Origin of the sequence: Clostridium sp. Marseille-P7770 (assembly GCF_902143525.1) — a bacterium.
In the GTDB taxonomy this organism is placed as follows: domain Bacteria; phylum Bacillota; class Clostridia; order Lachnospirales; family Lachnospiraceae; genus Pilosibacter.
Genome location: NZ_CABFVC010000004.1, coordinates 114,932 through 172,602 on the forward strand (window position 1 = coordinate 114,932; position 57,671 = coordinate 172,602).

46 protein-coding genes and 2 pseudogenes (2 of these 48 running past the window's edge) are annotated in these 57,671 nt (G+C 49.9%); 5 read left to right on the plus strand and 43 right to left on the minus strand.

Annotated elements, in window-relative coordinates:
• The 4 genes and pseudogenes from FN001_RS10760 to FN001_RS10775 form a co-directional block, all read right to left on the minus strand.
• Positions 1–185, minus strand: the beginning of a protein-coding gene (locus tag FN001_RS10760) for an energy-coupling factor transporter ATPase (RefSeq protein ID WP_142411818.1). It extends 808 nt beyond the left edge of the window; 185 of the gene's 993 nt are visible here — the first part of the coding sequence; the start codon lies at positions 183–185; the stop codon falls past the left edge of the window.
• Between the two features lie 18 nt (positions 186–203).
• On the minus strand, positions 204–1,058 hold the full coding sequence (locus tag FN001_RS10765) for an energy-coupling factor transporter ATPase (RefSeq protein ID WP_117514829.1): 855 nt from the start codon (positions 1,056–1,058) through the stop codon (positions 204–206).
• Positions 1,059–1,257: 199 nt separating this feature from the next.
• Positions 1,258–2,379: pseudogene (locus FN001_RS10770) on the minus strand (aldo/keto reductase).
• 203 nt (positions 2,380–2,582) lie between these two features.
• Complete coding sequence (locus FN001_RS10775; protein ID WP_142411819.1) at positions 2,583–7,601, minus strand: hypothetical protein; 5,019 nt, start codon at positions 7,599–7,601, stop codon at positions 2,583–2,585.
• A gap of 224 nt (positions 7,602–7,825) precedes the next feature.
• On the opposite strand from FN001_RS10775, the gene FN001_RS10780 reads away from it, so the two are divergent.
• Positions 7,826–8,572: a LytR/AlgR family response regulator transcription factor gene (locus tag FN001_RS10780; RefSeq protein WP_185911900.1), complete on the plus strand. Its 747-nt coding sequence runs from the start codon at positions 7,826–7,828 to the stop codon at positions 8,570–8,572.
• A 143-nt stretch (positions 8,573–8,715) separates the two neighbouring features.
• On the opposite strand, the gene FN001_RS10785 is transcribed toward FN001_RS10780, so the two are convergent.
• The 22 genes and pseudogenes from FN001_RS10785 to FN001_RS10885 form a co-directional block, all read right to left on the minus strand.
• The gene (locus FN001_RS10785; protein WP_142411821.1) at positions 8,716–9,768 is read right to left on the minus strand and encodes an N-acetylmuramoyl-L-alanine amidase family protein; all 1,053 of its coding nucleotides are present in this window, start codon (positions 9,766–9,768) and stop codon (positions 8,716–8,718) included.
• A 78-nt stretch (positions 9,769–9,846) separates the two neighbouring features.
• A complete protein-coding gene (locus tag FN001_RS10790) occupies positions 9,847–11,118 on the minus strand; it encodes a PspC-like choline-binding domain-containing protein (RefSeq protein WP_142411822.1) in 1,272 nt (423 codons plus the stop codon).
• 291 nt (positions 11,119–11,409) lie between these two features.
• Positions 11,410–12,546, minus strand: a complete 1,137-nt coding sequence (locus FN001_RS10795) for an ABC transporter permease (protein WP_486463513.1) — start codon at positions 12,544–12,546, stop codon at positions 11,410–11,412.
• A 31-nt stretch (positions 12,547–12,577) separates the two neighbouring features.
• Positions 12,578–13,330 (minus strand): ABC transporter ATP-binding protein, encoded by a 753-nt coding sequence (locus FN001_RS10800; protein ID WP_142412085.1) that lies wholly within the window; start codon positions 13,328–13,330, stop codon positions 12,578–12,580.
• An 85-nt stretch (positions 13,331–13,415) separates the two neighbouring features.
• Positions 13,416–15,179, minus strand: coding sequence for an efflux RND transporter periplasmic adaptor subunit (locus tag FN001_RS10805; RefSeq protein WP_142411824.1), 1,764 nt, complete (start codon positions 15,177–15,179; stop codon positions 13,416–13,418).
• Between the two features lie 277 nt (positions 15,180–15,456).
• Positions 15,457–16,551, minus strand: coding sequence for an S-layer homology domain-containing protein (locus tag FN001_RS10810; protein ID WP_142411825.1), 1,095 nt, complete (start codon positions 16,549–16,551; stop codon positions 15,457–15,459).
• Between the two features lie 351 nt (positions 16,552–16,902).
• A complete protein-coding gene (locus tag FN001_RS18750; RefSeq protein WP_243122012.1) occupies positions 16,903–17,097 on the minus strand; it encodes a hypothetical protein in 195 nt (64 codons plus the stop codon).
• 36 nt (positions 17,098–17,133) lie between these two features.
• A pseudogene (locus FN001_RS18755) lies at positions 17,134–17,244 on the minus strand (DUF2752 domain-containing protein); the annotation flags it as partial.
• Entirely contained in the window at positions 17,241–18,452 is a 1,212-nt protein-coding gene (locus FN001_RS10820) for a homoserine dehydrogenase (protein WP_142411827.1), read from the minus strand. The gene FN001_RS10820 and the pseudogene FN001_RS18755, both read right to left, overlap by 4 nt.
• Before the next feature lie 4 nt (positions 18,453–18,456).
• The gene (locus tag FN001_RS10825) at positions 18,457–18,903 is read right to left on the minus strand and encodes an ACT domain-containing protein (RefSeq protein ID WP_142411828.1); all 447 of its coding nucleotides are present in this window, start codon (positions 18,901–18,903) and stop codon (positions 18,457–18,459) included.
• Between the two features lie 356 nt (positions 18,904–19,259).
• Complete coding sequence (gene phoU / locus FN001_RS10830) at positions 19,260–19,922, minus strand: phosphate signaling complex protein PhoU (RefSeq protein WP_142411829.1); 663 nt, start codon at positions 19,920–19,922, stop codon at positions 19,260–19,262.
• Positions 19,923–19,924: 2 nt separating this feature from the next.
• Complete coding sequence (pstB, locus tag FN001_RS10835) at positions 19,925–20,686, minus strand: phosphate ABC transporter ATP-binding protein PstB (protein ID WP_142411830.1); 762 nt, start codon at positions 20,684–20,686, stop codon at positions 19,925–19,927.
• A 95-nt stretch (positions 20,687–20,781) separates the two neighbouring features.
• The gene (gene pstA, locus FN001_RS10840) at positions 20,782–21,660 is read right to left on the minus strand and encodes a phosphate ABC transporter permease PstA (protein ID WP_142411831.1); all 879 of its coding nucleotides are present in this window, start codon (positions 21,658–21,660) and stop codon (positions 20,782–20,784) included.
• Positions 21,661–21,663: 3 nt separating this feature from the next.
• Entirely contained in the window at positions 21,664–22,647 is a 984-nt protein-coding gene (gene pstC / locus FN001_RS10845) for a phosphate ABC transporter permease subunit PstC (RefSeq protein WP_142411832.1), read from the minus strand.
• Positions 22,648–22,832: 185 nt separating this feature from the next.
• Positions 22,833–23,783 (minus strand): phosphate ABC transporter substrate-binding protein, encoded by a 951-nt coding sequence (locus FN001_RS10850; protein WP_185911901.1) that lies wholly within the window; start codon positions 23,781–23,783, stop codon positions 22,833–22,835.
• 454 nt (positions 23,784–24,237) lie between these two features.
• A complete protein-coding gene (locus FN001_RS10855) occupies positions 24,238–26,004 on the minus strand; it encodes an LCP family protein (protein WP_243121995.1) in 1,767 nt (588 codons plus the stop codon).
• Between the two features lie 16 nt (positions 26,005–26,020).
• A complete protein-coding gene (locus tag FN001_RS10860; protein ID WP_142411834.1) occupies positions 26,021–27,439 on the minus strand; it encodes an undecaprenyl-phosphate glucose phosphotransferase in 1,419 nt (472 codons plus the stop codon).
• 241 nt (positions 27,440–27,680) lie between these two features.
• Entirely contained in the window at positions 27,681–28,667 is a 987-nt protein-coding gene (locus tag FN001_RS10865; RefSeq protein ID WP_118530011.1) for a glycosyltransferase family 2 protein, read from the minus strand.
• Positions 28,664–30,862: a glycosyltransferase family 2 protein gene (locus FN001_RS10870; RefSeq protein WP_142411835.1), complete on the minus strand. Its 2,199-nt coding sequence runs from the start codon at positions 30,860–30,862 to the stop codon at positions 28,664–28,666. The genes FN001_RS10865 and FN001_RS10870 overlap by 4 nt, the downstream gene beginning before the upstream one ends.
• Positions 30,859–31,818, minus strand: coding sequence for a glycosyltransferase family 2 protein (locus tag FN001_RS10875; RefSeq protein ID WP_118513719.1), 960 nt, complete (start codon positions 31,816–31,818; stop codon positions 30,859–30,861). The genes FN001_RS10870 and FN001_RS10875 overlap by 4 nt, the downstream gene beginning before the upstream one ends.
• A 171-nt stretch (positions 31,819–31,989) precedes the next feature.
• Entirely contained in the window at positions 31,990–32,943 is a 954-nt protein-coding gene (locus FN001_RS10880; protein WP_142411836.1) for an NAD-dependent epimerase/dehydratase family protein, read from the minus strand.
• Between the two features lie 163 nt (positions 32,944–33,106).
• Positions 33,107–35,083, minus strand: a complete 1,977-nt coding sequence (locus FN001_RS10885) for a thiamine pyrophosphate-binding protein (RefSeq protein WP_142411837.1) — start codon at positions 35,081–35,083, stop codon at positions 33,107–33,109.
• Positions 35,084–35,492: 409 nt separating this feature from the next.
• On the opposite strand from FN001_RS10885, the gene FN001_RS10895 reads away from it, so the two are divergent.
• Positions 35,493–36,821 carry an N-acetylmuramoyl-L-alanine amidase family protein gene (locus FN001_RS10895; RefSeq protein ID WP_142411839.1) on the plus strand — a complete coding sequence of 443 codons (1,329 nt, stop codon included), beginning with the start codon at positions 35,493–35,495 and terminating at the stop codon, positions 36,819–36,821.
• 109 nt (positions 36,822–36,930) lie between these two features.
• On the opposite strand, the gene FN001_RS18125 is transcribed toward FN001_RS10895, so the two are convergent.
• The 7 genes from FN001_RS18125 to FN001_RS10925 all read right to left on the minus strand — a co-directional run bounded on the left by FN001_RS18125 (position 36,931) and on the right by FN001_RS10925 (position 43,365).
• On the minus strand, positions 36,931–37,077 hold the full coding sequence (locus tag FN001_RS18125; protein WP_182426457.1) for a hypothetical protein: 147 nt from the start codon (positions 37,075–37,077) through the stop codon (positions 36,931–36,933).
• A gap of 182 nt (positions 37,078–37,259) precedes the next feature.
• Entirely contained in the window at positions 37,260–38,051 is a 792-nt protein-coding gene (locus FN001_RS10900; protein ID WP_118513729.1) for an HAD-IIB family hydrolase, read from the minus strand.
• Positions 38,052–38,130: 79 nt separating this feature from the next.
• Positions 38,131–39,318 (minus strand): trigger factor, encoded by a 1,188-nt coding sequence (gene tig / locus FN001_RS10905; RefSeq protein WP_185911902.1) that lies wholly within the window; start codon positions 39,316–39,318, stop codon positions 38,131–38,133.
• 390 nt (positions 39,319–39,708) lie between these two features.
• Positions 39,709–41,100, minus strand: a complete 1,392-nt coding sequence (locus tag FN001_RS10910) for an aminopeptidase (RefSeq protein WP_142411841.1) — start codon at positions 41,098–41,100, stop codon at positions 39,709–39,711.
• Between the two features lie 29 nt (positions 41,101–41,129).
• Complete coding sequence (gene dtd, locus FN001_RS10915; protein ID WP_118321724.1) at positions 41,130–41,585, minus strand: D-aminoacyl-tRNA deacylase; 456 nt, start codon at positions 41,583–41,585, stop codon at positions 41,130–41,132.
• Between the two features lie 96 nt (positions 41,586–41,681).
• Positions 41,682–42,401 (minus strand): GTP pyrophosphokinase, encoded by a 720-nt coding sequence (locus FN001_RS10920; protein ID WP_142411842.1) that lies wholly within the window; start codon positions 42,399–42,401, stop codon positions 41,682–41,684.
• A 67-nt stretch (positions 42,402–42,468) separates the two neighbouring features.
• Entirely contained in the window at positions 42,469–43,365 is an 897-nt protein-coding gene (locus FN001_RS10925) for a S1 RNA-binding domain-containing protein (RefSeq protein ID WP_118321723.1), read from the minus strand.
• Positions 43,366–43,569: 204 nt separating this feature from the next.
• Here FN001_RS10925 and FN001_RS10930 point away from each other — a divergent pair, with 204 nt between their 5' ends.
• Positions 43,570–44,298 carry a phosphatase gene (locus FN001_RS10930; protein ID WP_118297442.1) on the plus strand — a complete coding sequence of 243 codons (729 nt, stop codon included), beginning with the start codon at positions 43,570–43,572 and terminating at the stop codon, positions 44,296–44,298.
• Positions 44,299–44,535: 237 nt separating this feature from the next.
• Here FN001_RS10930 and FN001_RS10935 read toward each other — a convergent pair whose 3' ends face one another.
• From FN001_RS10935 to FN001_RS10945, 3 genes are all read right to left on the minus strand, one after another.
• Positions 44,536–44,982 (minus strand): hypothetical protein, encoded by a 447-nt coding sequence (locus FN001_RS10935; RefSeq protein WP_142411843.1) that lies wholly within the window; start codon positions 44,980–44,982, stop codon positions 44,536–44,538.
• Positions 44,983–45,087: 105 nt separating this feature from the next.
• Positions 45,088–46,533, minus strand: a complete 1,446-nt coding sequence (locus tag FN001_RS10940) for a sensor histidine kinase (RefSeq protein ID WP_185911903.1) — start codon at positions 46,531–46,533, stop codon at positions 45,088–45,090.
• A complete protein-coding gene (locus FN001_RS10945; protein WP_142411845.1) occupies positions 46,530–47,234 on the minus strand; it encodes a response regulator transcription factor in 705 nt (234 codons plus the stop codon). The genes FN001_RS10940 and FN001_RS10945 overlap by 4 nt, the downstream gene beginning before the upstream one ends.
• 493 nt (positions 47,235–47,727) lie before the next feature.
• Between FN001_RS10945 and FN001_RS10950 the strand changes: the two genes are divergently transcribed.
• Positions 47,728–49,173: an amidohydrolase gene (locus tag FN001_RS10950; RefSeq protein WP_142411846.1), complete on the plus strand. Its 1,446-nt coding sequence runs from the start codon at positions 47,728–47,730 to the stop codon at positions 49,171–49,173.
• A gap of 59 nt (positions 49,174–49,232) precedes the next feature.
• A complete protein-coding gene (locus FN001_RS10955) occupies positions 49,233–50,381 on the plus strand; it encodes a glycerate kinase family protein (protein ID WP_142411847.1) in 1,149 nt (382 codons plus the stop codon).
• A 307-nt stretch (positions 50,382–50,688) separates the two neighbouring features.
• Here the strand turns inward: FN001_RS10955 and FN001_RS10960 are convergent, their stop codons facing one another.
• From FN001_RS10960 to rpsL, 7 genes are all read right to left on the minus strand, one after another.
• Positions 50,689–51,906 (minus strand): pyruvate kinase, encoded by a 1,218-nt coding sequence (locus FN001_RS10960; protein ID WP_243121996.1) that lies wholly within the window; start codon positions 51,904–51,906, stop codon positions 50,689–50,691.
• A 350-nt stretch (positions 51,907–52,256) separates the two neighbouring features.
• On the minus strand, positions 52,257–52,469 hold the full coding sequence (locus FN001_RS10970; protein ID WP_142411848.1) for a FeoA family protein: 213 nt from the start codon (positions 52,467–52,469) through the stop codon (positions 52,257–52,259).
• A gap of 231 nt (positions 52,470–52,700) precedes the next feature.
• Positions 52,701–52,958: a hypothetical protein gene (locus tag FN001_RS10975; protein ID WP_142411849.1), complete on the minus strand. Its 258-nt coding sequence runs from the start codon at positions 52,956–52,958 to the stop codon at positions 52,701–52,703.
• A gap of 175 nt (positions 52,959–53,133) precedes the next feature.
• Positions 53,134–54,327, minus strand: coding sequence for an elongation factor Tu (gene tuf / locus FN001_RS10980; protein WP_118530051.1), 1,194 nt, complete (start codon positions 54,325–54,327; stop codon positions 53,134–53,136).
• Positions 54,328–54,466: 139 nt separating this feature from the next.
• Positions 54,467–56,593: an elongation factor G gene (gene fusA, locus FN001_RS10985; protein WP_021905591.1), complete on the minus strand. Its 2,127-nt coding sequence runs from the start codon at positions 56,591–56,593 to the stop codon at positions 54,467–54,469.
• A 15-nt stretch (positions 56,594–56,608) separates the two neighbouring features.
• Complete coding sequence (gene rpsG, locus FN001_RS10990; RefSeq protein ID WP_021905592.1) at positions 56,609–57,079, minus strand: 30S ribosomal protein S7; 471 nt, start codon at positions 57,077–57,079, stop codon at positions 56,609–56,611.
• Between the two features lie 261 nt (positions 57,080–57,340).
• On the minus strand, positions 57,341–57,671 hold the 3' portion of the coding sequence (gene rpsL / locus FN001_RS10995) for a 30S ribosomal protein S12 (protein ID WP_118297453.1). It continues 89 nt past the right edge of the window; 331 of the gene's 420 nt are visible here — the last part of the coding sequence; its start codon lies beyond the right edge, outside the window; the stop codon is at positions 57,341–57,343.

Below are 57,671 nucleotides of genomic sequence, written 5' to 3' on the forward strand. Positions count from 1 at the left end.
CCGCTCGTTGCCTTTAAAAGTCCGTTTAAATGCTGGGTCAGGGTTGATTTTCCGGATCCGGTATGTCCGATGAGACCGATAAACTCGCCGTCATGGATCGTGAGATTTACATCCTTTAAGGCATACTGCTCAAAGATCGTTCCCTGCCCGTATATATGATTCAAGTGTTTAATTTCGATTGCCATATTTCCACCATTTCTCCACTATTTTAAGAGCGGAACAAGTTCGTCCACAAGCTCGTCGATGGAAAGAATTCCATAAGGAAGATCCATTCCGGCTTCCTTTAATTCATCTGCCAATTCCGTTACCTGCGGCACATCAAGGCTGTATTTTTTCAGTTCCTTGACTCTGGAAAAGACCTCTTTCGGGGTTCCGTCCATCACGACATGTCCACCGTCGATAACGACCACGCGGTCCGCGTCGATGACCTCTTCCATATAGTGGGTGATCAGAACTACCGTGATCCCTTCCTGACGGTTCAGTTCATGGACCGTTTTAATGACCTCGCGGCGTCCGTTCGGGTCTAACATTGCTGTCGGCTCGTCCAGAACGATACACCGGGGCTTCATCGCCATAACGCCAGCGATGGCCACGCGCTGTTTCTGTCCGCCGGAAAGCTTATTCGGAGACTGGAGTCTGTAGGCCGTCATGCCAACCGCCTCGAGACTCTTGTCGACCCGTGCCCAGATCTCATCCGTCGGAACTCCCATGTTCTCCGGTCCGAATCCAACATCCTCTTCCACCACATTTCCGATGATCTGGTTGTCCGGGTTCTGGAACACCATTCCCGCCGTCTTTCTGACATCCCAGAGATGTTCCTCGTCGTCCGTCCTCATTTTGGAAATATAGACTGTTCCATCCGTTGGAAGCAGGATTCCGTTCATCAGCTTCGCGAATGTGGATTTTCCGGATCCGTTGTGTCCCAGAATCGCTACGAAATCGCCTTCCTTGATATCCAGAGAGACACCCTTTAACGCGTGGCTGACCTCATCCTTGTCTTCCTCTTCATCGTGCCTGATATAGTCGAAAATCAGATTCACTGCTTTAATGATTCCCATAGAAATCCTTTCTCGTTTTTCATAAACTTCAAGTGACTGCGGCGCCGCATACACCTTCAGGCTGCCGCGACAAATGTTTACACGTTCCTAAATTTTAGTTGATATCTTATGGTAAGTCAAGCTTTTTTGCGTACAAGACAAAGGCGCTGTCTGGAATCCCTTTTTTGAGGTTCCGGCCAGCGCCCAATATACAATATTTTTACTTCAACAGCTTCTCACAAACCGTCTCAAGATTCTCACGGATCTTAATATGCTGCGGACATACTGCCTCGCACTTGCCGCACTTGATGCACTCGTCGGCGCGTTTTCTGCCGTGGCCGCCTACGAGCCAGTTCTCCTGGTGCTGGGCCATTCCTTTGTCTTTGTAGAGAGTCAGGTAGTTCAGCGCGGTGAAGGAACCGGAGATACCGATCTGCTTCGGACAGACTTTCGCGCAGTAGTTGCATGTGGTACACGGAATCAGCGGGATGCGCTTTAACTCTTCCTGTGCCTTGTCTAAGGTCTCTTTCTCCTTCTCGCTGAGTCCTGTGAAGTCTTTCATGTAGGAAAGGTTATCCTGCATCTGCTCCACATTGCTCATACCAGAAAGAACTGTGATAACGCCCTCGAGGTTCGCCGCGAAGCGGACTGCCCAGGATGCAACGGAAGAATCCGGCTCTGCCTCTTTTAAGATCTTCGCTACGGATTCCGGCGGCTTTGCTAACATGCCGCCCTTAACCGGCTCCATGATAACGACTGGTTTGCCGTGCTTTCTTGCGACTTCATAACATGCCTTTGACTGGATCGCCGGGTTCTCCCAGTCAGCGTAGTTGATCTGGAGCTGTACAAATTCCATCTCCGGATGTGCAGTTAAGATTGCTTCCAGTTCCTCCGGTGTGGAGTGAAAAGAAAAGCCTACATGCTTGATAAGACCTGCTTTTTTCTTCTCCTGTACCCAGTTTCACATATCGAAGCGGTCGAAGAACTCCGTTCTGGACTCGCCGAGGTTGTGGAGCAGGTAGAAATCGAAATATCCGGCACCTGTCTGCTTTAAGGATGTATCGAACTGCGCGTAAGCTTCCTCTTTCGTCTTGCAGTTGATCCATGCGGCGTTCTTTGTCGCAAGAGTAAAGCTCTCTCTCGGGTAGCGCTCTACAAGAGCCTGACGGATTGCAGCCTCGGATCCGGCGTACGCCCATGCCGTATCAAAATATGTAAAACCGGCACCTAAGAACATGTCGACCATCTGCTTCGTCTGCTCGATGTCGATAGCTCCGTCCTTCTGCGGAAGACGCATCAGGCCAAAACCAAGTTTTTTCACGTCCTGTCCTAAATAACTCATCTGATTTTCCTCCTTGTTCTCTTTTCTCCAAAGGTCTCTCCGCCAGCCTGTTTTCCCCCCAGCTGGCATACTGACCCAGGATGTTATATTTAGTATAGCACTTCGAGTGAACTCGAAGTCAATAGTTTTATGTAAACTAACCGAACTTAAAATGGCATGCCGGATCTCTTTTCTGACCCTGGCATGCCATTCTTCATTTCATATTATTTTCCATCCCACTTTCCGGTCTTATCCACATAATAGCCGTCCACATGGGTATCTTTCAACATTGCTCCGGTCTTCGGGTCCAGATAGTACCATGGAGTGTCCTCACGTTCCCTGAACCACCCGGTCTTCATGCCTCCGTTCTCGTCGATATAGTACCATGCCGCACCGTTTACATCCCACACCCAGCCGGTCACAAGATAACCGTCGGCATCGAAGCACCACCATTTTCCGTTAATAAACTTCCAGCTGATCTGCTGATAAGTCTCTCCGGCTGCGTTGGTGCCCCTCCAGCCCTTTGCGTAGGAAGAATCCGGGTACTGGTACCACCAGCCTCTGGCATCTTTCTTCCATGTTCCGGTTTCTGTGCTGTCAGCATTGGACTTTGGCTTCTTCGGAATACCATTTTTGCCGGATGAGCTGGTGGAATGATCATCGCTGCTGTCAGAAGAACCGCTGACAACTTTTTTCGGGATAACAGTTCCAGACATAATCTTTTCTCCACAGCCCAGGCAATAAGTATCACCTGTATACCCATCTGCTGCTGTCGTCGCCTCTCTCTGATCCCGCACCTCTGTACCGCCGACATGATTGCTGCTGTCCTTACCGCCATAAAATCCACCGCAGTCTGCACAGATCGCCTCTGCAGTACACGTTGCCGTACCGCCGGAACACATTTCTGTTTCCGTATGACTGCTGTCATTCATACAGATCCGCGTATGCATTCCGTTGCCATCAGACATCCATGCGCCATAATTATGGCCCATCTCAGGAAGTATCTCACTATCCCTGATCGCTTCACAATTTTTGCAATGAATGGACCGGCTTCCCGTTTCCGTACATGCAGGCTGTTTGTCGATCGTATAATCATCCTCCCAGTCATGTCCGGAAGGAGCCGCATCCCGTGTCTCCACGAGCTGACAATTCAGGCAGTTCCGCTGTTCCTGGCCCTTTTCAGTACATGTCGGGGAAATAGTGGTCTTCCATTCTCCAAAGCTATGTCCTTTCACCGGATCAAGGACAGCTCCACATTCCAGGCATACCTGAGGAGTCGTGCATGTGGCCTGATCTCCTGGGACATGGGGAGCACTTTCTGTGTGATTCTCATCTCTCCGGCATACCCGTGTATGCTGCAAAAGATCCCCTGTGTCGGTCCACTCACCCCAATCGTGGCCTAAAATATTGCCGTAGACATCATGGCAGATCGAGCAGACTGCCTGCGTCTCACACGTCGGTGCTGTTTCTTCCACATGTTCTTCGATTTCCTTATGATCGGAATCATTCTTACAAATACGCTGATGATGGGTCTCATCAAGTTTTGTCCACTCACCCCAGTCATGGTTCAGTGGAGTTGTCACTACATTAGAAATCAGTGTACGACCATTTTCATCCCTGAAATTTCTGCCGCAGATCTCACAATGCCAATACTCCACATTTCCTGCTGCTGTACAGGTAGCTGCCGATGCATCTACTTTCGTCATCCTATGATCTCCATACAGACCATATTCTGTGCTGCAGACACTGCACACAGCTTTGGCAATACAAGTGGCATTTCCGCCGCTGTGCGGAGCATGATTGATCTGTTCCTCGCAGTCTTCACAGAACTCCCAATGTTCATTCTCATTACGCATCAACATTTTTGAACCTGTATGAGGGCAGGCAATCACTTGAATCGTCGATACCTGAGTGCCATTTTCATAATTATCACCTGAATCCGTTTTTGCAGTCACCGTAATAACTGTTCCCGCCACAGTACCTTCCGGAACCACAAAATAACCTGACTCTGTAAATTCTGTCTCCGCATTGCTGCCGATCTGATAAAAGAGCTTGATCTCAGGAACATCCATTACTGCCTCATTGTTTGGATTGTGAGCCTCAGCAGTTACTGCTACCGTTCTTTCCTTCTTCCCAACGATCATCTCCTTCGATGGAACCTGTATCGTAACTGTGGGAACCGCTTTATTTACCGTTACAGGAATCACTCGCGTAATTGTATGATCCTCTGCATTATATCCCTCAACTCCAGTATAATCCATATCTGCCGCAACAGAAATGTATGCCGGATAACCATTGTTCTTTACAGTCGGAATCACAGTATCATCAGCCCAGTGCCAGTTTTCATCACTCAACACAGCACTGGAAAGCGGATTGCCGTAAGAAATCTCAGCTGCTGTCGGCTCCGTGACCGCATCCTCACTACTGATCTGGAACGTTCTGACAAAATCCTGATTATTGCCTTTACCGCCCGGAATCACTGCCTTTAAAGTAAAGGTACCTTTGTTTTTTACTTTTAAAGTACTTCCATTTAGTTCCGCAACAGATCTGCCATTATCCTCAATTGACCAGTTAACCGACTTCACTGTGGCATTTGCCGGCTTGATTGTTGTCAAACTGGTTAAATCAAATTCTCCCGGTCTGTTGATTTCTCCCAGTTCAATATCCTCTACAGGATAAAACATATCCCCCTGTAAGGAGAATGTCGCCGCTGCCGTTCCCCAGATATTCCCGGTTCTCCTAGATGTCGTATCTGTATTTGTTGTGCAGGAACCAGTGTAGGTTCCGTTTATGGTTTTGACTTCACTCACGATGGAACCGGCAGGCAGCCACAGATAAATTTTTCCATCTTCATCGGTAAACATCTGATTGATGCCGTATGCATATGAGGAAGTACCGTTTTTAATGGTCAGGCCCAGTACCTGGGTATTTTTTGAGCAGTTTTTGCCGTCTCCTACCGTAATAGCAGTGCAGTAAAGCAGAGTATCTGCATTATTCTTTGGCTGTTTAAATTTCTCACCTCCTCCATCCGTATACAATCTGTTCATATTCACATTGCCGCCGGTAATCACGGCCTGGGTATGTGAATTGGAGATTCCACCGCCATTTATATTAGTATTTCCACCTTCTGCATAGATGGTTCCACCTGTTATCGTTACGGTACTAAAAGAAGAAGCGCTGCCGGCTAAAAACCCCTGTCCCATTCCTGTAGTACCATAAGAACCGGATTTTGCCCGGATTTTTCCTCCCCCAATAAATATTCTATCACTTCTCAGTCCAATTCCATATTGCGTTATATCTATTGACAACACAGGGGTTTCTTTTATAGATAAACTATCTGCTGTAATTCCTGAATTATATTCTCCTCTGGTATAACCTCCCCCACTCTTACTATTTTTTATATTCAAACTTCCCGTTCCCTGAATCGTAACATCAGCCCCTGCAGCATCCACCACAGATCCGTACTGCACATTGGCCGTCATCTTATTACTTCCCTCAAGGACAATTTTCAGTTTTGCTCCTGCTCCCACGACAAGTGTGCTTCTGTTCTTGTCCCCGGAGTCCATCGTCACATCCCGAAGGGTCAGTGTCACATCTGCATTTTCCGCAATCTGGATCTGATCATCCGCAGTGTCCGCTCCATCTGACATGGTCACCGTGGCAGATCCCGTTCCGCTGATGACCAGATAACCATTATTATATGTATAACTGCATCCGGAAAGTTCTTCCAGCTGAAGCTGCGGTTTAATTCCCCAGATTACTTCACTCTCTGTGTCAAGATTAACGGTCTTATCTCCGTAAGCATTTCCGTTAAATGTTACCGTTATCGGCTGTTCTCCATAGAGATGTGCCGCAACATCGATCGACGCGGAAGCTCTCCCGTTCTGTACCGTAAAAAGTACCTGATTATCTGTATACTGTCTTTCATTTTCTTCTCCGATTTTTACTGTACCGGTTACAGCATTTCCGGATGCTGCCATCTCTCCATAAATAAGCAGCTTTAATGAATAATGGCGAAGAATGTGATCCTGATCGATATCCACAGAATTTGCGTCGATCTTACCGCTCACATCTACAGATCCGCCGGATATCGTCACGCTGCCGCCGCTTTCCGGGCGGAGTCCCCCATAGGAGTCTCCATATCCAATGTTTCCTTTTGCAATTACCGTTCCGCCCGTGATGGAAATTGTACCGCACGGCGGAATATCTTCCGCATTTGCATAACCGCAGTATCCATTTCCGATTGCGGCGCCATTTACATTTTTGCCCACTGCTTCTCCTGTCATTTTTTTCGCAGTCTTTGCCTCCGCTGTAACTGTGCCTCCGCTGATCGTGATAGATGCCGCGCTGCCTTCAGAGCCGCCGCCAATTCCAGCCGCACCCGCTCCTCCTGTCGCAAATACGGTTCCTCCTGTAATTTCAATTTCGGCGCCACTTTTGCCGAAAGATCCGCCGATTCCGGCTGCTCCGCAAAAATCTGAAGTCGCCCATTTATAGTTGCCGCCATTCGCCGTCACTGTTCCTCCGGTAATCACAATTTTTCCGACTTTCACGGTTTCATTTTTTTCCTGCTGATAATTTGGATTGATATCGCTGGCCTTGGCTCCGATTCCAGCTCCGCCGCCGTACTGGTCGCCTCCTGTAACAGTCAGCGATCCGGTACTCTTCTCAGTAATCACCAGAGTACATCCTTCTGGTACATAAATTCCGGCACCACTGAATGCCGCTGTCAGGGTATTTTTCCCCTTCAGAGTAAGATTGAGTACCGCTCCATCCGCCAGTTCAATTCCGCAGTAAACTCCATTTGTCTTTCCGAGGCGGTTGATTGTGAGATCACTGATCGTAAGATCCAGAGCAACTCCGCTTACATAGAGATACTGTTCATTGCTTTTACAGGTTCCTGTCAATGTTTTATTGTTCCAATCCTGTAAATTGCTGCTGTCCACCTGAATCATATCATTATCGAGTGATGAAATATCAATATTATTTCCCGCGTACAATGCCGCCTGATTTACATCGCCCGCCTGCACACCGATCTCCGGGAGTTCTGCTTTGTCTGCATTTGACTCCGTATAGACCGCATCTGATTCTGTATAAACTGCATATTCGTCCCCATCTTCCGCATAAATGATCCCCGGTATTACATCTCCATAGGCCATCATCGGTATGGATGTTCCCCATAAATTTCCTGCCATCAAAAGTGACATTACCGCGGCCGCGATCCTTTTCATATCTTTTTTCATACACATATCCCTCCGTATCTTCCAGGTCTTCCTTCTCTGTCAATGGATTCTGTCTGTATCATTTTTGTGTTTCACACTTGAGAAATCATATCATCTTGTGATACACTATATCCGCTGTCCTAGATTTATCATAATATTATCAGACCTGTCTGCACAACGGATCCCGGCTATTCGGTCGAAATCTGTCTTAATCGGTCTGGTAGATTACATAGAAGGTGAAGAACTTGCATTTTGCTATTGTTGAAGACTATCCTCCCCACGCCGAACACCTGCGCGGGCTGATTCAGGCAGACTGTGCGGAGCATGGGGATCAGGCGGATTTTTCCCTGTTTGCGGATGGGGAATGTTTCCTTGAGAGCTTCCGCCCCGGACTCTATACGATCGTGTTTCTCGATATCGTCATGGGAAAGCTTTCCGGACTGGACACGGCGTTGAAGCTCCGGGAGATCGATTCAAAGCTCCCCATTGTGTTCATAACATCAGAACAGGACTACGCTCTGGACTGCTACCGGGTTCATCCCATGGACTTTCTCTTAAAACCGGTAAAGAAAGAGGAGCTTTCCTGGTGCCTCAATACGCTTCGGGAATCTTTCGCGCCTCCGGCCTGCCTGGAACTCACCGAACGGCTGGAGAGCGGCTCTTCCCGCCCCTGTCATGTAGCTCTCGACGATATCCTCTACTGTGAGTCCATCCGGCACGGAAGCCTGATCCACACAGCAGCGCGGGATATTCCGCTGCGCCACACACTCTCAGAGATCAGCTCCCTTCTGCCCCAGAGCGGCAGATATTTTCAGTGCAGCCAAGGGATTCTCGTCAACTTTTCCCAGGTCCAGGATTTCTTAAGTTCCGGCGAGATCCGGCTGAAAAACGGAAGTTCTGTTTTCTGCAGCCGTCGGAAACTGAAAGAAACGAGGGCCGCATTCGCAGACTACTTATTTACAAAGATGAGAACTGAAAATCATCCTTATTAAATGACCGCTATCGCAGAACTGGAATTTTCTTTCCATCGGAATTTCCTGTTAAACAAAAAAGGTTCTGTACGGAGTCAGGATCGGCAATCTACCTCTCCTCGTGCTCCATACAGAACCTTTTTCTTATTCACAATTAACGCATCCTAATTTACCCAGAGTCCCGACGCATCCAGCGTATATCCATTGATCACCGTGGATGCCGCCATGGAACCATCCGCGTTCAGGTAATACCACTGACCTGGTCCGGTCTGACGCCAGCCTGTTGCCATCGCTCCATCGGCATCCATGTAGTACCAGACACCGCCGATCTGCTTCCAGCCGATTACCATCTTTCCGTCATTTCCAAGGTAATACCATTTATTATTGACCAGTCTCCATCCCGTCGCCATGTATCCGTTCTCGTCGAAATAATACCAGGTTCCGAGGATCCGGTACCACTGGGAGATCACGATCTGGCCATTCTCGTCCACATACTTCTTTCCGTCCGCGTAATTCTTCCATCTGCCTTCTGTGTCGCCGAGATCATCCAGATACCGGTCAGAGGAGGTAATATAATCACTGCTCCTGCGATACTTCGCGTCGTTCGTTGTCTTTCCCACCGCGCGGATCTCATAGTAATAATTTCCTTCCCTGCTCATATATTCGGAGAGATCCTTACTGGTTCCCGTCACGTCGATGGTTCGCAGATAATAATCATCCCGGTAAAGACGGATCTGATATCCCGTCGCGTAATCAGCTTTCTTCCAGACTGCTTTCATATGATTCGAAGCGCTCCAGCCGGCTTCCTCCGGAGCCTCCAGCCAGACTACCGGATAGTATGTGACTGTAACCTTTAAATTGTCATTCTCTTTTACTGCTTTGCTGAGGGTTGCGCCGTAGATCTGACAGGATTTTGATCCATAGCTGGAAGAAAATTCCTTTCTGTCCGAGGACAGGAGCAGCGTCGCTGTCACTTTCGTTCCCGGATTCCATTTTTCCACATCCCTGCTCCACTCCACAGATGTAATTTCAATCCCGAAGGTACTGCATGTGATATCCGGTTCCGAGATCACACCCGGATCCGTATATTTATCCGTGAATGTGATCCGCACGGAGCTTACTGTCTGCGCAGCCAGTGCAGGAAGAGCCAGCCATATCGTCATTGCCATCAGAATTCCTGCTGCCGCAAGCCATTTTCCAAAATGCTTCTGTCTCATAACGCACTCCTTTCCTGCCTGTCGGGCAACTGCCGGACGTATCCGGAATTTTCTTCTGCCTCTTTTCCTGCTGATCCTTTACTGTGGTTTTCTCCAGATTCCATCCTGATCCACGTAAAAGGTATCGATCACTTCGTTTGCTGCCCGGTGTCCGTCCGGGTGCAGATAATAGACCTGTCCATCGATCGTCTGCCAGCCGGTCAGCATTCCACCGTCACTTCCAAGATAATACGTCTTATCCCCAAGCGTGATCCAGCCGGTCAACATCGCACCGCTGTCGGCAAGGTAATACCATACATTATTATAGAGGAGCCAGCCGGTCTGCATCTTTCCGTCAGCATTCATATAATAATACACGCCATTCTTCATCTGCCAGCCCGTGAGCATCATTCCGTTGGCGTCGAAGAGATACCATACGTTTCCGATATAGCCCCAGTTGTTCTTTAAATAAGTTCCATCGGGGTAACGATAGTACCAGCGGTCCCCGTCCTTGATCCAGCCCACTGTGTTTGGATCCGATGGAGCCGGCTGGGAGCTGCCGGAATTATTTCCGCTGCCTGTATGATTGCCGGACGGATTTCTTCTCGCTGCTCTCGCCGCGTCACTCTCATCGATGTAGACCTCATCCGAAGTCGTCCATTCGCTCTTGGAAGCATATTTTGCCACTTCATCATTTGACGGGAGAGAGCGGACCTTAAAGGTGTATGTTCCCTTTGACGTCATATATGGGAAGAAATCATAATTGCTCACATGGATCTCACCGCTCTTATAAACAACTTTATTTCCGCGATAGAGATACGCCTCATAGGACGCGTCCTCGACAGCTTCCCACTTTGCAAGTCCAAGATCGGAGCTTCCGGATCTCTCAGTGACCCAGTATGCCTCTCCCGGCGCTTCCAGATCACCCTTTGCCGGTCTTGTCTTTACTGTTACGACAAGACGGTCGGCAGACGTTCTCGAAGCACTCACGAAGGTTCCGTTCTTTACCTTTACCTTCGAAGAGGTATAGGCGCTGCTGCTGAACCTGTAATTATTTAAAGCCTTCAATGTGACCTTTAACGTATACATTCCGCCGATCTTGACATCAGATTTTGATGATGTCCATTTTGCGGAAACGATATCATATCTGTCATTGTTCGGGATCGATACCTCACAGTTGTCAGAATTGTATCCCACATCCAGATCCGGCAGGGATTCTCCCACCGTCGGTGTGACGTCTAATGTGATACTGATACTGCCTACATAACTGGCCGCCGCAAACGCTGTCTGCGCCCCGGATACCGTAAACACGACTGCCATGACCCAGGCAATCATCCATGCACTGAATTTCTTCCATTTTCTTTCTGCCATATGATTCCCTCCCCCATATTTTTGACAGCAATTTGCAGGATCAATGTTGCTTCAATATTTCAAAAAATACATGTATTTCGTACAATTTGCATGTATTTTTTCTCTTTCATGCTTCATTGCAAGTTGCTTTCGTTTAACTATATTATAAGGGTGGGCAAACACTTCCGTCAACTTAAGATATTCTGTCTTTTAGCGGCAAATCCGTGGCAGTTTGAGGCTTAGAATCTGCATTTTCCTATTATTCTTCTATTTTCCGTATTTACCGTTGATCCTGTCATTTTCTGCGCAGTTTTAGTCTGTCCTCAGTGCGTCGATCGGGTTCAGCTTCGCCGCCCGGCTCGCCGGCATGTAACCAAAGATCAGTCCGATGGCAACAGAAACGCTAAACGAGATCACAACTGCCGTCATGGTCGGCGGCGCATCGATTCCCATGAGGGCGCCGATTCCTGTACTTGCTAAGGCACCGATCATGATCCCGATGACTCCGCCGATGGAGCTTGTAACCAGCGCCTCTATGACAAACTGCTGAAGGATCACGCTTTTCTTCGCGCCAAGGGCCTTCCGGATACCGATCTCTCTGGTCCGCTCCGTCACAGACACCAGCATGATGTTCATGACACCCACACCGGCAACTAAAAGGGAGATCCCGGCGATACCGCCTAACATCATGCTCATCATGGCAATCTGCTCGTTCAGGGAGTCGAGAAGGGAGCTCATGGCTATCACCGTGTAGAGATTTTCGCTCTTCATCTTTTCATAGAGGAAATTTTCAAGCTCCGCCGTGCATGCTTCCGTATCATTGATATCTCTTGATGTAAAGATATAGTTGTTGATCACCGCATTTCTCGCCATCTTTACAGCTCTGGAATATGGAATCCACACAAAGTCATCCGTACACCCGTCATCAAACTCAGAGCTGCTCTCCGTCTGCCGTTCCACAACGCCGACGATGGTATAATTGTCACCATTTAATTTTATGGTATCACCCACCGCGTTCCGCAAACCGCCGTAAAGCTCCTCCGCCACGTAGGCACCGATGACTGCGACTTTTCTCCTTGCCTCCATGTCAGAGTACTGGAGATTTCTGCCGTACTCGATCTCGTAGTCCTTGATTGCCAGATAATCCTCGCTGTAGCCGCCGACACTTGTGGAATCCATAGTGTCGGAGTCATGTTTGACCGTGACGCTGACAGACACGTTCGGGGACATATTCTCATAGAGCTCCTCATGTTCATCATAAAATTCATAAAATTCGTCCACGTCGATTGTTCTTGAGGCTACCGCCTTGTACTGGACCGTGATCTGGTTTACACCCATGGAGGAAAAGCTCTCCACCATGTAGGACATATAGCCGTTGACGATGCTGACCAGAATGATGACTGATGCGACACCGATGATGATTCCGAGCATCGTGAGAAAGGACCTCATTTTGTTGCCCCAGATACTTTTTAGCGCCATTTTAAATGATTGCAGCATACTCTTTCACATCCCCGTCAAAATTGATCTTTCCGTCATGGATCCGCACCACCCGCTTCGCCTCGAGAGCGATGGAGCTGTCATGGGTGATCATGACGATCGTGTTTCCTTCTTCATTGAGTTTCTTTAAAAAGTCCAGCACCTCCCGGCCTGTCCTGGAGTCCAGGGCACCCGTGGGCTCATCCGCCAGGATTAAGGACGGATCCCCTGCGAGAGCCCGGGCGATGGAGACTCTCTGCTGCTGGCCGCCGGAGAGCTGGTTCGGAAGATTCTTCCATTTTTCTTCAAGTCCAACCCTTTTCAGGGAATTCATAGCCCGCTCCCGACGTTCCTTTTTGTCATAACCTGCGTAGAGAAGCGGAAGCTCCACGTTCTCCAGAAGATTTAACTTTGAGAGCAGGTTGTACTGCTGGAAGATAAAACCGATCATGCGGTTTCTGATCTCCGCCAGCTCGTTGTCGGACATATCTGCCACATCCTCACCGCCAAGAAAATACTCGCCTTCCGTCGGGACGTCCAGGGCGCCGATGATGTTCATCAGAGTGGATTTTCCGCTTCCGGACTTGCCGACAATCGCTACGAACTCGCCTTTCCTGATGGAAAGGCTGATGCCGTCATTGGCGTGGACTTCCTCGTCGCCCATGTAGTAGATCTTGTAGATATTGCGCAGCTCTATCAGGGGTTCCTGCGTTTCCAGCGCTTCATGAACTTCTGAAACTGCCGCTTCCTGCTTCATCGGCTCTTCAGATATGTTTTCCTGCTCTGCGGTATCTGTTTGTGTTAAGAATTCAGTTTTTTCCATGCAATTTATCTCCTATGCGTTACTGGGATCTGCGTCCACCGCCGTTGCCGCCGCCATTTCCGCTGTTTCCGCCAGGACCGCCCGGTGCGCCGCCGCCCATGTCACCGCCAGGACCGCCCATGCCGCCCATCTGCATCTGATTGGTCTGCGTCGAGCTTCCGGAATCGGAAGAAATGTAGACCTCGTCCCCCTCAGAGAGGCCGGAAAGGATCTCCACATAATCGTCGTTGATGATGCCTGTGGTCACCTGGACTGCTTCAAAGCCGTCCGGGACGTTGCTGCCGCCGGATTTACCGGAACCGGAGTTCTTCTTCACATACACTCTGTTTCCACGCATCAGCGCACTGGCCGGGATCACAAGAGCATTCTCGGAACTGTCGAGAATGATTTTCGCGTCCACGTTCATGCCCGGAAGAAGACTTCCCGTATCGTCCAGAGTCACTGTCACCGGATAGTTTGTGACACCGTTGGAGTAGCTGCTCTGCAGACTCACATTTGTGACGGTTCCTGTAAATGTCTCGCCTTCCACAGCATCCGCTGTGATCTCCACGGACTGGCCGACCTTGACGCTTGAGACATCGAGTTCATCCACGGACATCTCCAATGTCATGGTGGACAGGTCGTAGATCACTGCCATAGTGGTCGTTCCACTGGAGCTCTTGGAGATCTTATCCCCAACCTTCACATTTTTCGTGATCACTGTCCCCGAGATCGGCGCTGTGATCGTATAGTCATCCACACTGTCCTGAGTGTTGCTCAGCTTGTTCTCCGCGTTTTCCAGGTTGTCATCCGCGCTCTCCACTGCGTCCTTGAATTCCTTTAAGTACTCTTCCGCCGTCTTTGCGGTCACCTGGAACAGCTCGGAGTTTTTCTCCACATAAGAACCTTCATGGATCAGAAGCTTCTCGATCTCGAGACTCTTGTTTCCGGAGAGTTCCACGCTCAGGGTCGTCTCCGTCTTCGCTGTGAATGTTCCCTCGGCACTGCAGACAAATCCGTCGACTTTTACGGAGGCCGCCGTGTCTGTTGTGAGTCCGCCAGGATTGGGTACCTCAACGGTCACGTTCTTCACGAGGCGTCCGCCGGAAAGTGTCTCCTCCATGCTGCTGACAACCGTGACGGTACCGGAGATCTGCTCGCCGGTGTCCTCCAATGTCACTGCCGCCTCATCACCCACGTTGATCTCCGCCGCCTCTCCGGAGAGGAACGGAACTGTGATCTTCATGACGGAATCATCATAGAGATCCGCGATCTTCGTTCCGTTGTTTACCTTATCGCCCTCTTTGATATAGAGAGTCCTGATATATCCGGACGCTGTGGAGCGGTATGTATTTCCTGCAAGTCTTGCCGTCTCCTCAGTGTAATCGGACTGTGCCGTCTGGGCACTCTCCTTCGCTCTCTGAAGGCTGGTCTGGGCAGAGCTCAGATCAGAGTCCATGGAAGACGCGTCGATCCGGTAGAGGATCTGGCCTTTTTCCACCACGTCGCCCTCCTCGAAGTTCGCCTCAATGACCTCGCCTTCCACCAGTGATGTCACCTCGTAGGTGTCCTTCGGGGACAGGGAGCTTGACGCCGTGAGCTCTGAGGTGATGTCCATCCGCTTCACCGTCGTCGTTGACACGGACTGCTCGCCCTGACTTTTCTGGTCTCCGCTTCTTTTCTCATAGAGGAAAAATCCGCCAAGCAGCGCTGCCAGAACCGCCAGAAGCAGGATCACTACTTTTCCGCTTTTTCCTTTCCGTTTTTTTCGTTTCTTCTCTACAGCCACCTTTTCGTTCTCCATACTCGTTCCTTTCCTGTCTATTGAAATCTTCCGCTTCTCTTAACTATGTTCCAAACCTGAATTGTTACAGTACGCGGGCACTCCATGCCCGCGCACTGTAACAGGATTTTGCCGTTGCTTCGCATTCCGAATCGGCAAAATCCGCGGTCATAACGGTATCATATGGAATTTTCAGTTCAGAAAATTCCTACCCATGAAAAGTAACCCTGAATTTTCTCTATTCACGTTTCCACTGCGGTATCTCTATTTTATGTATTGTATGTATATTCGTAACTAATTAATAATCTCCAACAACATCTACAACCGTATATGTCGCATTCTCATCGCTTCCACTCTTCTCCCACACGATGGCGATCTTGTCATCCACCTCAAACTCTCCATAAACAGAGAACAGATACTGGAGCTCCGACCCGCTGATCTGGAACTCATCGCCCTCGCCGCCGTTGTCCTGGTAATCGGTGTTTAAGACCACCTTCACCGGTGTGAACGGGTCGCTGGAATCGTAGTAGATCGCCTTGATCCGGCCCTCCGTGGCGCCTTTGTTCTCGCCGCCGTTGGAATAGGCGAAGATCATCTTTGTCTCCTCATGGTAGTAGATCACGGTGGCGTAATCATTGATCTCACTCTCGTCAGATGCCTCGCCGTTTAGGAACATGGTGGCATCTTTCAGGGAGAATGGAACAAGACTCTTTAAGTTCCGGCTGTCATTGTCTAAGATCTTCGGTCCCTTTAAACTGTTATCCAAGATCGAGGATGTGTTGATCTCGCCGTCGGAATTGTAGGTCAGATCAAAGACCTTGCTGCCATACTGGTTTCCTTCTTTTGTCTTCGCCTTCATCAGGTTATAGAACAGGTTGATGCAGTCTTCCCTCGTGAGGACCTCGTCGAGATCACGATAGATCCCAGAATCCAGGGACAGGGACTTGAACTTCGCAAGGCGGCTCTCCTGAAGACTTCCGGAGAAATCCTCGTTTGTGTATCCTAAGACTCCCAGGACTGCCTTGATGGCATCCCGCATCGTAACTCCCTCGTCCGGCTTAAAGTTTCCGCCGAGATAACCGGACATCCAGGAGTTCGTCGCCGCCGTGCGGATCGCCGCAGAATACTGGGATTTTGAGGAGACATCCACGAATACAGATACGGTTCCCGCCGCGTTTGCCGTCTCCTTGTAGTCCGATGCCTTTACGAGGAGTTCCGCAAACTCACCTCTCGTCACATTCGCCTGGTAATTACTCGTCGTTATAATTCCAAGCAGGCTCACCGCTTTCTTCCTCATTTCAAATGTGGTGCTGGCCGCGTAAGCGTTCACCGTCATTCCGGCCCCCACCGCACAGACCGTCAGACTGACCGCTATTATCTTTCCTCTTCTCATTTCCGTTCTCCTTTCATCCGCCTTGACCGCCAGATCATCAGCCCCTGCAGGTCATCTCTTTCCAGATCCATTGCCTAATTTCCATTGACTGCTGCGTACACTCGTCATCACGGGGATCTTTGTACTTTTAAAGTACATATACTCCTTGTTCCTTGCATTTTTCTTACTGTTTATTACGTTTCTGCAATAAACTCTATCAGAAACTTGTGATTCCTCTGTGTTCGACCTGTGTTCAAACTGTGAAGGATGTCACACAAAACAGGGCATATCTGCGGCAAAATTGTGGCATGAAACAAAAAGACCCAGAACAGATACCACTTTCGGTACCAGCTCCAGGTCTTCTCCCTATTCTCACACCCCCAGCAGCCGCCCGATCACATCGATCCCGGCGAACACCAGAAGTCCGTTTTTTATGATAAAATTTAAGATCACGATCCCCGCCGCTGCGTAAGCGATCCGGTCATCCAACTCCGGTCGGAATCTCCTGTTTCCCGTGGCAAAATACAGGATCCAGGAAACCGCAGCCCACACAGCTACCGATGCCATATACGGCACCACCGGATGGTACAGAAAGCTTAGTACCGGATGCCCTGAAAGGAGTGCCCGGACGGCTCTCGTTCCCCCGCATCCTGGACAGTAAAGCCCGGTCATCAGCTGAAAGAGGCACGGCATCCGGAACGCCGGAATGATCATACTCTGGCTGCGAGTTTCTGGCGCAGTCCGCCGATCTTTTCAGCTGCCGCATCGAATGCATCTCCGGTCATCTGACCAGTCAGCACCGCGAATTCATCTTTTCCTTCCAGGACCACCCACTTCACTTTTCCGAGATTTTCCTCCACGATCTCCCTCTTCTCCGATCTGGATCCCTCAAATCTCGCAAAATATTTTCTCGGAAGCTCGGAAGCTTTGTGTACCTCAAGTTCTTCGCTTCCCCAGCCGATCTTCTCCGGCTCATCGCCAAAACGGACCGCGGAGATCATGTCGCCGACAACCGCGCTGGCGGTCGGGAGCTTTCCGGCTCCGCTTCCGTAGAACATGGATGTTCCGAGCATGTTTCCGACTACCTTGATCCCGTTAAATACATCGGTCACAGCGTACAGCGGATCTTTGGCATCCACAAGGACCGGTGCAACCTCAAGATACACCTTTCCGTCACGGTTTACACTCGTTCCGAAGAGCTTGATCGCCGCTCCCATGCAGGCCGCATAGCTGGAATCAAGCCCGGTGATCTTTGTAATTCCCTCCGTCTGGATCTTCTCGTAATCGACTTCTTTTCCGGTAGCAACTGCGGTCAGGATCGCGATCTTTCTGCAGGTGTCGTAGCCTTCAACATCCGCCTCCGGATTGCGCTCCGCGTAGCCTAACTCCTGGGCACGCTTTAATGCTTCCTCAAAACTCCATCCCTCTTCATTCATCTTTGTCAGGATATAGTTTGTCGTACCGTTCAGGATTCCGGAGATCTCCTCGATCTCCTCTCCGCCGAGGCACTCGACAAGCGTGCGGATGATCGGGATACCGCCGCCGACACTCGCCTCAAATAAGAAGCTCACGCTCTTTTCCGCAGCGATCCGGATCAGCTCGGTTCCATGAGCAGCGACGAGTGCCTTGTTGGAAGTCACAACGTGCTTTCCGGCAAGCAGGCAGCTCTTCACAAACTCATAGGCCGGTGTGGTTCCTCCCATCGTCTCCACAACGATCCCGATCTCCGGATCATCCACAATCGTTTTCACGTCGTGGATCACAAGTTTTTCGATCGGAGTTCCCGGGAACTCTCTGAGATCCAGGATATATTTTACCTCGATCGGCTCGCCGGCCTTTTTCTCAACAATTTTACAGTTTCGGTCAAGGACCTCATATACACCGGAACCGATGGTTCCGTATCCCATAATCGCTGCTTTCATCTGTCTATTTCTCCACTCCTAAGATTTTCACGTTCTGTACACCCTTTAAGTGCTCGATCTCCTCCACCATACCGGCCACATTTCCCGTATCAGAAAGGACTTCCACACTCAGGGTTACTGTTGCGTTTCCGTTTACCGGGATCGTCTGGTGGATCGTCAGGATATTGGCACGATAGTCCGCGACAATATGAAGCAGATCGGACAGGAGCCCCGGCTCATCAATCATCTGGGTCACCAGAGTCACCGTCTTTCCTCTCGTATTATCGGAAAACGGAAGAATATCATCTTTGTATTTATAGAAGGAACTGCGGCTTAAACCAACCTGTTCCGCCGCCTCCTGTACTGTCAGGTTTTTGTCCGCCTCGAGCAGACGTTTCACCTCAACCACTTTCTGAAGAACTTCCGGCAGTGCTTTATCACGAACTACATAATATTTGTTTTTTTTCTCCATAATCCAAGACCTCGCAAGCTCCATAAGTTTTCCCGCAGTCATCCGGTCATTCCGGTATCCCGCTGCGGATGCATCCTGTCTGTTTTTACTCTGTCACGTTACTATGTGTACGTCCCAGAGAAACATGTGTGCGTAAAAATCTTAGCATATTTTCCGGACAAATGCAAGTATATGTTTGTCTGTTACGGACATTCAGACATGTACATGTGTTACGGTATCATACGGAATTTTCAGTTCTGAAAATTCCTACCTGTGAAAAGTAACGTACATGACATAAATAAGCGGAACCTCCTTCATCCAGGTGTCCCGCTCACATATTTTTACTTTTGATAAATTTTCACGATCTTCGAAAACTTTTACTGGTGTTCTTCCAGCTCACTGTTCCGGTGAACGCCTGTGATCGCGTACTCAGACCACTCTGCGATATTGGTCGCATGATCCCCGATCCTCTCGTAATACTTTGCGATCATCAGGGTATCCAGGATCTGCTCCTGGGTCGCCTCTCCGTTTAAGATACCATCCGCCAGTTCTTTCTTGACCTCATCAAACAGTCCGTCGATCACATCGTCATAGGCGATGACTTCCTTTGTCTTCTTCAGGTCTGCATTTGCAAAGCTCTCGATGCTCTCCCGCACCATGGATGCGACAGCCTTTGCCATCTCTCCGAGTCTTGTCGCCTTTACCGGCTGTAAAAGATCGGTCGTTTTGATGATCTCCGCGATATCGCCGGCCTGATCCCCGATTCTCTCGAGATCCGTGATCATCTTCAGTGTAGAGGAGATCGTTCTCAGATCGCTCGCCACCGGCTGCTGCTCAAGCAGAAGCTTTAAGCACTTGCTCTCGATGTCGCGCTCCTTCAAGTCTACGTTCGCGTCCGCTGCCAGGATCTTCGCAGCCTGATCCCGGTCCATGTTCATGAGTGCCTCGTATGTTCCGTCGATCATGTCCTCGCAGAGACTTCCCATCTCCGCGAGCATTCTGTGCAGTTCCTCCAGCTGTTTTAAAAATGCATCTCTCATAATCAGCCAAACCTCCCTGTGATATAGCTTTCTGTCCGCTCATCCCTCGGGTTCGCAAACAGTTCCCCGGTATTGTTATACTCAATGACCTCACCTAACAGGAAGAACGCTGTCTTGTCCGAGATACGTGCCGCCTGCTGCATGTTGTGGGTGACGATCACGATCGTATATTTATCCTTTAATTCCATCGCGAGATCCTCGATCTTCGATGTGGAGATCGGGTCCAGGGCGGAGGTCGGCTCATCCATCAGGATGACTTCCGGCTCCACGGCCAGGGTTCTCGCAATACAGAGTCGCTGCTGCTGTCCGCCGGAAAGGCCAAGGGCACTCTTATTTAAGCGGTCCTTTAACTCATCCCAGATCGCGGCCTGCTTTAAACTTCTCTCGACGATCTCATCAAGATCTGATTTTTTCGTGATCCCAAAAATCCTCGGACCGTAAGCAACGTTATCGTAGATGCTCTTCGGGAACGGATTCGGCTGCTGGAAAACCATGCCGACCTTGTGGCGCAGCGTGATGGCGTCCATATCCTTAAAGATGTTCTGTCCGTCAAGCTCCACTTTTCCGTCGATCTTTACATTCTCCACAAGATCGTTCATTCTGTTCAATGTCTTTAAAAATGTCGATTTTCCGCAGCCGGACGGTCCGATGAATGCGGTGATCTCATGGGCGCTGATCTGCATGTTGATGTCCTTAAGCGCATGGAACGCGCCGTAATGCAGATTCAGCTTTTCGATATCAAATTTCGGTTTCATATCAGTCATATATGTTTTCCTCTCTAAAACTCTCATATGCCATCCTCAGGGTTTCATTACTTCTCCCTTAAGAATCGTCATCGAGGTCCTCTTCCGAATGTTTCTTACGCTGCCTCGCCGGAGCTCTTTTTCTTCAGATAATGGCTCCACACATTCGCACCGATGCTGAATGCCAGAACCAGGATCATAAGGACCGCGGATGCGGTGTTTGCCAGTGCCTTGTCCTGACCGTTTACCTGGAGGTTCCAGATCTGGATCGACAATGTCTCTGCCGGGCGGAACGGGTTGAAGGGGCAGGTCGGGGCTGCCAGGTTCCAGTTGCCCCAGCGCAGGTCACTTCCGGATCCTGTGGTGTAGAGGAGCGCCGCCGCCTCACCGAATCCACGTCCTGCCGCCAGGATGACGCCTGTCATGATGCGCGGGAGACATGCCGGCAGAAGCACATGGAAGATGGACTGCCATTTTGTTGCGCCAAGCCCTAAACTCGCCTGAAAATATCCTGCCGGAAGTCCCTTGATGGCATCCTCGGTGGTCGTCGTGATAAGCGGAAGTGTCAGGATCGATACGGAGAGGGCACCAGCCATCAGGCTCTTTCCCATTCCGAAGAATACGAGGAATACCAGGTATCCGAACAGACCCACAACGATGGACGGAAGGGAAGAAAGTGTCTCGATACACATTCTCAAAAACCTTGTCATTTTTCCCTGTTTCGCATACATGGCCAGATAGATTCCGGCGCAGACGCCTAACGGTACGGATACCAGTAAGGAAATAAATACAAGATAGATCGTGTTGAACAGCTGGTTTCCGATGCTTCCTTTTCTCGCGAAGCGGAACATTTCCGGCTTTGCCCCCATGAGACCGCCGACGATGACCTTGCCCGCGAAGCCGATCAGAAGAGCGAAGAAGAAGATTGCAACCAGATAGAAGATGACTGTCATAACACGGTCCACGCTGCGTGAACGTCTGATCTTACTTTCCATGGTCTAATTTTCCCCCTTTGCTGCGAACTGCTTTACCGGTACTGCCGCCGTGCTGGTTTTCACGGAAGTGCTGGTTTTTTCTTCTTTCTCCGGTTTCACTGCTGTCACATGGTGGATCAGGAAGATGAAGAACAGGGAGATTGCAAATAACAGCAGTGCCATGGTCCAGAGTGCGGATTTCATCTCGCCGCCTTCCATCGCGTTGCCCATCTGGGCTGCGATCTCTGTCGTCAGCGTTTTTGTTGTCGAGAAGATGCTGGTCGGAAGCGCTGTCGTCTGACCGATGACCATCGCTACTGCAAGCGCCTCGCCGAACGCTCTCGCAAGTCCCAGGATGATTCCGGAGATGATCCCCGGTGCCGCTGCCGGAACAACGATCCGGTAGATCGTCTGCCATCGTGTGGAACCAAGTCCGTATGCCGCCATTCTGCATTCCTTCGGCACGGAGTGAAGAGCGTCAGCCGCCACACTTGTGATCGTCGGGAAGATCATCACTGCAAGGACCAGTCCCGCTGCCAGGATGGAATGACCGACCTGACGGTCAAACACATTTTTGATCGCCGGAACGAGCACCGTGAGTCCTACCCAGCCGTATACAACAGACGGGATTCCTGCAAAGATCTCGACCACCGGGCGGTAGAACTTCTCACCAAACTTTGGAGAGATCTCCGTAATAAAGATCGCGGAACCAAGGGAAAACGGAGTCGCGATGAGAAGTGCCAGTCCGCATGTGCAGAGTGATCCCACGATGAAGATCAGGGCTCCGATGCTGCCTCCGCCTGTCATATTGTCCTCCGGCGCCCAGTCCGCAGATCCTAAAAATTCCAGGAAGGAATGTTTATAGATCAGGAATGTCGCAGATCCCTTGTATACAAGGAATGCGCCGATCACGATCGTCAGAAGGATCACAAACAGTCCGCAGACGGTCATCAGATCCCGCCACAGATATTCCCTGACGAACATGCTTTTTTCTTTACCATTCTTCATAAGTCCTCCTGCTTCTGATATTCGAAGCAATTTCTATCAATTCAGCTGATGTTTCAGCCGGAAAATATCTTCTGAACTATTTCGGGGCGGGCCAGATTTTTCTGCCCCGCCCCTCTTTGCAGCTACCTGTCCATGTCCTCTTTGCATTCTGCCATCGGCTCATGGCTTTTGCCGCTCTGTCTGGATTAGTGTTCTGTGTTTGTCATCTTGGAAGATACGCCGTATCCTAAGGACTCCATCTTTGCACCGTACTCATCGGACATGATGTAGTCAAGGAATGTCTTTACAACCTCATCCGGCTCGCCCTTTGTGTACATATGCTCGAATGTCCATACCGGGTATGTTCCAGCGTATGTGTTTTCAAGTGTCGGCTCTGCTCCGTCGATCGCTACTGTGGAAACACCTGCATCGCCTGTCAGATAGGAAAGAGCTACGTATCCGATCGCACCCTTTGTATCCTTTACGTTCTGAAGAAGGACACCGGAATCATCTGTTTCCATGGAAGTGTTGGAAGCTTCCTCATTTCCGTCAAGCGCATATTTCTGGAAGGTTGCTCTTGTACCGGAAGATGTCGGTCTTGTTACAAGGACAATGCTCTCATCCGGTCCGCCGACTTCTTTCCAGTTTGTTGTCTTTCCTGTGAAGATGTCGATGAGCTGCTGTTTTGTGAGGTCCTCAACGCCGCCCTCTTTGACATCGTTGTTTACGATCGGTGCCATTGTGACAACGCATACCTGGTGGTCAACAAGCTCTTTTGCCTGTGCCTCGTCAAGTTTTGCGGATGCCTCTACGTCGGAGTTACCGATGTTTACGGTTCCCTCAGAAACCTGCTTTAAACCTTCTCCGGATCCGCCGGCGTCGATCGTGATGGAAACGTCCGGATATTTTTCAATGAACATGTCTGCTGCATCATCAACGAGCGGTTTTAATGCGGAAGAACCTGCTGCTGTGATGGAACCTGTGAGAGCCGCTGCCTCGGTTGCTGCCGTTGTCTCTGCTGCCGCTGCGGTCGTGTCTGCTGCCGCTGTTGTCGCTGCTGCTGTTGTGGATGCTGTACTGCTGCTTCCGCATCCTGTCATCATGCTGACTGCTAAAACTCCTGCACCTGCAAGTGCCATTACTTTCCTTGTTTTCATAATTTCTTTCTCCTCCTCAAAAGGTCTTTGTTTTTGTTTTTCTTTCTCTGTACAGTAATATTTTTATCACGAAACAAAAAATGCAAAAACCATGATTCGGTAACTAGTTTGTATAATCTATGTAAATTGTAAATTCAAAATTTCGTTTAAAAATATAGCCGGGTAAAACCAGTTCTCTCAAACAAGTGAAAACACGCTTCGCGAGTTTCCCCCTGTTATCGTGACAGTCGCCAAGGTCTCGCGCAAGCGCGGACTTTGGCTCGTTGTTCGCGTAAATACAGAAAAAACGCACCGCCTGACCGCCCGGAATTTTCACTCCAGACTCATCAGACGATGCGTCTTTTCTCTTTATGATCCTGAACTTTTTACATTCTTCGGTCCGCCATAGCAGCTTCCCGCAGTCATTCGATCACCATGATTCTACAGGAGCGGCTTTCCGGCCCTCCTGCGCCCCTTATACTCCTGCTGCCGGACCTTCCGGTGCGACTGCACCGCCCGGAACCGTCACGGAGCTCTGTGCTTCTGAGTGAGATGCCGGACCGGCGCTCGTTGTCGCCTCCGGTACTGCCGCGGTGGAATGTTCATATCCCGGTCCGACCGGAACTTCCGCTGTTGTCTCCTGCGGATTTGACGGACGGAATGCCTCTGTGGAGGTCTCCGCTTCATCCGTCGGGCTCGCCGCATGACTCTCCGTCGGTTTCACATAGATATTTCCATGCTCATCCGTCTCATAAGCCGCGCTGCTGCTCTCATGACTTCCGGAAGAAGTCTCGATCGGCTTTCCATCCGGTCCCGTCTCAGTCTCCTTTGTGCTCTCCGATTCTTTTCTGGACTCGTTGAGCATGGATTCCATCTGGGACTCTTCCTGACTCTCCTTCTTGCTTTCTTCCTCAGCAGAAAGTGTTGTAGTCTCTGTCGCTCCCTTCGGGATATAGCCCTGGTCAGTCGCTACATGGTCGATCTCCTTGCCTGCCTTGCTGAGTCCTGTAGCCGAGGCGATCTTGCTGCTGATCGTCTGAACAGTGCTCGACGGCGTGTAATTCTCCTCCGCATAGAGGAAGTTATGGAGACTTGTCACGTTGCTGACAAGCGTCTGCGGGATAACGCAGGCCGCGTTGTTTTTTCCGATCTTGATCTTCTTCTCTCCGCGTGCTGCCGGGAATCCCATGCTGTCGCCGAGATGATACTTTGTGATATTCTTCACCATCGGAAGAAGATCATTGACATTGATGTTTGTTGCACACATTGCGGACATATTTCCCACAAGGCTGTTTAAGGTCGCGAAATCTGCTTTCTTTGCCTTCTCAAATGCCTTCTGGATGACAAGTCTCTGACGCTCGGTACGCGCGTAGTCACTGTCCATCAGACGGAGACGTCCGTAAGCAACGGCCTGGACACCGTCTAAGTGGTTCACACCGGCGCTCTTCAACTGAACAGATCCGATTCCGGTACCTTTTACAGTCTCTGTGATAAATGCGTTGATATAATAAAACTCAGATTTACTGATATCGATATCAACACCGCCAAGGATATTGATCGCAGTCGCGACTGCTTTCCAGTTGAATGCAACATAGTGCGTGATATTGAGATCCAGATTCTTATTTAATGCCTTGACAGCCTGTTCCGGACCGCCCTGGGCGTATGCCGCATTGATCTTATTGTATGTGTTCTTATCGTTCACATTCAGGTAAGTATCACGGAATACGGATGCCAGTTTGATCTCACCTGTCTCACGATTTAAGTTTGCGATCATGATAACGTCGGACTGGCTTCCCTTTCCGGTCGATCCGTCACGGGAATCCAGACCAAACACGGCGATGGTCCAGTATCCTTTTTCCATCTTATCCCTCATTTCCAGAGAGATATTCTCATTCAGAACATCTTTCAGATCGAACTCATTCTGTCCGTTCATTTTTCCGAAGTTGTGCTGGATATATGCGTAGACAGCTCCGGAGAACCCAAGCACCAGAACGATCAGTGCGATCAGAACACCGATGATGATCTTTTTCTTTTTGTTTCCGTTTTTGCGTCTCTTGTGGTTATGGGAACCTGCGCCATGGCTCTTCGCTGCTGCGCGCCCTGCCCGGCTTCCCGGATCCGCACTCATGGAATACAGATTTTCTGTCTCGTGGGAATGATGCTTTGCAGCTGTCTCCCTTTCGCTCTCACGCCGTCTGCTTTTTCTTGCGCGCGAACGGTCTAATTCGTCTTCATAATTCATGTCATTTGTCCTCGTATTAGTAAGCGTTTTTATTGATGAATCCCTTGAAAACTGTTAAGAACATGATCTTGAAATCAAGACCAATCGTCCAGTTCTCGATATAGTAGAGATCGTGCTCGATCCGCTTAATGATCGAGGTATCTCCACGATAACCATTCACCTGTGCCCAACCGGTAAGACCGGGACGGACTTGATGTTTGATCATATATCGCGGGATTTCTTCCTTAAATTTTTCAACGAAAAACGGCCGTTCCGGTCTCGGTCCCACAAGACTCATATCCCCCATGAGAATATTGAAAAACTGTGGAACCTCATCGATGCTTGTACGGCGGATGATTTTTCCGATGAGAGTTACACGGGCATCTCCCTTTGTCGTCCAGCGGCTCTTTTCCTTACTTGGATCCTGGACCGTCATGGAACGGAACTTATACATCTTAAACGGGCGGTTGTGAAGTCCGACCCGCTCCTGACAGAAAATGATCGGTCCCGGAGATGTCAGTTTGATGAGCAGTGCCACGATCAGCATGATTGGGGAGAACAAAACGATCCCCACGATCGCACCCACGATATCCACAGCTCTCTTGATCGCTGCATTCACCGGATCATTTAACGGGACACGGCGGATATGGATCACCGGAAGTCCCTGGAGATCCTCCATATAGGGGATCGTCGGGATAATATTCCCATAATCCGGGATAAATTTCGTGTGCACGCCGGATTTTTCACAGAGCGCAACGATATGGCGGAGTTTTTCATACTCACCCAGGCTCAGTGTAACGGCGATCTCATCAAGACTGTTCTGCTCTAAAATATAATCAAGGTCCTCGACACAGCCGATGACCTTAACTCCCTTATACTCACTTCCGCGTTCCTTCGTATCATCAATGATCCCGCGGATCTTGTATCCCCATTCCGGATTCTTATTCACCCGGTCGATAAAACCTTCTGCCGCGGAGGAATATCCTACCAAAAGGATATGTTTCTGATTGTACCCTTTCGAGCGCATGGACCGGAGCACGATCCGGATCCCGTTCCGCTCGATCGTCATAAATGCCACGTTCAGAACGTAGAAATATACAACCAGCCTCTGGGAGAAGTTGTAGAGGTGCGGCTCTTTTCTTCCCAGGTACAGGACAAGACCGAAAATTAAAAATCCGATCGAGTTTGCCTTAAAGATCTTTCCGAATTCGTTTCTGCGCCCAAGCACACGCTTTGGGGTGTACAGTCCAAATAAGGAGTACAAAAGCAGATACGCCGGAATAATAACGAGCAGCGCGCCAAAATAAAATCCGACCTCAAGTGTCCGTTTTCCAAGCTGGTTCGCCCATCCGCTTCCGATCACGATAAACCATGCGAGCAGATAGGAAAACGCAGTCACGCAGGCATCAAGCACCACATGAAAACGGTTGAGGCTCTTTTGATTGTCTTTGATCATATGATTTCACCCTGTTTTCCAAGGAAAATGCTGCCAGTTTTTTATCCTGCAGCATTGTAATGGTGACAGCCCGGTCAGAGCATAGTACCGCCATCGTAAAATTATGCATACATAGTATACATAATTTTTTCCTGTTTGCAAATAAACGTTTTCTTAAGAAAATCTGAGATTTCCGTAAAATATCGGTTACAGTACGCGGACATTCCCTGTCCGCGCACTGCAACAACCGTTGAATTGCAATTCAGGCTTTGACTTTCAGCTTTGCTGCCTGTCTCCTGGAAAACTCATAAATATAAACCGCGGTGCCGGCGATCAGCTCGATCTGGATCCCGATCTCCCGCTTTAATCTTCCCTTAAAGGAAGGAACACGCTTGCAGTTCTTCAGCGTTCTGATCCCCTCAAGGAACCCGGCCACATAATCTTTTCCGAATCCCATCTTCTTAAAGAACAGGAATTTCACAAAAGTACCGGCCAGAAGACACGGAGAATTTAAGAGAAGCTGCCATCCACGCATGTTCTTATAATTTAAATAGACATTGTTTCTCGCCGCAAGCTTTACCTTGAAGGAGTTATATTTGGAACCGCTGGTCCCGCTTCCCACATGGTACACCACCGCTTCCGGACAGAACACATTGTCATATCCGTAAAGCTTTGCCCGGTATCCCACATCGATATCCTCAAGGTACGCGAAGTGCATCTCATCGAAGTATCCGATTGTCTCAAACACTTCCCTGCGGTAGATCGCCGCGCCGGCACAGGCCGTAAACACGCGGCAGCTTTTTTTATAAAGACCTTCCGGACGTCCAACGCCTCGCTGGAATGCCCAGCCGAGAACGCTGTACATATCTCCGGCATCGTCCATGAGATCCGGATGATACATCTGGATCATCTTGCTGCTGACGGAAAAGATCTTCTCCGACCGGTCCATGGCCCGCTCCAGCGCTTCCACATAGTGCGGAGCCACTTTCGTATCGTTATTTAAGAGGATCACATACGGAGTATCCGCCGCCTTGATCCCGACATTGACCGCACCGGAAAAGCCGGTGTTCTCCGGAAGAAAGATCGACGGGATCTGTTTCTCCTTCAGCCACTCCACACTTCCGTCCGTGGATCCGTTGTCCACCACAAGGATCTTAAAATCCTTTGTCGTCTGTCTATCCAGAGCCTCAAAGCACGGTTCCATAAACGAGAGTCCGTTATAATTCGGAATTATGATCGTTGTCTTCATTCGTCTAACGGTACCTCCAGTTTATATGGTTCCCCGATCTTCTCCTTTTTCAGGTCCCGCAGAGCAAAATTTGATTTCCGCAGCGTCAGGTTCGGGTTGTAATAAGGATCTCCGTTCTTTAAGATATCCGGCCAGCGCTTCGCGAAGGTTGCGATCTCGCGGTTGAATCTCGCCACTTTCTCCGGAGTGTCCTCAAGACCGCGGGACTTCGATTCGTAATGATGCAGTACCGCATACGGAGCGTAGACCACGAGTTTTCCGAGCTTTCTGACCTTCATGCAGTAGTCGATATCATTGAATGCGACGGCAAGTTCCTCCGTAAATCCGCCCACGGCGTCAAATACGGAGCGTTTGCTCATCATGCAGGCCGCCGTGACGGCGCTGTAATCCTGAGCGCACATTGCCCGGTTGAAGTAGCTGTTCTCGGATTTGTGGAGTCCGATAAACGTGTGTCCCGCGATGCCGCCGAATCCGATGACAACGCCGGCGTGCTGGATCGTATCATCCTCATAGAGAAGTCTTGCGCCGACAATTCCGACGTCCTCTCGTTGGGCAAAGCCAAGCATCTCCTCGACAAAGTTCTTTGCGATCAGCTCGATATCGTTGTTCATGAACAGAAGGTATTCGCCCTTTGCATGCTGTACGCCGAAGTTGTTGATCGCGGAGTAGTTGAACTCCCGCTCCCAGCGGACAACGTGTACATTCGGGAATTCCTTCTGGATCTTCTCATAGTAAGTCCATGTCGCCTGTTCCGTGCTGTTGTTCTCCACGATGACAAACTCGAGGTTCTTGTACGTCCCTTCCGTCAGCATCGGGCGGATACAGTTGTCGAGATCGACGGTGTGGTCCTTGTTCGGGATGATCACGGAGACAAGCGGATCTCCCTTGATCTTAAATGTCGTGTGATAAATGCCGTAGTCCACGCCTTTTTCCACTTTCTCTGCCTCGATCCCCACTCTCTTATAGTGGTCCATGATCGCGCGGGAACCGGCTGTGAAGGCGTAAAGCTTGCTCTCCGGGTTGCTCGCCGTGGAATTCGGATGGCAGCGCCAGTGGTATAAGACCTTCGGGATATGGCAGATCTTCTCTGCATTCTCCGTACAGCGGAAGATAAAGTCATAATCCTGGGCTCCGTCATACTCCGCCCGAAAACCGCCGACTTTATCAAGCAGTTCTTTCTTCACCACGAACAGATGGCAGATATAGTTGACACTCGTCAGAAGGTCTGGATTGAAATCCGGCTTAAAATGCGGGTCAAACAGTTCATCTCCATCCATATCCAGCTTGTCCTCATCGGAATAGAGGACATCACATGATCTGTTTTCATTCAGTTTTTTCGCGCACTCGAAGAGCGCATTCGGTGTCAGACGGTCATCATGGTCCGCAAGGACAACAAAATCGCCCTCCGCCATCTCGAGAGCCGCGTTGGTATTACCGGAAATTCCGAGATTTTCGCCCAGAACCTTATACCGGATCCTCGAATCCTTCTCCGCATATTTCTTTAATACATTCTCAACGCTCTCTCCTGCCGGGCTGCCGTCCGCGATACAGAGTTCCCAGTTCGCGTAGGTCTGCTCCACGATGGAATCCAGCATTTCCTTTAAAAACTTCTCCGGAGTCTTATAGACCGGGATCACGATGGAGAACTTCGGCATATACTCAAAGGTCTCTTTTTTCTGCGCTTCCAGCTCTTCCTCCGACGGTTTTGTGAGATTCCACCACTCTGCGTAGTCGTAATCGTCATCGATTCCCTGGATCTTATGCTTTGATTTTAAGATCAGGGCTTTCAGACCATTCTCTTTCAGAAAATCCCAGGCAACATGAACCGTCTCCATATTCATCAGGTTCATGAGTTTCTGGACTTTGCGGTTCGCCGCTCCTGTCTTTTTGCGGATCATCATATCGCTGTATTTCACGCGGGTCGTCTTCTTCTCCCCGCAGATTACAAGATAGTAGATCTTTCCATGTTCATACGGGAAACGGATATCAAACCCGAGATCGCGGTCGATGATCTTTTTGTAGTAGATCTGGCTCACGTCGTCCCGCCTTGTCGGAACGATCTTCGCATCCACCGGATTCCCCGCTTCGTCCTCGATCCGGTATGTGATCACGGAATCCGGGTCATTTTCCACAGCCCAGCCATTTAACTGGATCGTCTGCTCACGGACTCTCATCACTTCAACACTGTATTTCATACTTCCTCCTGCGCAGCCGGCGTGTCAAAATTGATCCGCTCCTCCTCGACAACAAGCGGACGGTGCATCACACGGGTATTGATGCTCATGATATACTCGCCGAGCAGTCCGATAAAGAAGATCTGGACCGAACCAAGGAAACACATTCCGATCAGAAGCGGCGCCATACCTGCCGCAAAGCGGTCCCAGTAGAGGAGCTTCATGATCAGATATACCATTCCGACAAGAAAACTGATCCCGCCGCAAAATGCGCCAAAGAATGTCGCAAGGCGCAGTCCCGCTTTCGTGTAGGAGGTGAAGCTTAACATCGCCGCATCGTATAATTTATAGAAGTTATTGTGAGTCTTCCCCGCGCGGCGCTTCGGCTGTTCATACGGGATCTCTTTTCTCTTAAATCCAAGCTCCGCGACAATTCCGCGAAGGAACGGAGTCGGATCATCCAAATTTCTTAACACTTCGATAAACTGTCTGTCATAGAGACCGGATCCCGTGAAATGTTCGATCTGCTCTACATCAGACAATTTACGGATCAGTTTGTAATAGCAGCTTCTGAGCCAGTACATGACCGGATTTTCTTTGCTGCTCGTCTTGATCCCGATAACGATCTTATAGCCATTCTCCCATTCATGGACATACTTCGGGATCAATTCCACTGGATCCTGGAAATCTGCGACCATGGAGATCACGCAGTCACCGGTTACCTGAAGGATTCCATAATATGGGGAGTTGAACTGTCCAAAGTTTCTCGCATTGAAGATCGCCTTGATCTTCGGGTTCTTTGCACAGAGCATCCTGAGCAGTTCTCTCGTCTTATCCGTGGAGTCATTGTCGATAAAGACCAGCTCGTAGTCGTACTGCGGCAGCTCTTTTGTGATGATGCCGATGACCGCTTCACTGATCGGAACGACATTCTCCTCCTCGTTATAGCATGGAATCAAAACGCTGATTTTTTTCATGTTATATTTTCTTCTTCCTTAAATAATTGTTACCTGATCTTTAACTTTTATCATTGTAACCATTTTTTCTGTTTTGTCAATACCGGGCAGTGTTCACGGCATTTTTTGTCGATCCGGATCCACTATGCACCACCGCAGCCGGTCCTGCCCGAGTTTCCCCGTTTTTCCTCTCTATACGGTCCTTTTCCTGAGTGCGATCATCCGGGTAATGCCGGTCTTAAAGTCGACTTCCGGCTTCCATCCCGTCACCGCCTTTAATTTCTCAATGGACGGCATCAGGTTGATCAGACCTTCCGCATTTTCCCCGCGGGTATTGTATTGGGTTTCGCCCTTTCCGTCGCAGAGTGTATGGATCTCCTCCACGAAATCCTTTAATACCTTTGTCTCCGCGCCTCCGAAGTTAAAGACAGGATTTGAGATCCCCTCAAATGCCGTTTCCTCCGCCTCGCAGAGCGCCGCCATTCCTCTCGCCAGATCATCGATATAGAGGAAATTCCAGTTCTGTGTGCAGGCGCCGAGGGACATCTCCCTGTTGTTCAAAAATGCGTCCAGACAGGATTCGACTAACGTCCACGGGTGGTCTCCCGGTCCGTAGGCGCTGAAGATCCGCGCGTGAATGTAACGCAGACCGAGCTCCCCACAGAGCTTTTCGCCCTTTTCGCGCATCGCGAGCTTCGCTTCGCCGTAGAGGGATTTCGGCTCGCAGACCGTCTCCTCCGTGATCAGATCCCGGTGCATTCCGTATTCTGCCTGGGATCCGGAGAACAGGAACTTTTTACATCCCAGTGCCTTCGCAGTCCGGATCGTCTCCTGGGAGATCTCCAGATTTTTTTCCTGAAGCGCCCGGTCTGTTCTCGACGCACTTCCGGAACCGCCCCAGCCGAAGTGGCAGAAGACATCCTGCGGCTTTGTCACTTTTTCCAGAAGCTGTTCCGGCTCGGAGAGATCGTTTTCAGTCACGAGAAGCCGCCCGGATAAAAGCGCCTCCTCGTTTCCGTCAAGGATCGTGCCGAGTTTTGAGGACGCGGGGCGCGCGATGGCAGTCACCGTATGTCCTCTCCGCAAGAGTTCCCGAACTGTCGCCGCGCCGACAAAACTCGTCGCGCCTGTCATGATGATATTCATATTATGCTGCCCCTTTCCTCTGACAAACGCAGCTGTTCAGTACCTTCACAGCTACGAGCAAAAATCCATTCCGGATCGGCTGCGCCGATGGGATTTTTGCCTTCATTCCTATCCTTTATTAAGGTCAGCGCAGCAAGTGCGCAGACCTGCGTCACTGATAAACCTACTTATTTTCCACCAGCGGGATATACATATTCTCCTTGAGTTCTTCCTCCGGAAGGAACGGAGCAAGATCCTCAAGCGGTACGGATACCATCGTTCCGTCCGGCAGCATCTTCGCAGATGCCTTTGGCTCAAATCCCTGCTTTATATCAACAAAGATCTCACAGATCACCGGACCTTCCATGGCAAGTGTCTTCTCCACAGCAGCACCAAGCTCGCTGTTGTGATGCGCTGCCACATACGGATATCCGTAAGCCCAGGCAAGTTTCTCCATACTCGGAAAGCTTAAGTCATGGCTGTCCACGCCGATTCCGACAAGCGGCTCATGGAAATGGGTCTTCTGGGTCTGACGGATGGAGTGGTAGCCGCCGTTGTTGATCAGGAAGATCTTGATCCCCATATGATGGTGGATGATCGTCTGAAGTTCCTGAAGGTTCATCTGGATGCTTCCGTCACCGGTCACAAGGATAATATCCTTTGTATGGTCCGCCACCCATGCACCGATCGCCGCCGGGAGGTCGTAACCCATGGAAGCGATCGCAGAGTTGCTGATAAACCGCTGTCCTTTCTTCATCTCATAGGCATGTCCGCCTACCACGCACGCGGAGCCGTTGCCCACAACCGTGATCACATCCTCCTCCACGCGTTTGCTGATCTCCTTGATCGCCGCGTAGACGTTCGCCGGCTCATCGTCTCCGGCCTCATAATGTTTCGGCAGAACGACCGGATATTTTTCTTTCCAAGTCTGGCACTGACGGATCCAGCTGTCCACTGCCTCTTTGTCCTTTGCACCGCCGTCCGGATCAAATTCTTCCTCATCGAGAACGAGTTCCAGCTTCTCGAGAAGATCCTTCACGTCCGCATGGACCGGCATATCAACGTGGACCGTCGGTTTCTTTAACTCTTCCGCGTCGATATCATTGTAGATCACATACGCTGCTCTCGCCCATGTCGGGTAATTGTAGCCAACCTGGCGGATGGAAAGACGGCTTCCCAGCGATAATAAGAGGTCGCTGTTCTGAACCGCAAAGTTTCCAGCGCGGTCGCCCATATGTCCGGCACGTCCCACATAGAGCGGGTCTGTATCGTACATGCAGTCGATGCTGTTCCAGCCGGTAACGACCGGGATCCCGAGCTTTTTCACGACTCTTGTAAATACGTCAAACGCTTTTCCGATCCGGATCCCGTTTCCGGCATTGATCACCGGGCGTTTTGCCTCGCGGACCTTCTTTAAGATTTCTCTCGCCTGTTCTACTGTCACAGGGTCCGGAAGTTTCACGCGTTTTTCTCCCTGTCCGCTCACATCAGACGGGATCATCGCCGGTTTTCCTTCAATTTTATTCATCATGCAGATCGTGCATCCGGAACATCCTGTTCCATGTCCGGACCAGCCGGTGCCGCCCGCCTCGTAATCATCTTTATCGAATCCCAGCAAGGATTCCGTCTCGATATACGCGCCCTGGACATTTAACGGGATGTCCAGCCAGCACGGACCAGGTCTTCCTGTCTGTGCCAGATAGAGGGCCTTTTCCAGGCAAAAACGGATCCGCATCGGATCCAGCACCATCTCACTGTACTTTGTCATACAGTCGATCGCCTTTGTAATCTCAAATTCCTGATCTCCCATCGCGCGGATCCCCAGACCTGTGCTGTGGGCCGTCGTGTCGTAGCGGACCTGTCCGGATAAAACGAGCATCGGGATCGAGTCAAGCCAGCCGCCGACAACGCCCGTGATCGCATTTGTTCCGCCAGGGCCTGTCGTCACGCAGAGCGCGGCGATCTTGTTGTGGATTCTCGCATACGCCTCCGCAGCAATGGCGCATGCCTGTTCATGGTGGTTAAAATAGCAGTGAAGTCCCGGCTGATGTCCGAGTCCGTCATCCAGGTGCATCGCACCTCCTCCGGTCACCATAAATGCATCGGTGATCCCCTCGTCTACCAGCTTCTGGGCAATATAATCAGAAACTTTCATTCTCATAAGTGAAACCTTCTCCTCTCTCAAACTGTCAGATTCCAGCCATATTGACCTTCCTTTTCCCCCAGACACATGGCTGAGTCTGCGCCGGGTATACCTTTTTCGATTATACCATGCGAACCGCATACAGTCCAGTAAATCATGTTTTTAACAGGGTTTTCAGGGGATCCCCGGGGCATTTTTTCTCCTTTGTTTTCCGTTTTTTCCACCCGGTGAAATCCTTTCCACGGTGTTCCAGATATGCCAGGAACCCACACTGGAATTCCGTCATCACAGACTGTTATAATCAGCCGGTAAACAAAAACAACTGTACGGCATGATCTCAGGAGCTGCTGCCGATCCGTCCTGTCCACAAGCTTCTGACCTGCCGGACAAGAGTATGATTTCATATCAAAAAGGAGAGAAGGATATTATGAAAAAACAGACAAAGATCGCCGCTGTCTTATCCGCAGCAGCATTCATGACAATGGTCTCCGGGCTGCCGGCTTACGCCGCATCCTACGGCTGGGTGACAGAAGGAGATGCGAAGGTCTATTACGATGAAGACGGATACCTCACCACCGATGCGTGGAGAAAGCGCGGGGAAGACTGGTACTATCTTGGTGAGAACGGTCAGATCGTGACCGATGCGAAGATCGACGAGTATTATGTGGACAGCGAAGGAAAAATGGTGACAAGTGCATGGGTAGAATTAAAGAATGAGGAAGATCCGGACTCCCCGGAGACTCCCGATACCTTCTGGTACTACTTCGAAAAGGATGGAAAGTCCGCTGTCTCCAAATGGGTAAAATTTGACTCTAAATGGTACTATTTTGACGAGTCCGGCCATATGGCGACAGGAAAGACGGAGATCGACGGAGCTACTTACTATCTTGGAACAGAAAAAGACGGGGCGATGAAGACCGGATGGATCCGTCTGGAGGAAAACAGTCATGTGCCGGGATCTTCTGAGAGCTGGTACTACTTTAACTCCGACGGAAAGATGGTGACTACCCAGTATGACAAGAAGATCGACGGAAATTACTACACCTTCATCGACGGAAAAATGCAGACAGGCTGGGTCCTGATGCCGTCCGGGAGCGATGCGGACGCGACCGGCAGCAATGCAGCCGTCCCGAACGTCACAGATTATCAGTACTACGGACCGTCCGGGGACGGAAAACGCGCCGAAGGTTTTCACTCCATTGAGGGGATTTCCGGGATCCACGAAGCCGATGAGGTGTACACCTTCTGCTTTAAAGCAGGAAAACCATACGTTTCCGCGAAAAAGGGGAATTCCCTCTTCACGATCAACGCAAAAAAATACGCCTTCAGTGATCTCGGCATCATGCAGACCGGAAGACAGATCGTGAATGTGGCGAACGATGAGATCGCGAACTTCTGCTTCGGCGAGGACGGCATCATGAAGACAGGAAAACAGACGATCTTCAATGAGGAGACGGGTGAGACCGAGAACTGGTTCTTCCACACCGACGGTGACAAGAAAGGTCAGGGATACCATGGACTCCGCGACGGCATCCTCTATGTATACGGAAAAAGACAGGACGCCACTGCCGATCAGAGATATGCACCGGCGGACTTAAACGGCACCACCTACCTTGTCGGAACAGCCGGAAATGTACAGAAAGCGTCCGCTTCCTCCACTTCCACAGCGAAACCGGAGCTTGGACGTGGATATAAAGATATCAAAGATGCGAACGGAACGATCTGGACTGTAAATACGGCCGGTGTCGTCCAGTAAACAGGGCATTGAATTCCTGCGAAATAACCGCGGACCTGCTGCCTTTCGCAGCCATCCGCGGTTATTTCTATCCACGGCTGCCCGATCAGTTCTGTGCATCCGCATTCTCCTATTTACTTTCTGTAATATACGCTTTTACCAGGCGGTTCAGTGTACCTTTCATCTGTACCACAATGTCCATCAGCCTGTCGTTCTCTTCGCGAAGCCTTTGGTTTTCTTCTTCCAGAGCACTTTTGTAATGTCGTTCCATGCTCATTGTTTTCGTCCCCCTTACGCCTCGTCCGCAGCCGCCCTTTCCCGCGTCTGCTTCCTTTTTCTTAAATATATAATACATTTTTCCAGAATTGAAAAGTAGTTTTTGAACGCAAGTTTCGACAGCTTTCGAAAACGCAAAGCGACAGTCCCACTCAAAAGCAGAACTGCCGCAAAACTCATCTTTTATATGATATGAAGTTTTTCAAATGCCCATGCGATCCCGTCGTCCTCCACGTCCTTCGTGATAAAGGTCGCGTAAGGTTCCAGGCCTTTCGCGTGTTTTTCCATGATGATGCTGTTTCCGGCATAGCGGATCATCGCCAGGTCATTCATACTGTCACCGAAGGCGTAGGAATCTTCTCTCGCGATCCCATAGTGTTTCAGGATCACTTCCATCGCCGTCGCCTTATCATAGCCCGTCGGCACACACTCATAGAGTCCGTGTCCCCGGTCGATCGCGGTCATATCCGGCGCCAGGATCTTTAAGAAGCTCTCCGCATCACTATTCTCATCCGCCAGAACACAGAACTTGTCAAAATCGACTTCTTCCGTGTTCCAGTCTGCGCTCGCAAGTCCCTGGTTTTTATATACAACGTTCTTCACATGTTCGATCTCTTCCATGTGGGAGACGCCGACCTGGACCGTACAAACCTTCGGTCCCTCAAGGATCCCGTCGAGTCTGCACGCGAGGATCGCTCTCTGGAGCTCCATCCGGCGCTTCGCGGAGATTTTTCTGTGAAGCAGGGCTTTTCCTTCCGCTTCTATGTAGGTTCCGCATCCGCAGAGGTAACCGTCGACCGGTACTTTCCCCTCAACGTCCTTCATCAGGCATCTCGTCCGCCCGGAATTGATGAATATCAGATGTCCGGCGCGGCGCGCCTCGGTGATCGCAGCCGCCGCGCTCTTCGGAAGCTCTTTCGACGCATCCACTAAGAGCGTTCCGTCAATGTCAAAAAATAATGCTTTTCTTTTCATATTGTTCTCTTATCGCATTTCTGCTGTCAGCATCTCTGCTCAGCACTTTGCAAAATAGCCGGACCATTTCCTGTCCATATTATTTTGCTTCCGTACTGCTTTCGCTTTCCTCTGCAACAGTCTCTGCTTCTTCTAAGATATTCTCTGCTTCCGTTGTCTCTGCAGTAGTCTCCGGCGCTTCAACGTAAGTAGAATTGTCGATCAGGTAGTAGTAGACAGCACCCATATCAAAGATCTGGTTTGCGGAGTCCTCACCGTATGTTGCCGTCATCTGCGCTGCATTCTTGAAGTAATTCATAACAGCGAGCTTATCTTTCTGATCTTCAGTCACAGAGAGATTTTCCTGTGCCTGGATCGCGTCTAAAACGAGCTGCTGTTTTACAAGGTTTTCAGCAGTATCGCGAAGTCCATCCTCATCCGTTCCGAGGAACATGCTGAGGAACTGGTCAAAGTCCAGACCATAGCTGCTCGCATAGCTGGAGTATGTGGTCTTTAACTGATTGAACATATCATCAACAGCGTCCGGATCTGCTGTGACTTCGGAGTTATTGATCACTTCATTTAAGAGCTCACTTCCGGCTGCGTTGAAGAACTGGCTGTCGGCCTCCGCCTGAAGATCCGCACACACTTCCTCTTTTAACTGATCAAGAGTCGCTGTATCATCGTTGTAATAACGTTTTGCGAGGTCATCGTCCACATTGCTCTCAGACTCAGATTTTAACTGGTTTAATTTCACATGGAATACGACTTCCTGTCCTGCAAGATCTGCGCTTCCGTAGTTATCCGGGAACTTTAAGTTTAAGTCTTTCTCATCTCCGACGTTCATGCCGATCACACCGTCCTCAAAGCCGTCAATGAAAGTTCCGCTTCCAAGCTTCAGATCGTAACCTTCTGCAGTTCCGCCGTCAAACGCAACGCCGTCCTTTGTTCCGGAATAATCGATATTCGCGGTATCGCCTTCCGCAGCCGGGCGTCCCTCGATCGTTACCGGATACTCTGCGCAGAGCTCCTTTAATCTTGTCTGGACCTGTTCATCCGTCACTTCCTCTACCTTTGCAGAATAAGTCAGGTTCTTATAATCTCCGAGAGTCACGCTCTCCTCGTCGTGAAGCTCTTCCTCGGATTTTGTCTCCGTCTCAACAGTTGCAGCTGCTGACTGCTCCTCAGACGCAGAGCTGCTCTCTGTGTTCTGACTCTTATTTCCGCATCCTGTTACGATCACAGCCGCTGCTGCAACACAGAGACCTGCTTTTATGATTTTTTTCATGTTTTCTTTTTCCTTCCATTCTGTCTCATATTTCCCGCGTGTCTCCCGTTTTCCGGAACATCCGCGCGTAATACTCATTCTAACATACCGTCACGCGAAAAAAAAGAGTGTTCACAGAAATTTAAGACATGTGTTAGAAAACAAGTGAAAAAACGCTTCACGAGTTTCCCCTTGTTATCGCGACAGTCGCCAAGGTCTCGCGCAAGCGCGGACTTTGGCTCGTCGTTCGCGTAAATAAAAACACTCTGCAAAGATCTTCCATGCCTTACGTCCATCAGGATCTCTTCCAGAGTGTTTTTCAATAATGTTTCAATTTTTTCAAAACGGGGCGTTAGAAATGTCCTTCCGACTCCTGGACACAGCTCCTGCCGGTCCAGCCGTCATCCGCATTTATTTATAGAACGCACAGAACGCCTTATATGTATTGTATACATCAAGCTTCGAAGCCAGCTCAAACGGTGCGTGCATGGAAAGGATCGGAACGCCGAGGTCCACAACATCCACATCCATCATCGCCACATACTGGGCGATCGTTCCGCCGCCGCCCGCATCGACTGCACCGAGCTCACCGGTCTGCCAGTAGACACCGTTCTCTTCCATGATGCCGATGACCTTTGCCATCGTCTCCGCGCTTGCATCGTTGCTGCCGGACTTTCCTCTCGCGCCTGTATATTTTGTGAGCACGCAGCCTTTGTTTACATAACTCGAGTTTCTGCTCTCGTATACACTCGCGAACGTCGGATCATAAGCCGCGTTTACATCGGAAGAAAGGCAGATGGAATGGCGCAGCACAGTCTTTGTGTCCGCCCCTAAGCTCTCCGCGAGGTCCTCGACCGCATGATGGACATAGTCCGAGTGAAGTCCCGTATTCCCGACAGAACCGATCTCCTCTTTGTCCGTAAGGATCGTAAATGTCGTGTGTTCCGGATTCTTTGTCCCGATCTCCGCCATCAGAGCTGTGTACGCGCAGACGCGGTCATCCTGGCCGTAAGCTCCCACAAGTCCGCGGTCAAGTCCGATATCGACTGCCTTGTATGCCGGGACCATCTCGATCTCCGCACGGGTGAAATCTTTTTCCGTGATCCCGTAGCGCTCGTTCAGTAACTTCATCGCAAGAAGCTTTGCCGGATTTTTGATTTTCTCGTTCTCCTCGTCATGGTACGGGATCGAACCGATGATGATATTGAGTTCCTCGCCCTTTAAACCTTCTGCGAGCTTTCTTCCGTTCTGTTCGGAAGCAAGATGAGGGAGAAGATCTGTCACGCAGAATTGCGGATCGCCCTCATTTTCGCCGATGGAGATCTCAACGACCTCTCCGTCAGCTTTTACAACGACGCCATGCATGGATAACGGCACGGTCCCCCACTGGTATTTGCGGATCCCGCCGTAATAGTGCGGTTTTAAATATGCGATCTCATCCTTCTCAAACAGCGGATTCGGTTTTAAATCCAGGCGCGGGGAATCGATGTGGGCACCGTTCATCCTCAGTCCCTCGTTCAGATCTTTTGTTCCGATCGTGGAAGCAATGATCGCCTTCTTCCGGTTGTTCCAGTAGATCTTATCCCCTGCTTTGTAGGAAGCTTTCGAGTCAAATTTCTGATATCCTGCGTTTTCCAGGAGTGTAACTGCCTTTTTCACGCATTCTCTCTCTGTTTTTCCCTCATTTAAGAATGTCTTATATCCCTCACAGAAATCCTGTGCCTCCGGGATCTGCTCCGGCGCTTTTTCGCCGATATGCGGAGCTTCCCAGAGAAGTGCTTTTTCAAGATCTTTGCCGTTCATTCTAAAAATCCTCCGTATGTAATAGTATCTTATTTCGGGAACAGCTCTTTGCTGTCCAGCATCAGTGTAAACGGTCCGTCATTCAGCAGATCCACCTTCATATCCGCTCCGAACTCCCCGTGCGCCACTTTTTCCACATGCTTTTTGCACTGTTCCATAAAATATTCATAGAGACGGTTCGCATGGTCCGGCGCTCCTGCACCGGTAAAGCTCGGACGGTTGCCCTTCCGGCAGTCTGCATACAGTGTAAACTGGCTCACCACAAGGATCTCGCCGCCCACATCCTGAAGAGAGCGGTTCGTCTTTCCGTTCTCATCCTCAAAAATGCGGAGTCTGCAGATCTTGTCCGCCATTTTATCTGCGATCGTCTCATCATCCTCATCAGATACACCGAGAAGGATCAGGAATCCCTGCCCGATGGAACCGGTCTCCCGCCCGTCCACATGTACCGACGCATGTTTTACTCTCTGTAGTACGACTCTCATCTATCTTTCCTCCAGACTGGCCGCTCTGCATCCGCTTTTCCGGAGTGCAGATCTTTCGTCTTGGAACTTTCTGTCATCAAAACAGCCGAAAACGGTCTATGTCGGACCGTTTCCTGCAAGTTCCTCCTGTTTTCTTTCTGCTTTCTCACGCTCGCGGCGCTTTTCTACCTCACGCCTGCGCTCTTCCTCCTCGACGGCCATGATCGCCTGGTTTAAGGAGAACATCTTCATATCCAGCATATCCACCATATCTGCACAGGACTTTAACTCCCGTTCCAGATAATCCGGAGCCTTTCCCTCAAACTTATAAGCGATCTTGTGTTCCAGGGACGCCCAGAAGTCCATCGCGATGGTGCGGATCTGGATCTCGACCTTCGTATCTCTCTTTCCCTCCGACAGATAGACCGGGATCGTCACCACCATATGGTAACTCTTATATCCGTTCGCCTTCGGATATTTAATGTAGTCCTTGACATGCAGGACTGTAATATCCGCCTGTCTGGCGATCATATCCGCGATGGGATAAATATCGGACATAAAGGAACAGATGATCCGGATCCCCGCGATGTCGTTTAAGTGCTCCACCATGTTATCGATCGTGACCTCACATCCATCGTGCTTCAGCTTTTTCACGATGCTCTCCGGCGTCTTTAACCGGGAAGTGATGTGTTCGATCGGGTTGTAATTGTATAACTGGATAAATTCATTATTTAAGATCTCGATCTTCGTATTGATGGATTTTAACGCGGAGCTGTATAAAAACATCGTTGATTTCCACTGATCGATCTGATCAAACCCTCCAGACTCTTTCGTCATGCTGACGCCCCCTTTCTTTGCAGCCGGGAACGTTCCGTCCATGCGACCATGTCTTCACGCTTTCCTGCTACAGCTTCAGACCCTTTAAGAGATCCGCAAGACCTGTGCTTGCCTGACCTTCTTCCTTATATCCGTAGGTGTCCTCAGCTTCTCTCTCCGCTTCCTCCTCGATCAGCTCTTTCATGGACAGACTGATCTTGTTGTTCGCGGTGGAGATGATCTTTACTTTTACGTTCTGTCCCTCTTTCAGCACCGCACCCGGATGTTTGATCCGCTTTGTGCTGATCTGGGAGATGTGAAGGAGACCGGTAAGTCCGTTTTCCAGCTCAACAAATGCACCGTAATCCTTTAAGGTCTCGACCGTGCCGTTCATGACAGCGCCGACTTCACATTTTGCGATCTTTTTATTTGTCTCTTCCTGTTTTTTCTCTCTCGCTGCCTCGCGTCCAGATAATACGAGACGGTGTGTCTCCTCATCTGCCGTGATCACGGTCACTTCGATCGTCTTTCCGTCGAATTCCTTTAAATCTTCCACATACTCGTCGCTGAGGCGGGAAGCCGGGATAAAGCCGCGGATCCCTTCCAGATATGCGACAGCACCTGCGTTTACGATCTCAGAGATCTTTACCGGAACGACCGTGCGCTCTTCCATCATGGTCTTCAGTTTATCCCACGCAAGGACCTGGTTTGCCTCCTTTTTGGAGAGGACCATGTTTCCTTCCCCGTCATTTGTCGCCATCACGGTCGCCGTGATCTCATCACCCGGATGGATCATCTCCGCCATGTTGAAATCAGGATCTTCGCTCAGATCTTCTTTGCGGATCACGCCGTCCGCGTAGGTCTTTAAGTCCACGATCACCGCGTCATCTGTCACATCAAGCACGGTACCAGTCACAACATCGCCAACTCTAATTTTTTTAAGGGAAGCTTCTAACTCCTCTTTGTAATCGTCCATGGATTCCATATTTCATCTCTCCTTTTCTCATCCTCCATTTTTATTCCGCTTATTTCTATAAAAAGGCCATAAGAATGGATGATAATTTCTTCCTCTATTTAACCATATTCTGTGAATATTTGCCATAGTTTTCATAAAAATTTTATGATAAAATGTGCATAGTGATTACTGTACACAGGTAGGAATTTTCTGATATTTTTGGAGGCATTTACCATGAAAGATTATGCTGATCTGCATACCCATACCATCGCGAGCGGACATGCCTACGGAACCATCACGGAGATGGTCCATGCCGCTGCATTAAAGAACCTGCCGATCCTCGGCATCACCGAGCACGCCCCGTCCATGCCGGGAAGCTGCGGGGAAATGCAATTCTGCAACTTCAATGTGATCCCGCCGGTCTTAGAGGGTGTCCGTCTTTTATTCGGATGTGAATTAAACATCGTGGACTACAGCGGGACCATCGACCTGTCAGAGCGGATGTTAAAGCGCTTATCCTACACAGTCGTCAGTCTCCATGACCTCTGCCTGAAACCGGGAACAATGGAAGACAACACCTTCGCGGTGCTCACAGCGTTAAAAAATCCGTATGTCACGATCCTCGGACATCCGGATGATGGAAAATTTCCACTGGACTATGAGGCGGTCGTAAAAGCCGCAAAGGACAACCACCGCATGATCGAGCTCAACAACACCTCCCTGACACCAGGCGGTTCCCGCATCCACGCATATGAAAATGACAGGATCATTCTCCCGCTCTGCGCCAGCTACAAGGTTCCGGTCATCATGAACAGCGATGCACACTTTACGACATCGGTCGGCGACCACGCGCGCGCGGAGGCCCTCTTAAAAGAGTTAAACTTCCCGGAAACACTCATCGCGAACTATCACCCGGAGATCCTGAAGGAATATATCCCGGACCTGGCGGATTTTCAGGGCTGAATATCTCGTATCGAAATGGCAGAAATTCTCCTGCCCCGCCAGCGAGATCCATAAACCGATGTTTTTTACAGAAAAATGAGCACAAAAACGGCTGTGAAGTGATTCTTTTCTTCACAGCCGTTTTTCTTTCGTAAGAAACCATGTTTCAGGTTATTTTTCTGGACCTGCTCACCGGAACACGTTCCTGTCAGATCTTTGTTCCACCGGGCAGGCGGTTTTCAGAGCTGAACCTGCGCTCTACTTTAACAGTTTATCAACCTTCGCCCACAGCGCCTGCAGTTCCTTCTGATCGCTCAGACGGTCCTTCTGGATCCGGATAATGTTCTCGAGCGCCGCATTCGCGCCGTCCGCGTTTAATTTCGCGTCACAGGATTTCTTCGCCTTTGTGTAAGGGTCCATACTCTCCTGATCTTCTTCCTGCTCCGCCTGGAGCTTCTGGATCTTATCCACAAGCTTTACCGCCTCATCCGACGGATTCTTCACATCCTGCCATTCCAGCAGATGCGTATTATTCTCCGCATTGATCGTATCCAGAGCGATACTGTTCTTTAACATCGTTTTCCAGTTGTCTGAGATTGCTGTCTCATACGTCTGCTTCGCAGTCTTATTATCCGCAAAGGCCGTAAGCGGCATTCCCGCAAGACATACCAGAAGACCGAATAAAAATAAAATCTTCTTCATCATTGTGTCCTCCTGTGATGTAAGCTGATAACAGATTTCCAAAAATCCGCAGATATTTTCCATGTTTTCGTGTACAGAGAATCCTTCCTCTGAACTGTTACCATCTTATCACACTTCCGTCCATTCTTCTACGGCAAAGCTGCGGCAATCCTGCGGCAGTATGATCGTAAACACGGCACCGTCCGGCGAGCTTTCTGCCGCGATATCGCCTCCCATATATTCCATGGAACGTTTCGCGATGGAAAGCCCCAGCCCGTGATTTCCGTTCTTTCCTTTATAAAAACGGTCGAACAGATGCGGCAGATCATTCTCTGCAATCCCCGGTCCATCGTCGCGGATCGTAAGTTTCAGCTGATCCCCCGACTCTTCCACAGAAATCTGAACCGTCTCCTTTGCATAGCGGATACAGTTTGATGTCACATTTGAGAACGCCCGCCCGAGCAGCATCACATCCGAGATAATCTTATGCTCGTCTCCCGGCAAAAATTCCAGTTTTATTTTTTTCTGGTAAGCAAGACCTTCCAGCCGCTCGATCTGATCCTCGATATATTCCCGGATCCCCAGCTCCACCGGAACGACCTGGTAGCGCATCTGATCCATTCTCGTGAGCGTCAGGATCCCGTCGACCACCTCCGTCAGACGGCTGCTCTCATCCAGGATCACTCCTGCTGCCTGGGATGTATCTTCAAAGACACCTCGCTGGATCCCCTGGGCATAGCCGCTGATGGACATGAGCGGGGTGCGGAGTTCATGGGACGCATTCTGGAAAAAGACGCGCTCCGCCTCGTCCGCCTTCAAAAGATTGTCCTGCATCTGGTTGATCTCATTCTCCAGTTCATAAAGCTCTTTTACGTTTGTCCCGGTCTCCACCTTTTTAAACTTCTTTTCGCCGATCCCGCGCGCTGCCTCACAGAGACGGCTCACCGGATTTGAGATACTTCCAGCTACAAACCAGAACAGCACGATGGAGACTCCCGCCATGACTCCCATGATCATGAGCACCAGTCTCGACACTTCATGTAAGATCACGCTTGTATCATGGATCGGGCAGTACAGCAGGATATTCTGGACACGCCCCGACCGTTTCTGCCCCACATCAAGAAAATAGAGCATGTATCTCGTATCTCCGATCATCTCCTCGGAGATCTCCCCGCTTTCAAACGAAGGATCATTTCCTGTCATTCTTATCAGGAATTCCGAGTACATCTGGGTCATCTCCGGCTGATCATCGTAGTTTTTCGGATACAGTACGCGGTAATTCTTTCCGATCACCAGCATCTTCGTCTCACCGGGCTCCGTCTGCGCCGAGTTTCTCAGGGCATTCAGGAGACTTCCGCGGTCATCCTGTGCGCTGTTCTCATCCGGCACATCCACGTTGCTGTACTCCTCCGTAAGTTCCTCCACAGTCTTCACCATCTGCCCCAGATCTCGTTTCGCATTGTAGCTCATATGTCCGTCCAGCGCATAGCTGAACACGAACCATGCCGCCACCGGAAACGCGATCAAAAGCAGCATCACCGGGAGGAAGATCTTCATCCGGATACTTAATTTCATTCCTCTCCTCCACTCGTCAGGCGGAAGCCATATCCCCATACCGTTTCGATCTTCACAGTACTCTTCTGGTCCTTCAGCTTCTTTCTGAGACGTTTCACCATATCATCCACAGCTCTCGTGTCTACTTCCTTGCTGTCCACCTTCCACAGGGATTTTAAGAGGTCATCGCGGCTCGCCGCATGTTCCTTCCGCTCCAGCATGTGGCACAGAAAATCAAATTCCAGCGGAGTCAGGGCAAAATCCTCATCCTTTAACTTCGCAGCGCGGCGCTTCGGGTAAAGTCTGATATCCCCGATCTCATAGGAATCCTTCGACTCTTCCTCCTGTCCGGAGAACGCATCCACGCGGCGGAACAACGCTTTGACTCTCGTCACGAGTTCCAGCGGCAGGAACGGTTTCACCATATAGTCATCACTTCCGAGAGTGATCCCCGTGATGCGGTCCAGCGGGGAATCCTTTGCGGAAACGATGATGATCGGAACATGGCTCGTCTTCCGGATCTGCGTGCAGACCGTCAGTCCGTCCATTCCCGGCATCATAATGTCCAGGATACAGAGATCCGGAGCTTTTTTCTCAAACGCCTCCAGAAGAGACTCTCCGTCCCCGAAACACTCCACCTCATATCCCTCTTTTTCCAGGAAATTCTCTATCAGAAAACAGATGTTTTTCTCATCATCCGCGACATAGATCAGTTTTGACATACATATTTCCTCCTGATTTTTATCTATCCAGATAGTTTTCTCGCATTACTGTCACGATTATATCACGTTCTTCCTCGCATGGTAAATATCTGCCGCAGAATTGCCGCAAGACACAGGAGTATTGCCCTCTGTGCTTTTTCCATTTTCCCAATAACTACCAGCGGTGAGCTTCCGAACAGGAGCACCTTGATCCGGGGATCTGGCTCCTCTTAGGTCCCGGGTGACTGCGTTGAAAAAAAGATGACACTTGTTTGAGCGCAGCGAGTTGTGTCATCTTTTTTCCGTCTTTAGCAGTCTCCCGGGAGCTTAGAGGAACCATCCCCGCATCCCTGAGTGCTCCTGCTCGGAAGCTCACCGCGTACTTTCGCCAATACAATCATATCATATTTCCCATTGTACTTTTCCAGAAACTGTAGTAAACTATCCCTATAATGCGGTGCAGTGTAAAAGACTCCGGCATCGCCCACACCCTAAAAGAAAGGACGGACCCCACATGAACAAAGACCTGGAACTTCTCACCCGTGTGATCGACGAGAAATCTGCAAAAATCCTGGATGCCAACGATAAGATCTGGGAATACGCGGAACTCGCTTTCCACGAGACAAGATCAGCAGCCCTGTTAAAATCCATCTTAAAAGACGAAGGCTTTACCCTGACCGAGGGCGACGCCGGAATCCCGACCTGCTTTACCGGAACCTTTTCCTACGGAACCGGAAAACCGGTCATGGGAATTCTCGGAGAGTACGATGCACTCTCATCCTTAAGCCAGAAAGCAGCAGATCCGCACAAAGAACCTCTGACGGAAGGCGCTCCCGGCCATGGATGCGGTCACTGCGCACTCGGAACCGGTGCGCTCGCAGCAGCGATCGCTGTGAAAGAATACCTGATCGCAAATAAGAAAGACGGAACGATCATCTACTTCGGCTGCCCTGCTGAGGAAGGTGCCGGTGCCAAACAGTTCATGGCCCGCGCCGGAATGTTCGACAACGTTGATTTCGTATACTCCTGGCATCCGGCAACAAAAAACGCCGTCGAATGCAACCACAGCAATGCGATCATGGGTGCAAACTTCTATTTTAAAGGCGTTGCCTCCCATGCCGGCGCGACCCCGTATCTCGGAAGAAGCGCTCTGGATGCCGTAGAACTCATGAACGTCGGCTGCAACTACTTAAGAGAACACATGATCCCGGAGGCAAGAATCCATTATGCCTACATTGATGCAGGCGGAACTGCCCCGAACGTTGTCCAGGATCACGCAACGATCCGCTACGAGGTCCGTTCCCCGTGGGTATACCAGGTAAAAGATCTCTTCGAGCGCGTGAAAAACGTTGCCCGCGGCGCCTCCATCATGACCGATACCTCCGTGGAGTGTGAACTTTCCATGGCATTCACGGAATACCTTCCGAACAATGCCCTCGCAAAAGTTGCCGATGAGTGTTTACAGGAAGTCGGTGCTCCGAAATGGGATGATGCAGATTACGCGATGGCGAAAGAATTCTTAAATACCTATCCGGAAACCACAATGGAAAATATCCGCGCACAGATCATCGAGACTTACGGGGAAGACCGTCTCGAAGAGATCCTCGAAAAACCGCTGGATTCCGAGATCCATCCGTTCAACCCGGATAAGATCAAACTGACCGCCGGTTCCACCGATGTCGGCGATGTCGGCTATGCAGCACCGACCTTAAACATCAACATTGCTACCGCGTGCGTCGGAAATGTAGGACATTCCTGGCAGATGGTTGCCCAGTCCTGCAGCCCGCTGGCCCACAAAGGTCTCTTGACTGCCGCAAAAGTCCTGGCTCTCTCCTGCATCCGCACGATGGACCGCCCGGACGTGATCGAAGCGGCAAAGAAGGAAGTCACAAAGCGAAACGGCGGACACTACACCTGCCCGCTGCCGGATTCCGTGCAGCCGCCGCTTGATACATACTAAAATTCATATAAAGAGGATCTGCCCTGGCATCTTTGCTTCAATTTCAGGAGGAATTAACCATGAATATACTGATCGCCGCGGATTCCTTTAAGGGAAGCTGCTCTGCCCGTGAAGTCACTGACACCATCGAATCTGCCGCAAAATCCGTGTTCCCCGATGTGGCTGTCACGAAAATTCCCGTCGCTGACGGCGGTGAGGGAACTGTAGATGCTCTCGTTGCAGCTATGAATGGAACAAAGGTCCGCGTTCCCGCGCATGATCCGTTGGGACGGGCTATCACAGCCGAATATGGACTTTTGCCGGATGGGAGCGCTGTGATCGAGACTGCGGCAGCCTCCGGACTTACCTTGTTAAAGCCTAAGGAGCGGGATGCTCTTCGCGCTTCCACCTTCGGAACCGGAGAGCTGATCCGACATGCGTTGGAACATGGCGTAAAAAAGATCATTTTAGGTCTCGGAGGAAGCGCCACGACCGATGGCGGTGCCGGACTGGCTCAGGCGCTTGGAATTTCCTTTCTCGACAAGACCGGAAAAGAACTCGCCCCTGGCGGTGTTCATCTAAGCGAACTTGCTCAGATCTCCACAGCTGGTCTGCTGACTGAGGCAAGCGAATGTGAATTTGTCATTGCATGCGATGTGAAAAACCGACTCTGTGGATCTTCCGGAGCCGCTGCCATTTTCGGTCCGCAAAAGGGAGCCACTCCTGATCAGGTCAGGATCCTGGATTCAGCTCTGGATCACTATGCATCTGTATTAAAAGATCAACTGAAATGCAGCACAGCGGAAACCGATGGCAGCGGTGCTGCAGGCGGCCTTCTCTGCGGAATTATCCCGTATTTTCCGGTTATGATCTGTTCCGGGATTGATCTCGTCCTGGATCTCACAAATTTCGATGAGCACGTGAAACTCGCAGACCTCGTCATCACCGGAGAAGGCCGGATCGACTCCCAGTCCGCACTCGGAAAAGTCCCGGTTGGCGTTGCCTCCCGCGCAAAAAAGATCAGGAACGTCCCTGTCGTTGCGATCGCCGGTGCAAAAGGCGAGGGCTGTGAAGCTCTCTATAAATTTGGGATCGACGCGATCTTCGATACTGTCCCCGGCATCATAACACTTGAAGAGGCCATGGAGCATGCAAAGGAGAATCTGGAGCGGACTGCTGAAAATGTTCTTCGGATTTTCCTCGCGGGCAGTCAGGAGCAACTCCGGTAATTTTTGTTCTCACATTTACGGAATCTGTATGGACCTGCATGAGAAATCCAAAAACGCTGCCGCAACCGTAACCGTTCCCGGTATTGTCTCCACCAAACACCGGTCAGCGCAGACAATCCACTTTGATCCGCACTGAACTGCATCGTTACTCCACATATTTTCCGGATCTATCCGGACAGTTGCCAAGGTCTCGCGCAAGCGCGGACATTGGCTCGTTGTTCGCGTAAATAAAGGCTCTATATCAATAATCTGGTGGGATTCCAGGAATCCACCACCGATCGATATAGAGCCTTTTGACTTCATTTTTCTACCCGTGTCTCACAAGTTCCGCACTTCTCACCGTATTGACCAGATACCGGATCACCTCCACCGGATAATCTCCGGCCGCAGTCTCCCCAGTCACCATAACGGACGAAGCGCCGTCCAGCACCGCGTGGAAGATATCATTCACCTCCGCGCGGGTCGGAACAGGGTTCCGCTCCATGGACGCAAGCATCTGCGTCACCACCATAAACGGTTTTCCGGTCGCCTGGCATTTCTGCGAGATTTCTCTCTGCACACTGGGAAGGTCCCAAAGATGGACCGCATTTCCAAGATCTCCTCTGGCAATTACGATCTCATCGGCTCCCGGAAGCAGCTCTTCCAGTTTCCGTACTCCGTCCAGATTCTCGATCTTTGCAAAAAGCTTCACATCCTCAGCTCCGGCTTCCTGCAGAGCATTTTTTACACATTCCAGATCTTCCCGTCCCCGCACAAACGGCTGCATGACTCCTGTTACGCCCATCTCTTTCGCGAGCCGAATATTTTCAAGATCAGCTTTTGTCAGTGTCGGAGAATTGATCTTCGCTCCCGGAAATGCTGCACTCTTTCTACTCTTCACCAGTCCACCCCAGAGTACCTTTGCGAAATATCTCCGTTTTTCTCCACTTCCCGGCTTTATATTCTCCGAATTTTCCACAACCTTCAGGTGAATTTTCCCATCATCGAGGAGAATCTCCTGCCCTGGAATCAGGTATGGGATCGTAATATCCGGCAGCTCGATCCGGGCAGACATCCTCTGAGCAGATGTCCGGTTTTGCACCGGCGAACTTTCACTGTTTTTCTTTTTATCGGCCGTTTCCGTTAATTCTTCTCTGCTGTTTTTTTCTAAAAATTCAACAACCTTCTGATCTTTCTGATCCGTTGCTGAACGAATCAGATCCATATCCCCACATCTGTCATTTCTTTCATTTTCAGTCTTCCAATCAGCCGCCGCACAGATCTCCACGATTTCTTCATTCTTCAGCAGGATTGGCTCCGCAACCGCCCCTGTGCGAAGCTCCGGTCCCTGAAGATCGATCAGGAGCTGCGGCTTCACCCCGCATGATTCTGCCGCCCACTTCATCTTCCCGATCAGCTCCCCGGACTCTGCCAGTGTCACATGGGATAAATTCAACCTCATTCCGGTCATTCCAAGCGCAAACATTTCCGTCAGGATCTTTTCATCCTGACATGCAGGCCCCAGTGTTCCATAGATTTTTACCATTGTAATTCTTCCCCCACTCTCCTGATAACCATTCTGTTCCAAGAATAACATAAGGTATCGCACTTGTCACTCACATCTGGTAAACAGGTAACTCTGCGCAGTTGCATCAACGATCCTTCGCAATCCCGGATTTTCCGAGCAGGAACCATCGGTTATTCGAATTTCGTAAAAACAGTTTTCAAACATGGCAAAACATCCGTTTCGAATTTTGTACATGATTGCTTCCGGCACCTTGGATCCACATAAATATGGTTTTCTTCTCATTCCGTTACACATAGAGAAACGGCAGCCGGATCTATCCGATCTCATGATCGAAATTCCAACCGCCGTTCTCACTCTTTTACTTTCTTTTACACCTGGATCCGGTCTGCAACCTCGCATCCGATTGCAAGTCTGCATCCATCATTTCCGATGATCATCCAGTCATTGTTCTGCTGGATCACGTCAACCGGATTCCCCTCGCAGAAATCATGGCGGTGCAGAAAATCCATCACCTGCTGATTTCCAAGCATCCATTTAATCGTGTACCGTTCCCCGGATTTCGCTGTTGATAAAGTCTGCATGATTACGCCCCCTGATTCTATACTCTACAATAAGTTTCCTTTTATGTTCGCTATATATTGTCTGACATCTTTCTCTGCATTATTCTTTTTGTATCTTCTTTTACAGGATACTCTTCAAACTATCGGTTAGTCAAGCATAAAACCAGTTAGGGACAGATAATCTTTTCACGCTCTATGAAACAACACTCCTTCTTTATCTATGTGCATTTTGGACAGATACACTCTTATCTTCTATATCAGCTGTGACATAACATGCTCCATCGCATCTGTAAACTTTTCCACTGTCATCCCTGCGTCTTCCGTCGCTTCTTCCATCGTAATCCGGCCTTTTTGAATCTGCTTTACCAACATCTGGATCTCACCAAGCTCAAGCCCCTCTGCTCGTCCCAGCTTTATACCTTCCTTTATACCTTCCTTTCTGCCTTCCTCGCGAGACTCATCTTTTTCCTGACGAATATGTTTCTCCTGGTCATACTCAAAAAGGAACATCCTTAACACCTCCGCTCTGCTTTTGATCAAGAAGCTCCTCAGTATATTGTTTCGAATACAATCATCGATTGCACGTTCAAAATAACAGAAAAACCCGCAGAACAAAGTTCTGCGGGTCTCTTACGCTTGGACACAAATATCTCACGGAGATACTATATATTAAATTTCGAATTAATTACTCGATGATTGTAGCAACTCTACCGGAACCAACAGTTCTGCCGCCCTCACGGATAGCGAAACGAAGACCCTGCTCCATAGCTACCGGATGGATAAGCTCGATTGTCATCTCAACGTTGTCGCCCGGCATGCACATCTCTGTACCTTCCGGAAGCTCGCAAACGCCTGTAACGTCTGTTGTTCTGAAGTAGAACTGCGGACGATAGTTGTTGAAGAACGGTGTATGACGGCCACCCTCGTCTTTAGTAAGAACGTAAACCTGAGCTGTGAATTTCTTGTGGCAGGTTACGGAACCCGGTTTAACAAGACACTGACCTCTCTGGATCTCTGTTCTCTGAACACCACGAAGAAGAGCACCGATGTTATCACCAGCCTGAGCCTGGTCAAGGAGCTTACGGAACATCTCGATACCAGTTACAACTGTCTTACGAGTCTCCTCGTGAATACCAACGATCTCAACCTCATCGTTGAGTTTAAGAGTACCACGCTCTACACGGCCTGTAGCAACTGTACCACGACCTGTGATTGTGAATACATCCTCGATCGGCATAAGGAACGGCTTATCTGTGTCACGAACCGGATCCGGAATGTAGCTATCTACAGCGTCCATAAGTTCCATGATCTTGTCGCCCCACGGACCGTTCGGATCCTCAAGAGCCTTAAGAGCGGAACCCTGGATGATCGGAGTGTCATCGCCCGGGAACTCGTACTCGTTAAGAAGGTCTCTGATCTCCATCTCTACGAGCTCAAGAAGCTCCGGATCGTCAACCATATCGCACTTGTTCATGAATACTACGATGTACGGTACGCCTACCTGACGGGAAAGCAGGATGTGCTCTCTTGTCTGAGCCATAACACCATCAGTAGCAGCTACAACGAGGATAGCACCATCCATCTGAGCAGCACCAGTGATCATGTTCTTTACATAGTCAGCATGGCCTGGGCAGTCAACGTGTGCATAGTGTCTCTTCTCTGTCTGATACTCAACGTGAGCTGTGGAGATTGTGATACCACGCTCTCTCTCTTCCGGAGCTTTATCGATATCTTCAAAGTTCTCAGCTGTGTTACCTGCAACTCTTGCTGCAAGAACTTTTGTGATTGCTGCTGTTAATGTTGTTTTACCATGGTCAACGTGTCCAATGGTACCAATGTTACAATGCGGTTTGGTTCTTTCAAACTTAGCTTTTGCCATTTTAAAACGTCCTCCTTAATTTGCGCCCATTGGGCTATTATATTTAACTTAGGCTGAATACTATTATATTCTATTCGAAAAAGTTTTTCAAGCCTATTCTTGCTATATGCAAGAGGAAACCGGAAATAATCCCGTGGGATTATTTCGCAGCGCCCTTTCTCTCAGCGATGATCTTCTCCTGAACGCTCTTCGGTACCTGCTCGTACTTCTCGAAAAACATGGAGTAGTTACCACGACCCTGTGTTCTGGAACGAAGGTCTGTGGAGTAGCCGAACATCTCAGCAAGCGGAACATATGCCTTAACCATCTTGCCGCCGCCGATATCTTCCATACCCTCGATACGTCCACGACGTGCGTTAACGTCACCGATAACGTCGCCCATGTACTCCTCAGGCATTGTTACCTCAACCTTCATGATCGGCTCAAGAAGTACCGGATTGCCTTTCGCCATAGCATCCTTGAATGCCATGGATCCGGCAATGTGGAATGCCATCTCGGAAGAGTCGACCTCATGGTAAGATCCGTCGTATACATCTGCAGCTACGCCGAGTACCGGGAATCCGCCAAGGATACCAGCCTTTGTAGCCTCCTCGATACCTTCGCCGACAGCCGGGATGTATTCCTTCGGAATAGCACCGCCGACAACGGAAGAAGTGAACTTGAATGTCTCTTCGCCGTTCGGATCCATCGGTGTGAAGTGTACTTTACAGTGACCGTACTGACCACGACCACCGGACTGCTTCGCGTACTTGCTGTCTACATCAACAGCCTTAGTCATTGTCTCCTTGTAAGCTACCTGCGGAGCACCAACGTTTGCCTCTACCTTGAATTCACGAAGGAGACGGTCAACGATGATCTCGAGGTGAAGCTCACCCATACCGGAGATGATTGTCTGGCCTGTTTCTGTATCTGTATGAACACGGAATGTCGGATCCTCTTCAGCAAGCTTTGCAAGAGCCTCGCCCATCTTATCCTGTCCGGCTTTTGTCTTCGGCTCGATTGCGATATCGATAACCGGCTCTGGGAATACCATGGACTCAAGGATTACCGGATGCTGCTCGTCACAGATTGTATCACCAGTTGTTGTGGACTTGAATCCAACTGCAGCGGCGATATCACCGGAGTAAACCTTGTCAAGCTCGTGTCTCTTGTTTGCATGCATCTGAAGAATACGGCCAACACGCTCTTTTTTGTCTTTTGTTGCATTTAATACGTAGGAACCGGAATTCATTGTACCGGAGTAAACACGGAAGAATGCAAGTTTACCTACGAACGGGTCTGTCATGATCTTGAATGCAAGTGCGGAGAACGGCTCATCATCGGAAGAATGACGAACAACCTCGTTGCCCTCAAGGTCAACACCTTTGATCGGCGGGATGTCAAGCGGAGACGGCATGTACTCGATGATCGCATCAAGGAGTTTCTGTACGCCCTTGTTTCTGTATGCTGTACCGCAGCATACCGGAACTGCATCACACTCACATGTAGCTTTACGAAGAACCTTCTTCATCTCGTCAACGGTCGGCTCTTCACCCTCAAGATACTGCATCATGAGGTCATCATCAAGCTCGCAGATCTTCTCAACGAGCTCGCTGTGGTAAAGCTCTGCATCATCCTTCATATCTTCCGGAATGTCTGTTACGGAGATATCATCACCCTTTTCATCGTTGTAGATGTAAGCCTGCATTTCGAACAGGTCGATGATTCCCTTGAACTCGTCTTCCTTACCGATCGGGAGCTGAATGCAGATTGCATTCTTGCCAAGTCTGTTGCGGATCTGATCTACACAAGCGTAGAAGTTTGCACCAAGGATATCCATCTTGTTGACGAATGCCATTCTCGGTACATTGTAGGTATCAGCCTGACGCCATACATTCTCAGACTGCGGCTCTACACCACCCTTTGCACAGAAAACGCCGACAGCGCCATCAAGTACACGGAGGGAACGCTCAACCTCAACAGTGAAGTCTACGTGGCCTGGTGTATCGATGATGTTGATACGGTGCTCAAGTGCGCCAGCCTTCGGCTTTGTCTTTTCCTGGAGTGTCCAGTGACAAGTCGTAGCTGCGGATGTGATTGTGATACCTCTCTCCTGCTCCTGCTCCATCCAGTCCATGGTAGCTGTACCTTCGTGAGTATCACCGATCTTATAGTTAATACCAGTATAATAAAGGATACGCTCTGTCGTTGTTGTCTTACCAGCATCGATATGAGCCATGATTCCGATATTTCTGGTTCTCTCTAACGGATATTCTCTTCCAGCCAAGGATTTTTCCTCCTATTAGAATCTGTAGTGAGCAAATGCCTTGTTAGCCTCAGCCATCTTATGCATTTCCTCTTTCTTCTTTACAGATGCGCCTGTGTTGTTAGCTGCATCCATAATCTCGTTTGCAAGTCTCTCTACCTGGGTCTTCTCGCTTCTCTTACGGGAATAGAGAGTGATCCAGCGAAGGCCTAATGCCTGTCTTCTCTCCGGCTTAACCTCGATCGGTACCTGGTATGTTGCACCACCGATACGTTTTGCCTTAACTTCGAGAACCGGCATGATGTTGTTCATAGCCTCTTCGAATACTTCTACAGCGTCCTTACCGGTCTTCTCAGCGACCTCTTCGAAAGCGCCGTAAACAATCTTCTGAGCAACGCCCCTCTTACCATCAAGCATGATGTTGTTGATCAGCTTGGTTACAACTTTGTTGCTGTAAAGCGGGTCTGCTAATACGTCTCTTTTCTGAGTATGTCCTTTACGTGGCACGTTACTTCCCTCCTTAATTATAAAAATTATATCATCGGTACTCACATGTTTCCATAAAATGTGTTCGCGCGCGGTTTTCTATCTATTTCCTGCAACCACAGGTCAAATACCACCGGCACTAATATGCGTTATCTGCATTCACTTTATTCCTGTTAGTGATCCCTCTTGCGGTTGTTCAAGCTATTGACCGTTCTGCTTGAGACGGAATACCTGAACTCCGCTGCGCTACATTTGAGTAGCAGTTATTACTTTGTAATAACCTTATTTTTTATCTTTCGGTCTCTTTGCGCCGTACTTGGAGCGAGCCTGTCTTCTGTTGGCAACGCCTGCAGTATCAAGAGTACCTCTGATGATGTGGTATCTGGTACCCGGAAGGTCCTTAACACGACCACCACGGATCAGAACAACGGAGTGCTCCTGAAGGTTATGTCCCTCACCCGGGATATAGCTTGTTACTTCAATACCGTTGGAAAGACGTACTCTGGCAATCTTTCTAAGAGCGGAGTTCGGCTTCTTAGGAGTTGCAGTCTTAACAGCTGTGCATACACCTCTCTTCTGCGGAGCAGATGTATCTGTGGCTTTCTTATGAAGG

Coding starts and splice junctions, on each gene's coding strand:
- FN001_RS10925 (WP_118321723.1), bottom strand. CDS start 43,365: ATGGAATCCATGGACGATTACAAAGAGGAGTTAGAAGCTTCCCTTAAA.
- FN001_RS10810 (WP_142411825.1), bottom strand. CDS start 16,551: ATGAGAAGAGGAAAGATAATAGCGGTCAGTCTGACGGTCTGTGCGGTG.
- FN001_RS10800 (WP_142412085.1), bottom strand. CDS start 13,330: ATGAAGCAGGAAGCGGCAGTTTCAGAAGTTCATGAAGCGCTGGAAACG.
- FN001_RS10820 (WP_142411827.1), bottom strand. CDS start 18,452: ATGAAAGCAGCGATTATGGGATACGGAACCATCGGTTCCGGTGTATAT.
- FN001_RS10785 (WP_142411821.1), bottom strand. CDS start 9,768: ATGAGACAGAAGCATTTTGGAAAATGGCTTGCGGCAGCAGGAATTCTG.
- FN001_RS10880 (WP_142411836.1), bottom strand. CDS start 32,943: ATGAATATCATCATGACAGGCGCGACGAGTTTTGTCGGCGCGGCGACA.
- pstC (WP_142411832.1), bottom strand. CDS start 22,647: ATGAAGAATGGTAAAGAAAAAAGCATGTTCGTCAGGGAATATCTGTGG.
- FN001_RS10935 (WP_142411843.1), bottom strand. CDS start 44,982: ATGATGAAGAAGATTTTATTTTTATTCGGTCTTCTGGTATGTCTTGCG.
- FN001_RS10805 (WP_142411824.1), bottom strand. CDS start 15,179: ATGGAGAACGAAAAGGTGGCTGTAGAGAAGAAACGAAAAAAACGGAAA.
- FN001_RS10950 (WP_142411846.1), top strand. CDS start 47,728: ATGAACAAAGACCTGGAACTTCTCACCCGTGTGATCGACGAGAAATCT.
- FN001_RS10910 (WP_142411841.1), bottom strand. CDS start 41,100: ATGAACGGCAAAGATCTTGAAAAAGCACTTCTCTGGGAAGCTCCGCAT.
- pstA (WP_142411831.1), bottom strand. CDS start 21,660: ATGGAAAGTAAGATCAGACGTTCACGCAGCGTGGACCGTGTTATGACA.
- FN001_RS10790 (WP_142411822.1), bottom strand. CDS start 11,118: ATGGCAGAAAGAAAATGGAAGAAATTCAGTGCATGGATGATTGCCTGG.
- FN001_RS10895 (WP_142411839.1), top strand. CDS start 35,493: ATGAAAAAACAGACAAAGATCGCCGCTGTCTTATCCGCAGCAGCATTC.
- FN001_RS10975 (WP_142411849.1), bottom strand. CDS start 52,958: ATGTTCCTTTTTGAGTATGACCAGGAGAAACATATTCGTCAGGAAAAA.
- FN001_RS10960 (WP_243121996.1), bottom strand. CDS start 51,906: ATGGTAAAAATCTATGGAACACTGGGGCCTGCATGTCAGGATGAAAAG.
- FN001_RS18125 (WP_182426457.1), bottom strand. CDS start 37,077: ATGAGCATGGAACGACATTACAAAAGTGCTCTGGAAGAAGAAAACCAA.
- phoU (WP_142411829.1), bottom strand. CDS start 19,922: ATGAGAGATGCATTTTTAAAACAGCTGGAGGAACTGCACAGAATGCTC.
- FN001_RS18750 (WP_243122012.1), bottom strand. CDS start 17,097: ATGGCATCGGTAGCTGTGTGGGCTGCGGTTTCCTGGATCCTGTATTTT.
- FN001_RS10920 (WP_142411842.1), bottom strand. CDS start 42,401: ATGACGAAAGAGTCTGGAGGGTTTGATCAGATCGATCAGTGGAAATCA.
- FN001_RS10775 (WP_142411819.1), bottom strand. CDS start 7,601: ATGAAAAAAGATATGAAAAGGATCGCGGCCGCGGTAATGTCACTTTTG.
- FN001_RS10765 (WP_117514829.1), bottom strand. CDS start 1,058: ATGGGAATCATTAAAGCAGTGAATCTGATTTTCGACTATATCAGGCAC.
- FN001_RS10945 (WP_142411845.1), bottom strand. CDS start 47,234: ATGTCAAAACTGATCTATGTCGCGGATGATGAGAAAAACATCTGTTTT.
- FN001_RS10865 (WP_118530011.1), bottom strand. CDS start 28,667: ATGAAGACAACGATCATAATTCCGAATTATAACGGACTCTCGTTTATG.
- FN001_RS10795 (WP_486463513.1), bottom strand. CDS start 12,546: ATGAGGTCCTTTCTCACGATGCTCGGAATCATCATCGGTGTCGCATCA.
- FN001_RS10855 (WP_243121995.1), bottom strand. CDS start 26,004: ATGAATTATGAAGACGAATTAGACCGTTCGCGCGCAAGAAAAAGCAGA.
- FN001_RS10875 (WP_118513719.1), bottom strand. CDS start 31,818: ATGAAAAAAATCAGCGTTTTGATTCCATGCTATAACGAGGAGGAGAAT.
- FN001_RS10860 (WP_142411834.1), bottom strand. CDS start 27,439: ATGATCAAAGACAATCAAAAGAGCCTCAACCGTTTTCATGTGGTGCTT.
- FN001_RS10825 (WP_142411828.1), bottom strand. CDS start 18,903: ATGGAGAAAAAAAACAAATATTATGTAGTTCGTGATAAAGCACTGCCG.
- FN001_RS10850 (WP_185911901.1), bottom strand. CDS start 23,783: ATGAAAACAAGGAAAGTAATGGCACTTGCAGGTGCAGGAGTTTTAGCA.
- FN001_RS10940 (WP_185911903.1), bottom strand. CDS start 46,533: ATGAAATTAAGTATCCGGATGAAGATCTTCCTCCCGGTGATGCTGCTT.
- tig (WP_185911902.1), bottom strand. CDS start 39,318: ATGAAAAAAATCATAAAAGCAGGTCTCTGTGTTGCAGCAGCGGCTGTG.
- dtd (WP_118321724.1), bottom strand. CDS start 41,585: ATGAGAGTCGTACTACAGAGAGTAAAACATGCGTCGGTACATGTGGAC.
- FN001_RS10970 (WP_142411848.1), bottom strand. CDS start 52,469: ATGCAGACTTTATCAACAGCGAAATCCGGGGAACGGTACACGATTAAA.
- tuf (WP_118530051.1), bottom strand. CDS start 54,327: ATGGCAAAAGCTAAGTTTGAAAGAACCAAACCGCATTGTAACATTGGT.
- FN001_RS10870 (WP_142411835.1), bottom strand. CDS start 30,862: ATGAAATACAGTGTTGAAGTGATGAGAGTCCGTGAGCAGACGATCCAG.
- FN001_RS10955 (WP_142411847.1), top strand. CDS start 49,233: ATGAATATACTGATCGCCGCGGATTCCTTTAAGGGAAGCTGCTCTGCC.
- FN001_RS10885 (WP_142411837.1), bottom strand. CDS start 35,083: ATGAGAATGAAAGTTTCTGATTATATTGCCCAGAAGCTGGTAGACGAG.
- FN001_RS10930 (WP_118297442.1), top strand. CDS start 43,570: ATGAAAGATTATGCTGATCTGCATACCCATACCATCGCGAGCGGACAT.
- FN001_RS10900 (WP_118513729.1), bottom strand. CDS start 38,051: ATGAAAAGAAAAGCATTATTTTTTGACATTGACGGAACGCTCTTAGTG.
- pstB (WP_142411830.1), bottom strand. CDS start 20,686: ATGACTGATATGAAACCGAAATTTGATATCGAAAAGCTGAATCTGCAT.